Source organism: uncultured Actinomyces sp., from assembly GCF_963542285.1.
Lineage (GTDB): Bacteria > Actinomycetota > Actinomycetes > Actinomycetales > Actinomycetaceae > Pauljensenia.
This window is the reverse complement of record NZ_CAUTWQ010000015.1, coordinates 1-43610: the sequence shown is the minus strand read 5'-3', so window position 1 is coordinate 43610 and position 43610 is coordinate 1. Positions and strand designations below refer to the sequence as shown.

At 56.1% G+C, this 43610-nt stretch carries 32 protein-coding genes and 1 pseudogene; 11 read left to right on the top strand and 22 right to left on the bottom strand.

Features of this window, described 5'->3' with window-relative positions; genetic code table 11:
* Positions 1-17: 17 nt before the first annotated feature.
* A pseudogene (locus RW023_RS06775) lies at positions 18-562 on the top strand (P27 family phage terminase small subunit); the annotation flags it as partial.
* Between the two features lie 333 nt (positions 563-895).
* Here RW023_RS06775 and RW023_RS06770 read toward each other — a convergent pair.
* Entirely contained in the window at positions 896-1390 is a 495-nt protein-coding gene (locus RW023_RS06770) for a hypothetical protein (protein ID WP_315580479.1), read from the bottom strand.
* Positions 1390-2013, bottom strand: coding sequence for a helix-turn-helix domain-containing protein (locus RW023_RS06765; RefSeq protein WP_315580478.1), 624 nt, complete (start codon positions 2011-2013; stop codon positions 1390-1392). Before RW023_RS06765 ends, RW023_RS06770 begins: the two co-directional genes overlap by 1 nt.
* A 299-nt stretch (positions 2014-2312) precedes the next feature.
* Between RW023_RS06765 and RW023_RS06760 the strand changes: the two genes are divergently transcribed.
* From RW023_RS06760 to RW023_RS06745, 4 genes are read left to right on the top strand one after another with little or no spacing between them, the layout of a single operon-like run.
* Entirely contained in the window at positions 2313-3728 is a 1416-nt protein-coding gene (locus RW023_RS06760) for an AAA family ATPase (RefSeq protein ID WP_315580477.1), read from the top strand.
* The gene (gene mcrC / locus RW023_RS06755) at positions 3725-4759 is read left to right on the top strand and encodes a 5-methylcytosine-specific restriction endonuclease system specificity protein McrC (RefSeq protein WP_315580476.1); all 1035 of its coding nucleotides are present in this window, start codon (positions 3725-3727) and stop codon (positions 4757-4759) included. The genes RW023_RS06760 and mcrC overlap by 4 nt, the downstream gene beginning before the upstream one ends.
* Before the next feature lie 45 nt (positions 4760-4804).
* Positions 4805-5383 carry a hypothetical protein gene (locus tag RW023_RS06750; RefSeq protein ID WP_315580475.1) on the top strand — a complete coding sequence of 193 codons (579 nt, stop codon included), beginning with the start codon at positions 4805-4807 and terminating at the stop codon, positions 5381-5383.
* Between the two features lie 4 nt (positions 5384-5387).
* On the top strand, positions 5388-5885 hold the full coding sequence (locus RW023_RS06745; RefSeq protein ID WP_399499462.1) for a hypothetical protein: 498 nt from the start codon (positions 5388-5390) through the stop codon (positions 5883-5885).
* Here RW023_RS06745 and RW023_RS06740 read toward each other — a convergent pair.
* From RW023_RS06740 to RW023_RS06730, 3 genes are all read right to left on the bottom strand, one after another.
* Positions 5855-6814, bottom strand: coding sequence for a DUF5692 family protein (locus RW023_RS06740; RefSeq protein WP_315580474.1), 960 nt, complete (start codon positions 6812-6814; stop codon positions 5855-5857). The two genes, RW023_RS06745 and RW023_RS06740, sit on opposite strands and share 31 nt — an antisense overlap.
* A gap of 30 nt (positions 6815-6844) precedes the next feature.
* Positions 6845-7867 (bottom strand): DUF5692 family protein, encoded by a 1023-nt coding sequence (locus RW023_RS06735; RefSeq protein WP_315580473.1) that lies wholly within the window; start codon positions 7865-7867, stop codon positions 6845-6847.
* A gap of 136 nt (positions 7868-8003) precedes the next feature.
* Positions 8004-8873 (bottom strand): DUF2262 domain-containing protein, encoded by an 870-nt coding sequence (locus RW023_RS06730; RefSeq protein ID WP_315580472.1) that lies wholly within the window; start codon positions 8871-8873, stop codon positions 8004-8006.
* A gap of 192 nt (positions 8874-9065) precedes the next feature.
* Between RW023_RS06730 and RW023_RS06725 the strand changes: the two genes are divergently transcribed.
* On the top strand, positions 9066-10031 hold the full coding sequence (locus tag RW023_RS06725) for an Abi family protein (RefSeq protein WP_315580471.1): 966 nt from the start codon (positions 9066-9068) through the stop codon (positions 10029-10031).
* A gap of 139 nt (positions 10032-10170) precedes the next feature.
* On the opposite strand, the gene guaA is transcribed toward RW023_RS06725, so the two are convergent.
* The 8 genes from guaA to RW023_RS06685 form a co-directional block, all read right to left on the bottom strand.
* The gene (gene guaA / locus RW023_RS06720) at positions 10171-11742 is read right to left on the bottom strand and encodes a glutamine-hydrolyzing GMP synthase (RefSeq protein WP_315580470.1); all 1572 of its coding nucleotides are present in this window, start codon (positions 11740-11742) and stop codon (positions 10171-10173) included.
* A gap of 72 nt (positions 11743-11814) precedes the next feature.
* Positions 11815-13203, bottom strand: a complete 1389-nt coding sequence (locus tag RW023_RS06715) for a DUF6350 family protein (protein ID WP_315580469.1) — start codon at positions 13201-13203, stop codon at positions 11815-11817.
* Positions 13200-14123 carry a succinate--CoA ligase subunit alpha gene (gene sucD, locus RW023_RS06710; protein WP_315580468.1) on the bottom strand — a complete coding sequence of 308 codons (924 nt, stop codon included), beginning with the start codon at positions 14121-14123 and terminating at the stop codon, positions 13200-13202. Before sucD ends, RW023_RS06715 begins: the two co-directional genes overlap by 4 nt.
* A gap of 22 nt (positions 14124-14145) precedes the next feature.
* Positions 14146-15318, bottom strand: coding sequence for an ADP-forming succinate--CoA ligase subunit beta (gene sucC, locus RW023_RS06705; protein ID WP_315580467.1), 1173 nt, complete (start codon positions 15316-15318; stop codon positions 14146-14148).
* Between the two features lie 87 nt (positions 15319-15405).
* Positions 15406-18147, bottom strand: coding sequence for a UvrD-helicase domain-containing protein (locus RW023_RS06700; RefSeq protein WP_315580466.1), 2742 nt, complete (start codon positions 18145-18147; stop codon positions 15406-15408).
* 2 nt (positions 18148-18149) lie between these two features.
* Positions 18150-19640 carry a DUF1846 domain-containing protein gene (locus RW023_RS06695; RefSeq protein ID WP_315580480.1) on the bottom strand — a complete coding sequence of 497 codons (1491 nt, stop codon included), beginning with the start codon at positions 19638-19640 and terminating at the stop codon, positions 18150-18152.
* A gap of 119 nt (positions 19641-19759) precedes the next feature.
* On the bottom strand, positions 19760-20416 hold the full coding sequence (locus tag RW023_RS06690; RefSeq protein ID WP_315580465.1) for a response regulator transcription factor: 657 nt from the start codon (positions 20414-20416) through the stop codon (positions 19760-19762).
* A gap of 26 nt (positions 20417-20442) precedes the next feature.
* On the bottom strand, positions 20443-21738 hold the full coding sequence (locus RW023_RS06685) for a PspC domain-containing protein (RefSeq protein WP_315580464.1): 1296 nt from the start codon (positions 21736-21738) through the stop codon (positions 20443-20445).
* A gap of 128 nt (positions 21739-21866) precedes the next feature.
* Here RW023_RS06685 and RW023_RS06680 point away from each other — a divergent pair, with 128 nt between their 5' ends.
* Together RW023_RS06680 and RW023_RS06675 are read left to right on the top strand one after the other, a co-directional pair.
* Complete coding sequence (locus RW023_RS06680; protein WP_315580463.1) at positions 21867-23453, top strand: PspC domain-containing protein; 1587 nt, start codon at positions 21867-21869, stop codon at positions 23451-23453.
* 11 nt (positions 23454-23464) lie between these two features.
* Positions 23465-23938 carry a hypothetical protein gene (locus tag RW023_RS06675; protein WP_315580462.1) on the top strand — a complete coding sequence of 158 codons (474 nt, stop codon included), beginning with the start codon at positions 23465-23467 and terminating at the stop codon, positions 23936-23938.
* Here the strand turns inward: RW023_RS06675 and RW023_RS06670 are convergent.
* The 7 genes from RW023_RS06670 to RW023_RS06640 form a co-directional block, all read right to left on the bottom strand.
* Entirely contained in the window at positions 23935-26409 is a 2475-nt protein-coding gene (locus RW023_RS06670) for a TIM-barrel domain-containing protein (RefSeq protein ID WP_315580461.1), read from the bottom strand. The two genes, RW023_RS06675 and RW023_RS06670, sit on opposite strands and share 4 nt — an antisense overlap.
* Before the next feature lie 130 nt (positions 26410-26539).
* Entirely contained in the window at positions 26540-27196 is a 657-nt protein-coding gene (locus RW023_RS06665) for a DUF624 domain-containing protein (protein WP_315580460.1), read from the bottom strand.
* Between the two features lie 4 nt (positions 27197-27200).
* Positions 27201-28187 (bottom strand): carbohydrate ABC transporter permease, encoded by a 987-nt coding sequence (locus RW023_RS06660; RefSeq protein ID WP_315580459.1) that lies wholly within the window; start codon positions 28185-28187, stop codon positions 27201-27203.
* Positions 28188-28213: 26 nt separating this feature from the next.
* Positions 28214-29224, bottom strand: a complete 1011-nt coding sequence (locus RW023_RS06655) for an ABC transporter permease subunit (protein WP_315580458.1) — start codon at positions 29222-29224, stop codon at positions 28214-28216.
* Between the two features lie 27 nt (positions 29225-29251).
* The gene (locus RW023_RS06650) at positions 29252-31072 is read right to left on the bottom strand and encodes an alpha-glucosidase (RefSeq protein ID WP_315580457.1); all 1821 of its coding nucleotides are present in this window, start codon (positions 31070-31072) and stop codon (positions 29252-29254) included.
* A gap of 246 nt (positions 31073-31318) precedes the next feature.
* Positions 31319-34438: a glucodextranase DOMON-like domain-containing protein gene (locus RW023_RS06645; RefSeq protein ID WP_315580456.1), complete on the bottom strand. Its 3120-nt coding sequence runs from the start codon at positions 34436-34438 to the stop codon at positions 31319-31321.
* A gap of 201 nt (positions 34439-34639) precedes the next feature.
* Positions 34640-36319, bottom strand: a complete 1680-nt coding sequence (locus tag RW023_RS06640) for an extracellular solute-binding protein (RefSeq protein WP_315580455.1) — start codon at positions 36317-36319, stop codon at positions 34640-34642.
* A 229-nt stretch (positions 36320-36548) separates the two neighbouring features.
* Between RW023_RS06640 and RW023_RS06635 the strand changes: the two genes are divergently transcribed.
* Positions 36549-37571 carry a LacI family DNA-binding transcriptional regulator gene (locus RW023_RS06635; protein ID WP_315580454.1) on the top strand — a complete coding sequence of 341 codons (1023 nt, stop codon included), beginning with the start codon at positions 36549-36551 and terminating at the stop codon, positions 37569-37571.
* Between the two features lie 119 nt (positions 37572-37690).
* On the opposite strand, the gene metG is transcribed toward RW023_RS06635, so the two are convergent.
* Positions 37691-39532, bottom strand: coding sequence for a methionine--tRNA ligase (gene metG, locus RW023_RS06630; protein WP_315580453.1), 1842 nt, complete (start codon positions 39530-39532; stop codon positions 37691-37693).
* Between the two features lie 86 nt (positions 39533-39618).
* On the opposite strand from metG, the gene RW023_RS06625 reads away from it, so the two are divergent.
* A complete protein-coding gene (locus tag RW023_RS06625; RefSeq protein WP_315580452.1) occupies positions 39619-40191 on the top strand; it encodes an isochorismatase family protein in 573 nt (190 codons plus the stop codon).
* A 34-nt stretch (positions 40192-40225) separates the two neighbouring features.
* On the opposite strand, the gene rsmI is transcribed toward RW023_RS06625, so the two are convergent.
* The gene (gene rsmI, locus RW023_RS06620) at positions 40226-41080 is read right to left on the bottom strand and encodes a 16S rRNA (cytidine(1402)-2'-O)-methyltransferase (protein WP_315580451.1); all 855 of its coding nucleotides are present in this window, start codon (positions 41078-41080) and stop codon (positions 40226-40228) included.
* A 65-nt stretch (positions 41081-41145) separates the two neighbouring features.
* Here rsmI and RW023_RS06615 point away from each other — a divergent pair, with 65 nt between their 5' ends.
* Positions 41146-42960 (top strand): phospholipid carrier-dependent glycosyltransferase, encoded by a 1815-nt coding sequence (locus RW023_RS06615; protein ID WP_315580450.1) that lies wholly within the window; start codon positions 41146-41148, stop codon positions 42958-42960.
* The last annotated feature ends 650 nt before the right edge of the window (positions 42961-43610 follow it).

Genomic DNA, 43610 nt, shown 5'->3' with positions numbered 1-43610 from the left:
AACACCCGGGAAAAAGCATGGCTCGTGATGGCACAAACCGGGGCGGACGCCGCGTGCGTGCAGGCGCGAAGCCCGGCCCGCTGGGCGAGAAACTCGCCGCCGGACGCCCCGCCACCCGCCTGGAAGACCCGCTCAACGAACCCTTCGACTTCGCAGGTAATGACATTGGCGACGGTGCGATGCTTGCCGGGGAGACGATGCCCGAACCATCGGACTATCTGTCGGAGATTCAGCGTGACGGCAAACCGCTTGGTGCTGACCTCGTCTATCGGGAGATGTGGCAGTGGCTCGATCAACGTGGCTGTTCCCAATTCGTGGCGCCTCGCCTGATTGAGGCGTATGCGCAGGCGTTTGCCGGTATGTGCAGTGCGAGCAGGCGATCTCCAAGTTCGGCCTACTCGGCAAACACCCCACCACCGGTGCCGCCATCGCCAGCCCGCTTGTCGCCATGTCCCAGAGTTTCGGGAAGCAGGCGAATGTGTATTGGTACGAGATTTACGAGATCGTGCGCGCCACCTGCACCACCGATTACGCGGGCACCACGCCCGGCGACGAGGTGATGGCAGCCGGTCGGCGGATCATCGTCACCGGCGAAATCACCACCAACCACCGCCCGCGTATCCGGGAGTCTGTGCGCACCGCCCTCGCGCGTGGCGTGAGGATCATCCTTCAAGCTGGGATTCGTCAGTGGCCTCAGATATGTGTAGCCATGAACCTCGGCGTTCTTCTTGACGGTAGATATATCCACGGGCTGATCGGAACAGCCCGACATGGCGTGGGCTCCCTTCGCCCACGCACGCCAGTAACAAGCTCGGCAAACGAATTCACCGGCTTGCAACCGGTCAAGAACATATTCCCCTTTAAAGCCTCCATTAGCCATCCGAGGCTAGCCGCGCTAAGAAATCCTCTCCTCGCGACAAACAGCATCCCTGTCCACCTTCGGGGAATGAAAAGTCCATCCTTCACCAAACGCTCGGTGCAACAGGAAGCTGGCCCCCGCCAAGGTCAGCGCACACCCCAGCCCGGTGTAGAAGAAGGCGAAAAACCAGTTGGGAATAAGCCCGCTTAGACGCAGCCCAAAGCCGAATGACATCATGAAGGCCATGATCAGGTAGCCCTTGAGGTCTAAGAAGCGCAGGAAGCTCAGGCACTCGCCGTCTAGGCCTCGGATCCTCTGCGCGTTCTTCAGGACAATTGTGCCGAAGATGGCATGGAAGGCGAAAAACGCCGCGACAGCACCGACAACAAGAGCAACGACAACGCCAACAGCTGCACCACTCATTTCAACGGCCGCACGAGCTCCAATTAGGGCAACATTTGCACCCGCCAGCAGCCAAACCACTCCGGCAACGATAATCAGGTTTTCTTTCTTCATTTTGAGCAGCGTCATCAGCAATCTTTCTTTTCAATCGGGGCAGCGGCGACGCATCCTGGAGCACGACTCTCAGCTAGGGCCTCGTACAAGCTGGCGTCAAGAAGGGCAAAGAGGGGCTCACAATCAGAGCCCTCCATGAGCGAGGTAAAAACAGCTCCCAGAACGAAAGGACAGAGTTTGTCAGGACTCAGCGCGCCAACCAAGCGAGAGCGAACGACCGCCGGATCCCCTTCCAACACATGCTCCAGTCCCTGCTCCATGTGGGCCAACATCGGTCCGCGTGCAGCCTCCAAGGCCTCGTGCTCACTGCGGGGAAGACGGCGCATCTCAGCGAACCAATCAACGTCCATGTCCGCCAAGGCCACGCCCAAAGCACCGCGCAATTTCCGCACGTAGTCGACGAAACTCTCATTCCCATCAACCCTGCAGCACTCCTCGAAGAGCGCCTGACCAAAAAATCGCGTGAATACTGCGGCCGTCAGGTCCGCTTTTGTTGGGAAATACATGTACACCGAACCAACAGCGATCCCGCACGCTCCGGCCAGTTTTCGCACGGAGAGTGCGGAGATTCCTTCGCGCGCCGCAATTGAATACGCCTGGTCGATGAGTTTGTCTTTGTCGATGACCTGCTTGGGCACAAAAATCCCCCTCTCGCCGGTTTTACTCTATAATGAACAGTGTTCAGTATAGCCTCGTCCGCCTCACCTACGCATATACATATACGTTGAGCAACTACTTCTTACGGGCGAGCGGCACTTAGGGAATTCCGGCGTTCAAGCTTGACTCGAATACGGCCTTTGCAAGCGCGATCGGACGTATATGCAGACAATCGGACTATTTTTCGAGCTACTTACATAAAAATTCGCCAATTGGAGAAGAACGCAAACTAGCATTAGACCCAGGTTTACAAGCGCGTTCAAGGAAGGCCGCTATAGATATGGGTCAATTCACCTCCAACATGACACCCATCGAAAACTCCCTCGGTGACGCTGATGTTGAAACGACTCACTACTGGCTCTACGCGCCAGGCATGCGTGCGAGCATGTGGGAAGACTTCTACAGCCAGGGAGTGATGGGACTTGCCTGGCACGAACTTGGCGACCTTTCCGCGTACGCAAGCAAAGAAGAGATCCGCCTTGCCGTCAGCTCAAGCAGAGGAACGACCAACCCTCGCAACGACGCCAACACGCTCTGGAAGTTCGCCAACGATCTCAAGCCCGGTGACATCGTTTTCGTAAAGGAAGGTCGAGGGAAGATCCTCGGGCGCGGCCTCGTCACCGGAGACTACGAATACGACGAAGCCCAGGGGCACTTCCCCAACCTCCGCAGCGTTGAGTGGACACACAAGGGAGAGTGGGCAGTTGATCGCATACTCCCGATGAAAACACTGACTGACATCACGGATGACACCATCCTTGTCGCAGCTATCGAAACTCTTTTCGAGGTCGAAACCGATGAGGTCATCGACGACCAACCTCCGATCGAATACCCCGCATATGACAGGGAAGATTTCCTCTCGGAAGTCTTTATGTCCAATCAGCAATACGACACCCTCACCGGGCTACTTCGCGCGAAGAAGAACGTCATTTTGCAAGGTGCACCCGGCGTCGGCAAGACCTTCGCGGCGAAGCGACTCGCGTATTCGATCATGGGCGCGAAAGACGCCGAACGCGTCATGATGGTGCAATTCCACCAAAGCTACTCCTACGAAGACTTCATCGAGGGCTACCGCCCCAGCGCGGACGGTTTCGAGCTTTCCAAAGGTGCGTTCTACACCTTCTGCAAGAAGGCAGCCGACGACAACGAGCGCGATTATTTCTTCATCATTGACGAGATCAACCGCGGAAATCTTTCAAAGATTTTCGGCGAGCTCTTCATGCTTATCGAAAATGATAAACGCGGTGAGAAGAACAAACTCCAGTTGTTGTATTCGCGTGAGCGTTTCTACGTACCTAGCAACGTGTACCTGATCGGCTTGATGAACACAGCGGACCGCTCACTTGCTTTGCTCGACTACGCACTACGTCGCCGCTTTGCATTCTTCACCCTCAACCCGGGCTTTTCTTCCGCCGGTTTCACGCGCTATCGCGAGGCCGTGGGCAGTACCGCTTTCGACAATTTGGTCTCGTGCGTGGCCAGGCTGAACACCGAGATCGCGAGCGATGAGTCTCTTGGCGAAGGTTTCATGATCGGGCACAGTTACTTCTGTGGATTCGTCGGAGGAACAGTCGATCACGCCAGCCTTTCAGCGATCATTGAATACGAGCTCGTCCCCATGCTTGGCGAGTACTGGTTTGATGACCAGGAGAAGGTTCGCGTCTGGTCCGAGGCACTTCGCCGCTCGATCCAATGATTCCGATTCGTAACACCTACTACATGCTCGCGTACGCCTTCCAGGTGCTACGCCAGCAGGGGTACCGTGACATTGCGACCGAGGAATTTGCCTCCACTGCGGAGCTCTTGGCTGAGATCCTGATCCGCGGCGTGCGCTCCCAACTGAAACGAGGCCTCGGACGCTCCTATGTCGACGTTACAGAACCGCTGTCTTCTCTGCGCGGAAAAATCGAGGTCACGGAGTCCCTCAAAACGCGCTCAATTCTGCGCCAGCAGTTGGTGTGCAGTTACGACGAATTTTCCCTTGATACCCAGATGAACCAGATCATCAAGGCGACGTGCATTGCCTTGATGCGCTCACGGATTTCGAGGCCTCGGAAGAAAGAATTGCGCAGGTTCCTTCCCTTCTTCGCAGAGGTTTCGGATATCGAGCTCGGAGCAGCTAACTGGCGGATGCGTTTTGACCGCAATAATCAGACCTATCGCATGCTGCTCAATGTCTGTTGGCTGATTTACTCGGGGCTTCTGCACACCAATGAAAGCGGGGATACCCGGCTTGCGGAATTTTTGGACGAGCAGAACATGTGTCGCTTATACGAGAAATTTATTTTGGAGTACTACCGCCAGGAGCATCCAGAAATCCAGGCGAGTGCACCGCATATTGCGTGGGCGCTCGATGACGGTTTTGACGACATGCTGCCGACGATGCGATCCGATGTGACTCTGAGGTGCGGGGAGACGGTGCTCATTATTGACGCGAAGTACTATGCGCATGCCACGCAGGAGCGTTTTGGGACACGGAGTCTGCACTCAGGGAATCTCTATCAGATCTTCACGTATGTGAAGAATATGGAGGCCGCGCATAACAGCGAGGCGCACACGGTATCAGGCATGCTCTTGTATGCGAAGACCGATGAAGAGGTCTACCCCGATGGGGCCTATCAGATGAGCGGGAACATGATTAGCGTAAGGACGCTCGATCTCAACCGCCCCTTTGAGGAGATCCGCACCCAACTCGACGGGATTGTAGAGGCGCACTTTTCACGGTGATATCCTCGCCAGTAGTGCAAGTTTTCACCAGGAAGAAGGCTCGCCGTGTACAAAGTCGTGCGCATCGCCTTACCGCTCATTTTCATCGCGACGGTCTACAGCGGCGGGCCCTTCTATGACCTTTTCGGCTGGGGAACCAACTGGCCCACGTGGGGCACTCTCCTACTACTTGTAGTGATCGCAAACATCCTCTGCGCATGCTTTGATCGAGCAGAGGACAGCCCGCACCGACTTGCCTTTTGGGATCTGGTCCTCAAGCTCTGCATGATCCCCTTCTACACACTGATATTCCTCTACGCCACGGGCATCGCGACGATCATGTTTGTCATCCCTGGGCTTTTTCTTGCAGCGCCTTTCGTCGTTGTTCCCTTGCTGGCAATGTCGTACGTTCTGATGCTTGCGACATCCTCTTACGGTTTCGCGGCCTCGATTCGCGCGGCAAAACGCGGGCTACTCCCCGGCTCCCTCGCAGCACTCCACATAGCGCTACACTTCCTCGCCGTCGCGGACTTCTTTTCCGCTGCAGTTCTCTACCTGCAGCTGCGCGGGGCGAACAAAGCACACAAACCCAGCGCCGAGGCCTCGGCAGGCGCACCGCACCAAAATCCCACCGGCATACAATGACCGCATGACTGAGACAAGCAGGCGAGCGCAATGGTTTTCCGATAACGAACGTAACTGGGACGACCGCGCCGAGCTGCACATGGCTGGCAACTACTGCGACTACCAGCGTCTTCTCGAGGACCCGACGGCCATTAGTGCCGAACTCGCCCAAGATATCGAACGATTCGGCGATCTCACCGGCAAAGAGGTCATCCACCTGCAGTGCCACGTCGGAACCGACACGATCGGGTTTGCGCGCCGCGGGGCCTCGCGCGTCGTTGGCCTCGATCTGTCCGAGGCCTCGCTTGCCCACGCGCTGCATGGTGCCCGTGGCCCGAACTCATGGAACAAGATTCCACCGGAGCCTGGCACCTTCGCGAGCACCCCGAACGCCTGCCCCTTCAGTTTGCGATCACCGCACACAAGAACTGAAAGTGCGCACAGAGCTGTCTCCCGGAGGGGTTCCCTGCCGGATGCAGTACGCCCAACACCTCACCGATTCTCTTCGACAACCTCACGGTAGCTTGCGGTATCGGTGTAAACCTCGTCCTTCAGCGGGTTCAAGTGCTGAGCGCGAATCCGAGCAAACTGGTACACAGCAAGCGCGACATTCGACGCCAAAGCCACCGCACTCACAACGAAGAATGCCGACGGATTATGAGTCGTCGGTATCTCCCCGAAGATATAGAACTGCGGGCAAGCCATGGCGAACATCGCATACAGTCCCAAGGTCTGCGCGCGATGCTGGAGCCACGCGCCTCGTTTCGTAAAGAAACTCGGGACGGTACAGGCGATCAACAGAGCCAGCCCCGTGTACGTCGAGTGGTCCGACATGCAGTTGTAGGTGTAGGCAAAATTCCACAGATCGTAGGCGATAATCCACATCCACAACATGTCAGGCCAGATCATGTCGCGGGACTTGTCCTTTGAAATGAATATGCCGAACCACCCGCAAATCGTCACAATATTCAAGACCCCGGCAACGGCGTTCATGATGTTCCACGACCCAGATATCATCCACTGATGGTCAACGACCGCGCCATTCCACAGACCATAGGTGTACATCTGCACGTCACGCACCACGGCCTCGGCAATGTTGATCGCAAGGATCAAGGGAGGAAAGCACAAGGCCCAACGCTTCTCGTAAAGGTGATGCACTCCCCCATCACTACCGCGCCACGTGACGTATCGCAGTGCCATAAAACCAACACACCCCGCGAGCGCAGAATAGGTTTTCGCCCAGTTAAACCAGTTCCCAGTCCCATAGCTGTTACCGGGAGCAGCGGTATAGGGCCAGACAAAAACCGTCAGTACGATGGGTGCGACGATGAAGAGGGCGACGCCGCCCCACGCGCTCGTGCGTCCCAATTCGTTGAAGGCCATGAGGGCGAAAACGACGAAAAGCCAGATTGCCCAAACTTTCAGATCACTTGCCTGGTACAAGATACCCATGGAATCCTCCTTGATTCCCGAGGCCGACGCTCACTTGGGCGCGACCATTGTGCACACGCGACCCTTCTCATCCCACGCGGCCTCGTAACCGAATTCTTCAAGGTTCGTCAGAGCCGCTTCTCGCACATCTTCGGGAACGTCAATATTCTCGAGGTAGACGCTGCGGAAGCGCGGGCTGTCGATGTAAAGCTCACCCTTGAAGGGGTTACGTTTCTTCACGATGATCGTGTAGGCCTGATAGGCGAAGACACCAATGTTGAACAGGAGCGCAATGACTGAAATCGTCATATGCGCTTCAGGACGGTTCGTTGAATGCACGATGAAGCTCGGGTGCAAGAAGAACCAAGGGACAGTCATCGTGACGATCATATTGACCGCAAGAGTACGGACGCGGTGTTGGGCGTAGGCACCGCGTTTAATGAAGAACGCGGGGATCGTGCACGCCGCAAGAAGAACAAGACCGCAGTACATTGAGCGGTCGGAAACACTGTTGTAGGTGTAAGCGAAGTTCCACAGGTCATAGCCGATGATCCAGAACCACAGTTGGTCAGGCCAGATAAAGTCTTTCTTCTTGCCGCGGCTCACGATGATTCCGAAGAAACCACAGATGCAGACTGCGTTGAGAATGCCAGCGATACCGTTGATGACGTTCCACGGGCCGCCGACAACCATGTAACCGTCGACGATTCCGTTGACACCGGTCAATTGGAAGTCGCGTACGCAGGCTTCGAGGATGTTGATGGCGAAGACGGCGGGAGGGATACAAACAATGTACTTCTTTTGAAAAGCCGGAAAATAGACAATGAGCCACCCCAGGATTGCACCCGCAAGGCAAGAGTAGGTTTTCACCCATTGGAACCAAGTGCCCGCACCGGTTCCGGCGACGGCAGTGTGAGTCCAGACAAAGATCGTCAGAATGATGGGCAGGGCAATGAACATCGCGCAGCCAATCCATTTGTTAAGGCGCGATAACTCATTCATGCCGATGAGAAATACGAGGTAGAGCAGGACGCTTACCCATGCTGTTGCTGAAAGCGGCTCGTAAAAGAACACGACGAATCCTCTCTGCGTGTTTTCGCGAACACATCGAGGGAAGGTGCACGATATGCGGTGACGCCTTCGTCGACGTGATTCGTGCTTTGAGGGTGATTTTAGCAAGGAGGACAGGCTTAAGTGTGAGCTTTGACACTCACCAGCCCATTTGTGCCGACACGGCGCCTTTCTTTAGGGTTCCACGCACCATGATGCAGTGTCCGAAGAACATCTGATCATCGTCGAAATAGGCGGTGAATGAGCCGCCTGCGCTCATCGATATGCTGCTGAGCTCAATTCGCTGAGCAAAGCTCTCTTCTGTAATTTCTGGAGCCTCGTCGTCACCAGATTCCTGCCAATCGCTACCGCTCGCGGTCAATGAATGTGCTGCGCAGGAACGCATGTCGCGGTCCCATTGTTCTTGGCTTGCGAGCAGACTCTTCATCGCTTTTCTGGCTTTCGTCCAGCTCGCCTTTTGAGCCGGGTTAACCTCCAGCGAAATGTCGATTGACGCGCCACGCCACTGAGCTTTCCCCTCAAAGATCCCCAGGGTTTTATCCAGGGTTAGCTCTCCTAGGGCCTCGTCATTCAAGATGATTGGCCTGCAGTATTCAGCCAGAATCTCTTCCAACTCTGGACACGGAGGGTTCTCTTCACAAACCTCGACAACTCGAAACTGATTCTGCGAGGAAGCAGTAACAATCTCAGGTACTTCTTCGGGGATCTTCTTGCGTACCTTCACGCGATAAATCGTCCGCTCTTTAAAGCGAGAAAATATATCTCCCGCATCATGGTCCTCATCAGTGGCGGGATAGACTAAGCGCCCTTCATTTGGGGACAAGATACCGGTCTCACACTCCACGTGCGCGAGAAATTCAACAGAAACTTCCCAAAATCCGTTCCTCTTATTGGCCCCCTGTCCCTCAGCAAGGACAACAAGAATCTCGCGTTCGTCATCCTCGAAAGTGCACTCCCACTCCGCTTGCGTCATGCGGTTTTTCGCACGCATGTACTCAAGTAAATTCATGAGGGTTCCTTCCCTAAAAAACACTTCCACCTGAAAGAGAATTCACGCGAGAACTCAGCGGACTGAGCCTACAACTTCAGCCCACACACAATCCACAGGCACCGTAATTTCACCGTTCAAACCACTACAGTCTGACTAGAATGGAGTCCCTAGCTGAAAACCTACTGAGAATGCCATCGAAGGAGATGGATGATGACGGGGACAGAAAATCACAAGAGGCAAAAACTCGTTCCGATACACGACCAGATATTCCGTCTTGAATCAGAAGGTATTCGTTTCGACCTTCACGGGAAAAGAGATGCTGAGCATTACCTCAGCACTAAGTGCAATTTCTTTAAAATTCTTTCATACCGCGCTATTTTCACCGGATCTGTCACAGAGGATTCGCAGTTCAACAAACCAGACTTCGCTCAACTTAGATTACTGGCCTCCATCGATCAACGTTTACGTCACGCTTTGCTCGGGATGACACTGGATCTTGAGCACATTTCCAAGGTCCTAACACTCCAGAAAATGGAGAAATATGAGGGAAACGAATATGCAATCGTTACTTCTTTTCTTGAGACGCTAGATCCCCACTTCTCCCCACGCATCAACCAAGAAATCCAACGCAGCCTGAAGAGTCCGTATAACAGCTGGATTAACGATCAATATCACGACGTTCTCCCAGTCTGGGCATTCCTAGAACTCGTCTCTTTTGGAACACTCAGAAGCTTTGTGCATTTCTGCGCAAGTCGATGGGATGATAAACAGCTCAGAAATCTCCACTACGATCTTAAGCGTGTAAATTCACTGCGAAATGCCGCCGCTCACGGCTCATGCATTATTAACAGCATTGTGAGAAAGCAGAATGAATTCCAGCGGCGGCCATCTTCAACTATCAACCGGTTACTCGCAGAAACAGGAATTTCAAAAGCCCGACGGCGGCATTGGATGAAGAACCCCGTATTACAAGAGATCGTGACCGTGATTCTTCTCCATAATTTACTCATTAGTGCAGGAAACTCTCGCTCCCGCGCAACCACCGAACTTAAAGCTGTATTTGATGACGTGAGTGCCAACTCCGACTTAATCAACACGAAAGACGCTGCACCTTCGTTTCTTGCCGCGTTGAGTTTTCTCAGAGAATTGACAGAGAGAGTCGGCCTGTTAAACTAGCAGACAGATAGCAAACCTTATGGTTTAGGGAGCGGGTCCGTGTTGACGGATTCGCTCCTATTTTTATCCCTAGCTCAAAGGCCCGGGAGCACTCACCAGAGCGCTCCCGGGCCCACGCGTTTAAACCAACGTGGAAGTTTTACTCCCACTCAATGGTTGCCGGCGGCTTGGACGTGACATCCAAAACCACGCGGTTAACCTCGGCAACAGAGTTCGTGATGCGCGTAGAGATGCGAGCCAGAACGTCATAAGGCAGGCGCGTCCAGTCGGCCGTCATCGCGTCCTCAGAGGAGACGGGGCGCAGCACGATCGGGTGGCCGTAGGTGCGGCCATCGCCCTGAACGCCAACGGATCGAACGTCAGCCAGCAGAACGACCGGGCACTGCCAGATCTCTTGATCCAGACCAGCAGCGGTCAGTTCCTCGCGAGCAATCAGGTCCGCGGCGCGCAAGATATCCAAGCGCTCACGCGTGACCTCGCCGATGATGCGAATGCCCAGGCCCGGCCCCGGGAAGGGCTGGCGGTTCACCAGGTAATCGGGCAGGCCCAGCTCACGGCCAACCGCCCGAACCTCATCCTTGAACAGAGTACGCAGGGGCTCGACCAGCTCGAAGGTCATGTCCTCGGGCAGACCGCCCACGTTGTGGTGGCTCTTGATATTCGCTGCGCCCTCGCCGCCGCCAGACTCAACGACGTCGGGGTACAGGGTGCCCTGGACCAGGAACTTCACTTCGCCGCCAGCGGCGCCGACCTCTTCGATGACCTGCTTCTGGGCGGCCTCAAAAGAGCGAATGAATTCGCGGCCGATGATCTTGCGCTTGGTCTCGGGGTCGGTGACACCGGCCAGAGCAGACAAGAAGCGCTCGGACTCGTCGCACGTGATGACGCGGATACCCATGCCGCGCGCGTAGTCGTTCTCGACCTGCTCACGCTCGCCCGCGCGCAGCAGGCCGTGATCAATGAAGAAGCAGGTGAGTTGATCGCCAACAGCCTTGTGAACCAGGGCCGCAGCCACGGAGGAATCCACGCCGCCGGACAGGGCGCAGATCACCTGCGCATCTCCGACCTGCTCGCGAATCTTCGCAACCTGCTCGTCAACAATCGAACCCGGCGTCCACGTGGGCTCAATTCCCGCGCCCTTGTAGAGGAAGTTCTTCAAAGCGTCCTGGCCGAACTGCGAGTGCCCAACCTCGGGGTGCCACTGCAGGCCGTAGAGGCGACGCTCGCGCGACTCGAAAGCTGCGACCGGCGTTTCGGAAGTCGATGCGGTGACTGTGAAGCCTTCGGGCGCGCCCTGAACGGCGTCGCCGTGGCTCATCCACACGACCTGATCTTCGGGAGTCCCATCGAAAAGGCAGGATTGCTCAGAAACAGAGGCGTCGGTGTGTCCGTACTCGCGGGTTCCGGTGCGTCCCACGGTTCCGCCCAGCGCATGGGCCATGGTCTGGAAGCCGTAGCAGATTCCCAAGACCGGTACTCCGGCCTGGAAAATCGTGGGATCAATCGACGGAGCACCCTCTTCATACACGGATGAGGGCCCACCGGACAAGATGATTGCCGCGGGTTCTTTCGCAAGCATTTCGGCGACCGGCATGGTGTGCGGGACGATTTCCGAATAGACGCTGGCTTCGCGCACGCGACGAGCAATGAGCTGGGCGTACTGCGCACCAAAATCGACAACAAGGACGGGATGAAGATCAGCTGAAGTCACCCCACCATGCTACCTGCTGCACTGCCTCTTCGACGAGGCCAAGCAGCGAGCACTCCCCCACACCAGGTTGGTTTAGTTGCTGGGTGTGTCCTCTTCTTCCGAGGCCTGAGCTTCCTCAGCGACGTTCTCGGCGTCTTCAGCGGGCTCCTCCGCTGGCTGAGTTTCTTCCTCGACGGGTACGTCGTCGCTCAGCACCTCGGGGGCCAGCTCCACGGGCGCAACTGCCCCGACTGCGGCCTCGGGATGGCGACGCTCGCGCACGCGAGCCTTCCCAGCGCCTACAAGCTCACGCGCCCACTCCACGCTCACCGGGTGCGAAAGCGCCACAGTGACGAGCACACCGCAGGCAACCTCGGCAAAAAGACACAGCGCGGAAAGGGACATTCGTGGCCCCAAGAAAGCCAAGCGTCCATTTCCCAAAACCAGGGCCGAACCCAAGGAAGTCGCCAAGTAGACGGCTGCGATCATCACAGCGGCGATACCACCTTGGTAGAGGTCCTCAAGAAGTGATTCACTGCCCTTGCGCAGACGCAGGTACACACCAAGCGCCACGCCAAATACGATCAGCGCAAGGACCACCCAGTTGCCGGGGGCACTTGCTGGGGTCGCACCAAACAGCGGGATCGCTGGGATCGGCCCAACGGGGGCGGAAGTCGGTGAATGCAAGGCGTCGCTGCCAAGGTAAAAACCGGGACCGGAAAGCCAGGACAGTGCCCACACAATCGCGTTGGGAATAAACAACGCCTGTGCGACAACGATCATGATCGAATCAACCGTGGAAGTCGGCAGCAAGAGCTCGTGAATTCCACGGATCCGCGACCAAGAGACAATCACCGAAAGCAGTAAGAAAAGTCCGCCATAAACCGCCAGAGCCCACGATGCGCGCCAGCCCGTGCGCACTCCAACGCTGACCCACCTGGGTAGCTCAAAGCGGAGCTCAAGATTCTTTGGCGCACGCGCGACCTCCCAGGCTGCCGCAATCAAGGGGATGATGATGGCCAGGGGAAGCGCACCCCACACACTCACGTGCGTACCAATTCCACCGGCCAAAAGCAGCGCGGTCACGGTGAAACCGGGAATTGCCATCCACTGCGAAGCCGGCGAAAAACGCCGTCCTTGCAGCAAAAGCAGCTTGGTCAGGACAATTAGAAGCAACACAAATAGCAGGGGTACTGCGCGATAGGAGACATCCCCAGAGACCACTCGCGCTCCAAGCGAGGCGCCCCACAGGTCAGAGGCAAAGTGGAAGGCGTCCTCCCAGGTGGTGGACACCATCCACTGGTTAGAGGACACCGCGGCGTAGGCGATCAGGGTCGGGACAACGACCAGCGCCCAACCCAGCAGAGCCGCCTCGATCCCGGACAGCATCGAGCGCGCCCAACCCTGTGGAAGAGCAACGCGGATGGTCGGGCGGGCGGAAACTGTCGTGACCGTCGTACGCGCGGTGGGATCCTCACTCATCGAGCAGCCAGCGCCTCACGTGCCAAAATCGCAGTCTGCGAAGGGGTACGACCAACCTTCACGCCAACCGCTTCCAGTGCCTTCGCCTTTGCCGAGGCCGTGCCAGAACTTCCCGACACGATCGCGCCCGCGTGGCCCATGGTCTTGCCTTCGGGGGCAGTGAAGCCTGCAATGTAGGCGACGACCGGCTTGGTCATGTGCTCGGAGATCCACGCTGCGGCGCGTTCTTCGGCGTCCCCACCGATCTCACCGATCATGACAACCAGGTCGGTGTCGGGGTCGTTTTCAAAAGCTTCCAGCGCATCGATGTGGGTGGTCCCCACAACCGGGTCACCGCCAATACCAATACAGGTCGTGAAGCCCAGGTCGCGTAGCTCGTACATGAGCTGGTAGGTCAAGGTACCCGACTTCGACACCAAGCCCAGTCGACCAGGACCCGTAATATCTGCGGGGGTAATGCCCACATTAGATTGTCCGGGGCTGATGATTCCGGGGCAGTTCGGGCCGATCAGGCGGACCCCACGCTCAAGCGCGTAGTCAACGAATTCGGTCGAATCTTGAACGGGAATACCTTCGGTAATGACGACCAGGGTTTCGATTCCGGCATCAATGGCTTCGATGGCAGCGCCCTTCGCGAATGCCGGGGGCACGAAAACAACCGAAACATTCGCACCGGTTTCCTCGCGGGCCTGTGCAACGCTTCCAAACACGGGAACCTCAACGTCACCGGCGGCGCGGTTTTCAGCGCCCGGGCCGTAAGGCTCAACGTGGAAGGTCACCGAAGTACCGGCCTTGCGCGGGTTCACACCGCCGACGATATTTGTGCCGGCTGCCAGCATACGGGTCGTGTGCTTTTGGCCTTCTGAGCCGGTCATTCCCTGAACAATGACGCGCGAAGTGGAATCAATAAAAATACTCATGAGTTTTCAGTCCCGTCCCGTCTCAGGCGTTCGCGGCCAGTTCGGCGGCGCGGCGTGCTGCGCCATCCATTGTTTCTTCCATGTGAACCAGGGGGTGTGCGGCCTCGCGCAAGATCGCGCGGCCTTCCTCGACCTTGTTGCCATCCAAGCGCACGACCAGAGGCTTAGAGGCAGCATCTCCCAAGGCTTCCAAGGCGCCAACGATTCCGCGAGCGACTTGATCGCATGCGGTAATTCCGCCGAAAACATTGACGAAGACAGAGCGAACCTGATCATCGCCAAGGATGACGTCCAAGCCATTGGCCATAACTTCTGCCGAGGCACCGCCACCGATGTCCAGGAAATTCGCGGGCTTAACTCCCCACTCTTCACCGGCCAAGGCAACAACGTCCAGGGTGGACATCACCAAGCCGGCACCGTTACCGATCACGCCGACTTGGCCTTCCAAGCGAACGTAGTTCAGTCCGGCTTCCTTTGCCATGGCCTCGCGCGGATCCTGCGCGGACTTATCGGCAAAAGCCACGTGTTCGGGATGACGGAAAGCAGCATTGTTATCCAGCGACACCTTGCCATCCAGTGCCAAAACATCACCCTGCTCGGTCAAAACCAAGGGGTTGACCTCAACCAGGGTGGCATCTTCGCCCCGGTAGGTATCCCAAAGCTTGACCAAAACGGGGGCAAGCTTCTCAATGTGCGAACGGTTGAAGCCGGCCTCGCCCAAGATCTGGGCGGCAACGTCTTCATCGATGCCAACCTTGGGGTCCAGGCCAACTCGAGCCAAAGCCTCGGGGTGTTCACGGGCCAAGGTTTCAATATCCATGCCGCCCTGCGCCGAGCACAGTGCTAGCTCGCGGCGCTCGGAGCGATCCAGCAGGATCGAGAAGTAAAATTCTTCGGCGATATCCGCGCCCGCAGCGATGAGGACCGAACGGACGGTGTGTCCCTTGATATCCATGCCCAAGATTGCTTCGGCCTTTTCGCGCGCTTCTTCTGCAGTGCGAGCCAGTTTCACGCCACCGGCCTTGCCTCGGCCGCCGATCTTCACTTGAGCTTTGACCACCAGAAGGTCATTGTCGGCCAGCAGCTTCTGTGCTGCCTCATAGGCCTCATCTGGGGTGCGTGCAACGATTCCCGCAAGTACGGGGACGCCGTGAGCAGCGAATAACTCCCGTGCTTGGTATTCGTAGAGATCCATTGTGTCCCTTCACTTTGTGCCCGAAGGCGCTGCCTTGCGCGGTTACCACGTGAACTGTGGCGCGCAACTTCCTTAAGCCTACCGCGACTAGATCTTTTCCATGGGGGCCATCCGCAGCAACAGGCGTTTTTCAGCCGATGCGAAGGCAACTTGCGCAATGGTGCGCTCTCCAGCCCCCTCGAGGCCGATAACCGTACCTTCACCCAAAGTTGCGTGACGGACGCGATCCCCCACGCGCACCTCCTCTGGGTTAAGCGTGTTTTTCGGAGCACTTGTGCCCGTTGGCCGCGAGACTGCAGTTCGCGCTGCGGGCGCGCCGCGTTTCCCACCCAGGCCTCGGCCGGCAAGCGGGCCGCCATCGCTGCTACCGGATCCACCACTGCGTCCACCAAAGACCGGACCGCCATCGTCATCACGGCGCGAGTATCCGTAATCTGCGTGGTCTGAGCCATAGCCCCCAGACCTGCCCCCATAGGAAGAGCCGTAACCGGACCCCGAGTAAGCGCCATAACCACCCGAACCGTATCCGGAACCGCCGCCGTATCCAGCGCGCAGGCGCTCCATCGAGGTTGAGGATCGACGAATGTCCAAGAGTTCGACGGGAATGTCATCCAAGAACCGCGAAGGAGGCATTTCCTGAGGTGCTCCCCACGCGCTTCGCACAGCCGCGCGCGTAAGGTAAAGCTGCTTGCGGGCGCGAGTGATAGCGACATAGGCCAAACGGCGTTCTTCTGCCAATTCTTCGGGGTCACCCAGCGAGCGCTGGTGCGGGAAAGTGCCATCCTCCATACCGGTCACGAAGACGACCGGGAATTCAAGGCCCTTCGCGGTGTGAACCGTCATGAGGGTAACCTGCCCGCTTCCGCTTTCTTCCTCGGGAAGTTGATCCGAGTCAGCAACCAGGGCAACACGTTCAAGGAATCCTGCCAAGCCGACCTCACCGCTGGTCTGCACGTAGTCCAACGCAACCGCGTGCAATTCGGCAAGGTTTTCCACTCGCGAGGCATCCTGAGGGTCTTGGGAACGTCGCAAAGTTGCAAGATATCCCGTTCGATCAAGGACTTCTTCGAGAATCTCCGCTGCGCTTGCGCCGGCCTGTTCCGCGCGACGCATGGCTTCAATCAGTCCCCAAAAATCGCCGATCGCCGAGGCCGCGCGCGGGCTCAGCCCGGCCACTCCCCCTCGCGCTTCCTCAGCCTCTTCCTTGGGAAGTTCCGCCAAGGTCAGTCCGGTTCCTTCTGCTTCTCCGAGGCCTCGGCCCTGAGAAATCCAACAATCCCGGGCGGCCGCGCCCATGGAGATCCCGTAGCGATCACTGTGGGCAATGAGGTCCGTCTCTGCCTTGGTGCCAATCCCACGACGAGGGGTGTTGATGATCCGTCGCAGTGCAACCGTGTCGTCGGGGTTCGAGATCACCTGAAGGTAGGCCAGCGCGTCCTTGATTTCCGCGCGTTCATAGAAGCGAGTGCCCCCGACGACTCGGTAGGGAATACCTTGGCGAACCAAGAGTTCTTCGATTGCTCGTGATTGTGAGTTCGTCCGGTAGAAGACGGCGATATCTGCCCAGCGGGTCCCGGCTGCCGACAGCTTTTCCATCTCTGAAACGATGAAACGTGCTTCGTCCCGATCCGAGTCCGCTGCGTCAACAGTAATAAGTGCACCGTCCCCCGATGCCGTCCACAGGTTCTTTGCGCGACGGCCTTCATTTCGAGCAATAACAGCGTTGGCAGCGGACAAGATATTTTGGGTGGAACGATAGTTCTGTTCCAGCAAAATGGTCCGCGCACCCGGAAAATCTCGCTCGAATTCTTCGATATTGCGAATCGTTGCACCGCGGAAAGCATAGATTGACTGGTCTGAGTCACCGACAACCGTCAGCTGCCCCGGTTCCACCCCATCGTCCCCGGTGCCCACCAGTTCGCGCACCAGCACGTACTGTGCATGGTTCGTGTCTTGATACTCATCGACCAAGATATGACGGAAGCGACGATGGTAGTGCTCGGCGATCGCCGGATTGTCTTTGAGCAGACGTACCGTGCGAGAAATCAGGTCATCAAAGTCCAAGGCATTGGACTGTGCAAGGCGCTTCTCATATTCTTCGTAGGCTGAAGCAACAACCCGTGAAATGGGGTCATTCGGCGCGGCATCTCGGTATTCCTGCCAGGAAATGAGCTCGTTCTTAAGGTCCGAAATACGCGCGGCAACCAACTTGGGCGTGAATCGTTTAATATCTACATCCGAGCTCTTGAGCACCATCTGGATCAGGCGCTGTGAGTCCTGCGAATCGTAGATGCTAAACGTCGAGCGCAAACCAGCCGCACGGTATTCCGCGCGAAGTAATCGCACACAAGCCGAGTGGAAAGTCGACACCCACATCCTGCGCGCTGCTCCCCCACCAACCAGGGCCTCGACGCGCTCGCGCATCTCAGCTGCTGCCTTATTGGTGAAGGTAATCGCCAAAATCTCGCCCGCACGGGCTTGACCGGTAGCCAAAAGGTACGCAATCCGGTGTGTCAGAACGCGAGTCTTCCCAGAGCCCGCACCGGCCATGATGAGCAAAGGAACGCCCCGATGCTCGACCGCTGCGCGTTGCTGGTCATTCAAGCCCTTGAGAAGGCTTTCAGGGTCACTGTGCCGCGTCCAACTACCTTGGTCGCTCGCCTGTCCCCATTGAGGCGCTCCCTGATCCAAAGTGCCAACAGAAGAACCCGCTCCCACGCCCATTTCATTGCTCGAGGAGCTTGGGTCGTAGAGGGGAAGGTCCTCCGCCTGATCGGAACCGAAATCGAGGAAAGAGCCGAGATTGGGAAGTGAGTGATCCTGATCCATTTTCAGTGCTTGTGGTAGACGCCCTTGGTTGCGTGAACGGGTTCGGCAGTGACATTCATACCAAGCTGGCGAAGAATGCCTTCATCAACGCTGCCCAGCAGAACTGAAGAGTGCACATCGCAACCAGCCAGTTTCGACAGTTGGTTCAAGGCCGCAGCTGCACGTTCGTTGGAACGCGCAGATCCAGCCAAAGCGATCAGCACCTCATCGGTGTGCAAGCGAGGATTGCGGCTGCCCAAGTGCTCAGTCTTGAGCTTTTGAATGGGCTCAATCTGTTCGGGGGCAAGCAACTTCTCATCATCGTCAATACCTGCAAGAAGCTTCATCGCATTGAGAAGCATCGCAGAGCAGGGCCCCAGCAGGTCTGAAGTCTTTCCGGTAACAATGCGACCATCGGCCAGTTCCATCGCAGCAGCGGGGTAACCGGTTTCGCGGGCACGCTCAAGCGCGGGAGCAACAACCGGGCGGTCTGCGCTGGTCAGGTTCATGGCTGTCATCAGGCGCGCTGCACGCTCGGATTGGACAGGAGGTAAGTCTTCACGAGCTTCCAGCGCCAAAGCCTTGTACCAACGGCGAATAATTTCCTGCTTCGAGGCCTCGCGGCAGACCTCGTCATTGCTGATGCAGAAGCCCGCCATGTTGACGCCCATGTCGGTGGGCGACTGGTAGGGAGAGGACCCCATGATCTTCTCGAGCAGGCGACGAAGGACGGGGAAGGCCTCGATATCGCGGTTGTAGTTAACCGTCGTTTCGCCATGAGCCTTCAAGTGGAAGTGGTCAATCATATTGACATCATCCAAGTCCACGGTGGCCGCTTCGTAGGCGACGTTTACGGGGTGGTCCAAGGGAAGATTCCAGATCGGGAAGGTCTCAAACTTTGCGTATCCCGAGGTCATTCCGCGCTTGTGATCGTGGTAGAGCTGGGAGAGGCAGGTTGCGAGCTTACCTGAACCGGGTCCTGGAGCGGTGACAATCACCAGCGGACGAGTCGTATGAACGTATTCGTTACGCCCCAGCCCCTGATCGGAGACGATGAGGTCGATGTTGTTCGGGTAGCCCTCGATGGGATAGTGGCGCGCGACCTTGATACCACGAGCCTCGAGCTTGCGTTTGAAGGCGTGTGCCTGCTCATTGGAGTCGCTCCACCGGGTAATGACAACGTTGCCCACGTACAGCCCGTATTCGCGGAACATATCGATGTGACGGAAGACGTCATCTTCGTAGGTGATTCCCAGGTCTTCACGCATCTTGCGACGCTGGAAATCCTGGGCGTTGACGGCGACGACAATTTCGGCCTCGTCGGCAAGCTCAGCAAGCATGACAATCTTGTTATCCGGGGTGAATCCGGGAAGAACGCGAGAGGCGTGCATGTCGTCAACAAGCTTGCCGCCAAATTCCAAGTACAGGGTTCCACCGAACTGCTGGCGGCGTTGCGCAATGTGTTCAGATTGAAGGGCTAGATACTGATCGCGGTCGAAACCGATTGCGTGCATGATCGCCACTCCCAAGGCATCGTGGTGCAAGGACTACTCATGGTATCGCCCCTACCCCGCAACTCCGTCCATGAAGCGCCCAGCACACGGGTGAACTTCACCGCAAGGCACCTGAAAGACTAAATAATGTGTCTTTGCATGGCCCAGTGCGTGAGCTCATTTCGATTCGATAGCTGAAGCTTGCGCAGCACGGCAGACACGTGTGTTTCCACGGTTTTAATGGAAATAAAGAGCTCAGAGGCAACCTCTTTGTAGGGGTATCCACGCGCGATTAAACGCATGACTTCCTGCTCCCGAGCTGACAGCACATCCAATTCATCATCGTGAGCGGCAATGGGGGCGCTCGCCCCTCCGAAAGCATCCAAAACAAAACCAGCCAAGCGCGGCGAAAAGGCAGCATCTCCCGCGGCAACGCGCTCGATGGCCTCGACAAGCTCAGGAGTCGAGATCGACTTGGTCACGTATCCGCGAGCGCCCGCACGAATAACCGAAACAACATCTTCGGGGGAATCTGACACCGAGAGTGCAAGGAAACGGAGCCCCTCAACGTCACCGCACGAGGCCGCAACTTCAGCGCCACCGCCACCGTTTCCTCCAGGCAGGTGAACATCCAGGAGAGCGACATCCGGCGTGAGGGCGTGGCAGGCTGCAATAGCTCCCTCAACGTCGCTAGCCTCGCCAACAATGTCAAAGTCGGCACCACTGGATTCGAGCTCAGCGCGCACGCCCGCACGTACCAGGGCGTGATCATCAATGACCAGAATCCGAATTGTCATGGAATTGTCTCCTTCAGCGGGCATCGTCACTCAAGTGTATCTACAGGCATAGAGAGATGGACCTCGGTTCCACTGGCTAGATGGCGGATTTGAGCGGTTCCGCCTGCTCGTTCCATGCGGCCGAAAATCGAATTACGCACGCCGTGACGGTCCTCGGGAATCGCAGAAATATCAAAGCCGTCTCCGCAGTCTTTCACAAAGATCTCCGTACGCTGCGGCCTGACCTCCATGTAAACACTCACGGGCGGTCGTGCGTGGCGAATTGCGTTGGAAACGGCCTCGGAAGCAGCGGCGACCATAGCAAGTTCACCGGGGCCTGGGCGCATATCGGAAACCGTCACAACGCCAACCTCAACACCAAAGGTTGTCTCCAAGGTGGAAATTGCTTCACGCAGGGCCTCGGCAAGGGAATCTGCCGCTTCTTCACGCCCCGTGTACAACCACGAGCGCAGCTCACGTTCCTGCCCCAAGGCCAGCGCGCGAACCGAACTTGGATTATCGGCATTATTGCGAATCAATGTGAGCGTCTGAAGGACGGAATCATGCAGGTGTGCGGCCATGTCAGCGCGCTCGGCTTCACGTTTCTCGCGCTCTTTCGCTCTTGTGTTCTCTTGTGAAGTTCTCACCCATAGAGGAATGATCGCAACCCCGAAAGAGAGGATCAGGGACCCACCCAAGATCGCGCCTCGAACCATATCCCACGGTGATTGCCCGCGAAATGAGGCCAGTACCAAGCCACTGGCAACCAAGATCATTCCAGCCAGAGTAATGAGGATAAAGAGCGGGTTTTTCCATGAATGCGCACGAGTACTTTGCGTCCACACTGCTGCGATCCCGCCAAGGACAAGGACCGCTGCGGCGATATCGCGCAGTCCCGCTATCCCCGTAAAAAGCAGGTAGGCAATCGCAAGGGCGAGGCCCAGCGCACCCAATCCGACCAAAAGCAGGCGTAAGTTGCGTTGGTCGTGCTCGCGTCGAACAATTTCTTCCGCCGAGGCCAGCGGAGCACGTAGACGTTCGGGGGCGCTTTGGGAGGTTCCGGGATCGTCGGGAAGAGTAAGCCACAGCCACAGATACACGAAAAGCGGAACTGCGAAAGCCGGTAGGGCCGCCACAAATGCGAAGCGAATGATTCCGGCAGATACCCCGAGCATCGAGGCAATTCCCGCACAGACTCCGCCAATCCAAGGCAAAGGCATATCGGTTGAAGACGCACTGGAGCGACGCAGAACACGTGTGGGTTCGTGAAGCTGCGGTGGGGTCCAGTGATACCCACGGGGCTTCTGTTCGCCCGACTGCCACACATGCTGCTCATTACTCACATCTGTATCTTCACACGAATCGGGACCCGAAGCGCAAGGCTGGGGAAAGAATCGGGGATCGATCAGGGCATCCCCCCATATCTTTTCGCCAGCAACACGGGCACAGTGGAATCATGAACAAAGGATTCATGAACTCGTTGCGTCACTCCGGCTTCTTCCGTGGAGAGCCTCGCGTCATCGGAGGCGTGTGCCAAGGATTGGCACAGCGCTATGGATGGGACGTGAATTCCCTGAGGATTGCCGTCGTTATTGCCGCGCTCTTCTTCCCCGTAGTCTGCGCCCTCTACGCCTTAGCGTGGGTTTTCCTTCCCGAGGCCAGAGATGGCCGTATCCACGTTGACGAAATGCTCAAGGGCAATTTCGATGCAGCAATCATCGGAGCGATCCTCTTAGCGGTCTTTGGCGGTGGGACTTCAGGAATCGCGCTTGGCTTCTTTCGCGCTTTCGTGTGGATTCCCCTCTTTCTGATCTTCCCCGTCGCGATTGTCGTGATTGCAGTCCTGCTTGCACGGCCAAAGCAGACGGGACCTACACAGGGCCAGTACTGGAGCGCGACACCATCGACGCAGCCATCGTCCCAGGCAGCGTCATCCCCCTTCACCCCTGCATCTCCTCAAGGAGAAGAAACCATGCCAGATACAACTCCTGATTGGCGCACACAGGGGGGCCCGACATCCTCGGACTACTACACTTTCCCTCCTGCACCGCCTTCAGCGGCACAGACGGCTGACTCGCAGCCCCCTGTTCAAACCCCTTCCACGCAAACTCCGCCGGTCCAGACTCCCTTCACCCCCGGTGACTCTCAGCCCCAGGCCTCGGGACAAACAATTCCGCAAAGCGCAGGAAGGCGTTTCGCCCCCTTTGCCACACAGCCTGCCCTCCGCTCTCGAGTCGTCCCCCGCGCTCTGGTCTTATGCGTCTACGGGCTGGTCTTCCTTGCTCTGGCAGGAACTTTCTTCCTTCTCTACCGAAACGGATACAGCACCCCAGCTCAGGTTGAACGAGGTGTACAGATCGCTTTGACTGGCGCGGCTGCCTGCCTGCTCATTGTCGGCATTGCGCACCTGATCGCTGCTCTTCGCGACCGTTCCTCAGTCATGCTCACCATCTTGTCGGTACTGGGCATGTTCTTTGCGATTCCAGCGCTGCTGGGAGGCATGGCATACGCCACCACCGCTCCATTCCACTACTCATCCGTGGCGGGAAACATTAATACCGATGCTGATTGGCGCTCAGACACCATTGGAAGCTCCAACGGCTCCAATGTCGTCAATCTAGAGCTTGACCTCTCTCATGCGCCCGATGGCCTCACCAAAGACATCACTGTGAACGCCCAGGTGATTCCCTCTGCAAACATCCGCGTTCGCGACGGTCAGCCCATCCGCATCGTCACTCAGAAGCAGCCCATTACTTTCGATCTTGATCTCAATGGCGACCATAAGTGGAAGGGTTTCGACAGTAATAGTCCGACAGTTCTGACTTCTTCCAGCTGGAAGGAAGGCCAGGGGATCACTGTTTTCCTCAATGCAAACCAACTTGTCGCCCTGGACATTGAAGAAACCGGAAGCTCCGTCGATCGAGATCCCTGGCCTTCTGCAAGTGCCTCTCCCACGCCCAGCGTTACTCCTTCCACGGGAACTTCTCCATCAGCCAGCCAGAGCCAGTCACCTTCGCCAAGCGCATCTTCTGAGTCGCCAGCAGCCGGCCAGCACTGAAAGGAATTGTCATGAGTACAAACGACTTTGACCAGACCACTGCCCTGCCACTCAGTGACGACGAAACAAAGCCACTGCCTTCCTTCGCAGACGCGCCGATTGGGGATGAAAAAATTTCTGCCGATGCTGACACCGAGGCCGAGGCGCCCGACACTTCTGCAGCCTGGACAGGAGCAGCGACAGGGGCGACGCCCGACGCTTCCCCAGCCTCGGAACGCACATTTGAGCCGCAAAATACCCCGATTGTTCCTCCCGCTCACGTGTGGTCAGCCGAGGACGTGAAGGAAGCTCCCTATCGAGGCGTGCGCATTGGGCAGCTACTCTGGGCGTGCATCATTATCTTCACCGCTATCGCACTGATCGCCATGGCTTTCGTCAAGGCAGCAAACCTTGCGCTGGTGGCAATTGGGACCTTGGCGATCATGGGTGTGCTCCTCATTATCATTGCGGGAATCAGCACCGTGATGACGCACAAGAAGCGCTAGCTGCGGAGCAGAATTTCCTCGATCATTTCGATCACTGAGGCGGGCATTTCCGAACGGAACATGCCCGCTTCTTTTCCTCGATCCAAAGTGCGAAGCTGCGGGAGTGCCCGACGTCCCAGACGACGCACCATCGCATAGGCGTCATCTTTCGCCAGAGCATCCATCTCACAGCGAAGCAGGGCCTGGTAGATATCGTTTTCAACCGGATTTTCCGCAAAGGCGGGGCGCGTCCCACCCCCGAAGGAAACTTCTAGAACCTGGCTCACCTCGGCCTCGTCAACTGTCACGCACGCACTCAGGGTGTCGGGTTCGTAAGTAAACTGAGCGGGCTCCCCATTGACGCTCACCTGCGTTGGTCTGCTAATGCCTCGCATGGTCACAGTCCAGGAGCGAAGGGCGGGAAGCGCATCAGTACAGCCCGTTGCTGGGTGAATAGTGAGTGTTCCGAGGGCGTCGTCGTAAGCGATCTCAGTTCGCACTTCGCCACTGCGCTGCTCACAATTGACACCGGGGTAGCGACCATCGTCTTCACGTAAAGTGAAGTGACCATCAGCACCGGGGAAGACAAGGATTTCCAGCGCTTGTGGATTCGAGCAATCATTAATGCTGCGATCCAGCTCTTGCAGGGGGACAATCCCGCCTGCGGGCGCAAAAACAGGAACAAGTTCCAGTGGCCGCCACACATTCACGCGCAGCCCACCATCCATTTCGGCGTCGTAGCGGCGTCCGGTAAAGAAGTCGAACCATTGGCCGCGCGGGAACCACATGCGCGTGCGCGCCTGGCGCGTGTTCACGTCGCGCGGGGTCACCACCGGAGCAACCATCAGCTGCGTGCCAAACATGAATTGTTCATGCACGTCGTAGGCGATACCTGCATCTGGATGAGCCCAATACATGGGAGTTACCAGTGGCGTTCCTTCTGTTGCAGCGCGCCAGTTCATTGTGTGCAGGTAAGGAATGAGGCGGTGACGCAGGATCAGCGCATTGCGCATAATATCGCGCACGGGCTGCTGGAAATTCCACGGTTCCTTGCCTACAAAAGGCGACAGACTCGAATGCAGTCGGTTAATCGGGCTGAAAACACCCAGCTGGTACCAACGTGCTTCCAGTTCTTCGTCGCGCACGCCCAGCATGTGTCCACCGATATCGTGGCTCCACCAGCCGTATCCGATATTCGAGGCCGTTGACGTGAAGTAGGGCTGGAATTTCAACGATTCCCAGCTGACCACCGTGTCTCCGGAAAAGCCCACTGGATAGCGGTGCGATCCTGGGCCGGCGTAACGACTGAGAATCAGCGGGAAGGCGCGGCAGTGATCTTCACCTTCTGAAGATGCCGAGGCCATGTCCAAATAGTGCAGGTAGTTGAGGATCCACAGCGGATCCAGACCTTTTTGACGTGAAACACCGCCCTGTTGCCAATCAATCCACCAAAAATCGACGCCATCAGTCTCCAGATCATGGTGCATGTCGAAATAGGCGCGAATGAAGCTCGGATCCGTCAGATCGAATTCCACCGGTTCTTCGCTGGCTGGGTCAATCCCTACCGTTTCTGCAGCCTTCGCATAGGCGTCCTCGTATGCGCGTATGCCATCGCGGGGATGCACATTTGCAGAAATACGCAAGCCTCGATCATGCAGGGCTTGTGTAAAAGCACGCGGGTCTGGAATTAACTCACGATTCCACGAGTATCCGGTCCATCCGGAACCAAAGCGCGGATCAACATCGGTGATATGCCAATCCATATCCAAAACAGCGGTTGTGAAAGGAATTCCTTCTGCACTGAAACGATCCATCAGCGCAAGGTATTCACCCTGCGAATAGGGGTAGTAGCGGCTCCACCAGTTCCCCAGAGCCCAACGCGGCAGAAGTGGAGTTGGACCGCTCAAACGATAGAAGTCGCGAATGGCATCTGCGTAACGGTTTCCATAGCTAAAGAAATAGATGTCAATTTCTGAGTGGCCGCGCGGACGTGTTACGCAACCTGCCCTGCACGCACTTTCGTCAGCCTGCACGAGATTTGATTGTGAGTCGTCTAGGACTGCCCATCCATCACGGCTGATAAGCCCCATGCCCAGTTCGCAGGCCCCGTTCACACCGTCTAGAGTGCGCGCAGTTCCCTTGAGGTTTGCGTGTCCTTCATCTCCGTAGTGCCACGTGGTCCCAAAGCCACCTCCAGCGTTCTTGACGACGGCGCTGAGTCCTTCTTTGCTAAAGCTCTGACCGTCAAAAACCAGGCGGATGGAAGAGGTCTCCCACACGTGCGTTCCGCCTCGCTGGGAGTAGGTAACTTTTGGCGTTTCCTGCTCGAAACAGCGGTTGAGGACGACCTGTGTCGCCTCGTCCTCAAAGACTCCGGAATCCGACCATTCGAGGCGGACTAGGGCATCAGTCAGGAAGCCGATTCGCCATCCCTCCCCAACAAAGGTGGTCTGGGGGTTCATCTGCGCCTTCACAGAGGGGATGGGAAACATTGGGTCTCCTGGGTTACGGGTTTTAAGGTGGTTGGAAGAAGGTTGTGGGAAGGAAAGTTGCCGGGTTCTCTTATTGCCGAGGCCTCGGCAGGCTTAAGCGGATACTCCCCCGCCCCCGGCGACGGCCTCGTCAGCGGCGCTCGGGGGAAGGTCGGTCCTTGACGCTCATTCCCGGCAGCCCTCCAAAACTATAAATCACTGCCTGGACAGCAAAAATCGGAACTGCAGCGCCGAAGACCATAAACACGCCTGGCCACTGGCTCCACGTCCACCCAATGATGACCGTGAAGGCAAGGAGGAGCAGGGTGCACACAGGGCGGGCCAGTGTCATGTTCAGCGACATGCGCACAACCCACGGGAGGGGCTCATCGAAATTCGCACGCACTGACCATGACAGCGCCGCCACGGTCCAGAACACAAGGTTGAGTAAGAGCAATAGTCCCGAGACGCCAACGCCGATGACTCCACCCAGGTCGTTCCAATTCACCAGGTAGTAGTCCCACGCTAGGGCGAGGCCAATGAGCAGTTGCCCCCAACCGAAGAGATTGGCCTGAGTGAGTTCGTCTTTCCATGCGCGGTGAAACACCACCCATGTGTGGCGAATGCGCCACGACTGGTCCTCATCGATCAGCCAAGTCCGAAATGTCGCATATGCCGCGGCGATTGAGGGGAAGAATCCTCCCACAATCAGTCCCATGAGCGTGTGGACGAGCATCGCAATGTTGGTGACAAACACCATCAGCACAATGCGGCACAAGCGCTCGTAGGTCAGGGCCAATCTGGTCATTGTTCTAGCCTTTGACGGCGCCGATCATGACGCCCTTGTTGAAGTACTTCTGCAGGAAGGGGTAGATGATCAGCAGAGGAATTGTCGAAACAATAATCACGCCAAACTTGATCTGATCAGCAAAGTTCTGCGAATCCATTGCGGTCATTCCGACGGAACCAACTTGCGTCTGGTTTGCCAACAAAATGTTTTGCAGAACATTTTGCAAAGGTTGCAGGTTCTGGTCACGGATGTAGATCAAACCGGTGAAGTAGTCGTTCCAGTGTCCTACGAAGTAGTACAGGCCGATAACCGCGATAATCGCCGTCGACAGAGGCAACACGATCTTGTTGAAATACCCGAAGTACGACAGACCATCAACCTGCGCCGCATCATGAAGTTCTTCGGGGATCGAAGCCTCAAAGAAGGAACGGGCAATGATCATATTGAATACGCTGAAGGCACCCGGAATGATGAAAACCCAGATGCTGTTGAGCAGTCCCAGCTGTTTCATCAGCAGGTAGCTGGGAATCAGGCCGCCACCGAAGAACATCGTGAAGGTAAAGAAGAACAAGATCACGCGACGCGGCTTGAATTCTTTACGGGACAGGGCGAAGGCCGCTGGAAGCGTGACGATCAGGTTCACTGCTGTGCCTAGGAGCGAGTACAGCAAGGTGTTGCGATAGCCAATCCAGATACGAGTATCTTCCAAGATCTTGAGGTAGCCCTTGAAATTAATACCCTTGGGAAGAACCGTGACTTTACCGGTCGATACCAAGTTCGGATCTGAGAAAGACGCGACAATGATGAACCACATCGGGTACAAAATTGCCAGAACGATGGCCGCGATGATCAAAGCGATGATTCCATCAATGATCCAGTCAGAGGCAGAGCGCGTTCGCCACAATGCGCCAAGGTTCTTCTTTGGCTTCGGTTCCCTTGCCCGCTCCCTCGATGTTCCCATCCCGGCCGTGTGACCGGAAATCTTTGCGGCAGGTGTTGCTGCAGACATGATTCAGTCCTTTCTTCACGCCGGTTCTAGAACAAGCTGGTGTCGCTGGTTTTCTTTGCAATCTTGTTTGCGGTCACCAGGAAGATGAAGTTCACAACGCTGTTGAACAAACCGATTGCAGTGGAATAGCTGTAGTGGTGGGCCAAGATACCGATGCGGTAGGTATAGGTCGCAATGACTTCGGAAGCAGTGATATTCAGCGTGTTCTGCATCAGCCAGACCTTTTCGAAACCGACACCCAGTACCGATCCCATATTCAAGATCAGAAGGATTCCTGCGGTCGGCAAAATGGCCGGGATATCGATGTATCGAATTAACTGCATTCGCCCTGCACCGTCGATTTTCGCGGCCTCGTAAAGCGCGGTGTCGATTGATGACAGTGCAGCCAGGTAGATGATGCAGTTCCATCCGGCGTGCTGCCAGATTTCGCTCATCCAGTAAATCGGCGTAAATGCAGAGGCGGTTCCCATGAGGTCCGCACCGCCAAAGAGCTTACTGATCAAACCGGAATTTGGCGCGAGGAAGATATTGAGCATCGAGACCATGACCACTGTCGAGATGAAGTGAGGCATGTAGGTGATTGTCTGAACGAAAGTTTTCGTTCTTTTGCTTGCGATCTGGTTGATCAGCAGGGCCAGAATGATCGGGGCAAAGAAACCCGTGACCAGGGTCCACAAGCTGATGCGTAAGGTGTTGCGGATAATCTGCCAGAACATTGGGTCTCTGAAGAACTGATTAAAATACTTCAGTCCTACCCACTTTCCGCCCGTAATACCTTTGGTGACATCGAAGTCACGGAAAGCCAGCTGGATTCCATACATTGGCCCGTAGCTGAAGATCAGGATCAGAATGATCGCCGGCAAAACCATGATCCACAACTGCCAGTACAGCCGGAAGTGGTTCGCGAGGGCCGCAGGAGTCCACCAGGGAGCGCCCTTAGCCTTCGGCGTCTTCTTCACTTTTGTGCTGGCCTGCTCTAAGGCAGGGGTGGAGCGTAACGGCTTTGTGCCGCGTGGCTGAACTTCTGTAGTGGACATAGCAACCTCTTCGTTTCGTCCAGGAATTTAGCCGAGTGTGTAAGCGAAGGCCGTCCACGGGCGCAGGTGGCAATCCTGCAGTTCCTCGCATGTGCGGGCGGCATCCTGGTTAGTGATGAGGACGCGCTCATTGAGAGGCTCCCCCACCAGTTCTGCAACTTCTGTTGGCAGCTCAACGGTGGCAGTGGACAGATTGGCGGCAACCACCAAGCTCTCATCCCCCAAGCGCCTTGTGAAGGCGTAGACAGAGTCGGAATCTTGGGCAATTAATTCCCAGTCTCCGGCAACAACGATGTCTTGAGTGTGCCGCAGTTCAATGAGTCTCTTGAAGAAGTGGTAGACCGAATCGGGGTCATCTTGCTGACGCCTTGCGTTAATCACGTCTTTGTTCGCATTGACAGAAATCCAGGGGGCGTGCCCGCTTTGTTCGTCAATGAAACCCGCATAGGCTGTGTCATCCCACTGCATGGGTGTCCGCGAATTATCACGGCCCTTGAGTGCCAGCGCATTCATCATTTCGTCGTGGGTCAAGATCCCCGCTTCTTCGACGTATTGGCGGTAGTGGTTCAGGGATTCGACATCGCGATACTGGTCAAGGCTGGTGAAGCCTGCGTTCGTCATACCCAGCTCTTCGCCTTGGTAGATGTAGGGGGTTCCCTTGTGCATGTGAAGGACGAGGCCAAGCGCCTTTGCACTTCGAGAGCGCAGTTCTTCCGTGCTGTCGTCGCCCCAACGGGACACAACGCGGGGCTGGTCGTGGTTGCAGTAGAAGAGGCTAGTCCATCCACCATCGCGCACGATTTCTTCGTAACCTGCGAAGACATTGCGTAGGTCGCAAACCTTCCACGGCACGACAGACCATTTCCCTGCTGGACCGTCGTCGTCAATGCCAACGTGGTCGAAAAGGAAGAGCATGTCGAGTTCTTCACTGGCCGAGTTGGTGATGTGTGCTGCGCGGGTATTGGAAATACCAGGCCCCTCGCCGACGGTCAGGAAGCCCTCTCTACCCGCAAAGACGGCCTCGTACATTTCGTGGAGAAATTCATCCAAGCGCGGGCCATCCGTGCAGAAATCGAAGGGTGAGGAATATCCATCGGAACCGACGGGATAAATCTCCATGTCGGATCCGTCGGTTCCAGGGAGCATTCCGCGGCTATCCAAAGTCTTGGAGATCTGGCTAATGACGTCCATGCGGAATCCGTCAATCCCCCGGTCCATCCACCAGTTCATCATCTTGTAGATTTCGTGGCGCAGTTCGGGCTTTTCCCAATTGAGGTCGGGCTGTTTGGCGGAGAACTGATGGAAAAAGTATTCACCGCGCTGCGGGTCATAGGTCCACGCAGATCCACCGAAATAGCTGCCCCAGCTGTTGGGCTCGGCTCCGGGTTCGCCTGGAGTATGCCCTTCTTTTGCGGGCATCCACCAATACCAATCTGCTTTGTCACTGGTCTTGTCTCGTGATTCGATAAACCAGGCGTGTTCATCAGAGGAGTGGTTCACCACCAAATCCATGATGACTTTTAGTCCTAGGCTGTGGGCACTGCGAAGCAGCTCATCCATATCATCGAGAGTCCCAAACATGGGGTCGATGTTCTGATAGTCGGCGATATCGTAGCCGTTGTCATCTTGGGGCGACACGTACAGGGGGCACAGCCAAATAACGTCAATGCCAAGTTCTGCCACATAGGGCAGGCGCTGGGTGATCCCGGGGATATCACCAATCCCATCGCCGTTTGCGTCCTGAAAGGAGCGCGGATAAATCTGGTAGACCACAGCGTTCGACCACCAAGGGGTCTTCGCCGCAGCGTTGCGAGTCGCAGCGAAATCAGCATTTAATTGCTCTGTCATCGCAATAACTTTCTCAGTCGTCAACATTGCCGCATGTTCTTGCGAGGGTTTGGAAGCGCGTCCATGCGCTACCCCTTTAGCGTAACAATAATGAAATCCTTGCGCAAGTATTACAAAACATATTCAGGGGTGGACACTTTCATGCCCACCCCTGAATATCGAGGGTTTCCTCAGTAGCATTTCCGCTCAGCACAGCGCCTTACCGAGAACCCCCTTCTGGCTCCAGCTTACGCACTTTCTCTATCTCTACTGGCGCGCGTCGAAGCCAACAAAGGGAACCACAACCTTGCCCTCTTCGTTCACACTCAGAGCCTTGGACTGCTCGATGACACCCGAGATGATGTCAACTGCGTTGGAATCTGTGGTGTCCGAATCATACGGAGACTCATTAGTAACGATGCCCTTTCCACCACCAAAGCGGAAGTTCTTCACAAAGTCAGGGCATCCCATTGCGCCCGCGTAGCATTCGGCCGAGTAGATCGGACGAACATTGCCCACGCCTTCCCCATCTTCCGAGGAGGAATAGATTGACACCTGGTACGAAGCCTTTGCCAAGTCCACGCCATCGAGTGCACTGCGGTCAACGGACATCATGATTCGATTCCCCGCAACCTTCAAGGTCACCTCGCCCTTCAACTTGCCCGCATTGTCATAGACACCCATGTTGTAGGGCAAAGATTCCGAACGCCCATCAGCAATCAGCACATAGTCCCAACCGCCATGAGCGAAGGTGTTCGTGCCCGCTAGCAGAGGCGTCACATCAGTTGAGGTATTAGCTTCGCTGCGAATATAGATATTCAGTCGCTGGGTACTCATCTGGTTCATACCCCACGGATTGTTCACAGGAGCAGCCATTCGCGTGATGAACTGGTAGTGATCGTTATCGCGATACACGGAGGTTTCAAGCAGGTCGAAGCTCCCCGGATTAAAGTTCTCACTCTTCGGGTAGACAACCGTTCCGGCGCCGTTATCATCACCGCTGGGATCACTCAAGGTGCCAATCTTGTCACCGAAGGAGTAGATCGTGTAGCTTGCTCGACTCACGGTATTCTCGGGCGAGTATGCACTCACGCGCACCGAGTTGATCGCACGATCCAAGGTGAGATCAGCGCTGAATGCGCCGGCGACAACAGGCAATTCCGTATTCGTTCCATTGACCGTCAGGACAACGCGATTACCGTCGGTTGTTCCCTTAAACGAAAGATGACGAGAATCCAAAGATTCCTGATCTTTGAGCCCTTCAACGCTCAGTGTCGGCATGTTCTCAGGCTTGCCGTCTGCGGTAGCGTTCCAGTTATCCCAGCAATCTGCATCGAAATCCAAACGACCAAGCTCATTGGATGCCCAGTTTCCGCCGGCCTTCGTCACGAAGGTATCGCCAACGCTGAAGTTACGAATCTCAATACCGTTGTGGTCGACAGTTTCATTGCCGATCGTCACCTTCTTCCCCGCCTTATTTGCAGGACGGGTCAGACGGCTAACAACATTGGCTTCAGGCTGCCCATTCCACGAATCCACATGGAAGTTAACGATCTTGAAGTTCTCCATATTCGACAGCGCGTAGATACGGAAACCACAGTTCACACTTCCCTCCACGACTGTGTTGGAAATGGTCCAGTTTTTCAAAGTCGTTGAAGGATCCGAGTAATCAAAGGCGCCGCCGTTCCAGTGCGGAGATGAGTTGAATACACAGGTGTTGGTTGCACCCGAGTTATTCATCAAGCTGTGTACAACGGTCGTTCCATCGACCTTCACATTCTCAGTATTCCGGTAGTTCCAGCCCCACTGGAAAACGGGGCCGTTATCGTTCTTCCACACCACGACATTCGAAACATCCACGTTGCTGTGGTAAAGCTTCATCGCGTCATCATTTGTATGGAAGAACGAACTCTTCATGGTCGAGCCGGGATACAGCTCCATCCCATCGGTCTGCCAGTACCAGGAACCCACCTGCTGGTAGTTGCGAACGCGTTGACTAAAGGACTGCTCGTTCGCACCCTCGATCGCACTGTTACGGGCCACGGCCTCGGCAAACTCAGCATCGCTCATGCTGCCCTTTTCGGGGTCAGCGGGACGGAAACCATATTCCACAAAGGAGTGGTATGACGGCTCCTTGATAGTCACACCTTGCAGGTCAAGAACCTGATGCGGAGTAGTAGAGGTGAACTTCAGAGCTTTAACACAGGTGGCATGGCAGTTTGCGCCGTCCTTATGCTCCAAGGTCTTGTATCCGTTCGACATGTCTGTCTCATAGAGGTACTGCTCGCTTGAAAGCACACCGTAACCCGTGACCTTGTAGTTCGTAATGTTTTCATTGACCCCAAATTGGAAGGCCCCCTTAACGAAGGCGCCGGGCTCAAAATAGACCCACTTCACGCGGTCTGGAAGGTTCGCAGAATACTTGTTGGTCATCCAGTAGGTACCGGCTTTGAAATACACAATATCGGTGTCGACGGTATCCAAGTTGGTGACCTCACCCGGGGTCACATAGGTAATTGTTCCGTCAGCCTCGGTCGGAATCGTCGTGGGATCGACGCGCGAGGCCCAGGGCTGAGCAAAGAGCAACATGGAGTTCTTCGGCTCAGTTCCAACGTATTCGTGACCTTCTCCGCCCTCAAGGGTGAGCCCTCCCTGGTAGCGGTACACATCCATGAGTTCGGGAGCGAACTCTACGGACAGGCGGTAACCATCGTTGTTCTGAGGTATATACAGACGCACAGTCGTGTCGTTCAGAAGTTTCTTTTCGATATTCGCCTTGGCAGGGCGAACAGTAACCTGATTGACATCGGTCAGTTTCGCACCGGTCTGCAAAGTGACATCGACGAAGACATCGGTGTCATATTCGAACGAGGACCAGCTCATCGTCACGTGATTATCGGCTTGGAACTTGGCGCCATCGTCATTGAGGTCGGAACGCATGGGGTTACCGTTGCGCGGGATCGACATATAGGTAAACGAACTATTGTCCGAATCAGTACCATCGACGGCCGAGACCGATACCGAATAGAAGGGTGACTGACGAACCTCATTGTTAGCAAGAGGCTTTTCGGCATCCTTCACGCCATTTTCATGCCACCAGGTACGAATTTTATCTTCGCGCGTTGGTGTTTTTTCCGGCTTCGGCGTTGGAGTAGTCTGCTCTTGCCCAGGAATCTGCGGGGTTGTATCACCATTTGTGGGGCCAATAATAATGGTCACGCCACCAACACCGATGACAATCGTCGTTGTCACGGTGACGCAGATGGCCACAACTCGGTGAGCACCAAAAATAGTGATCAGCGGATGGCGCATATGGAACAGATGAGGGATATGCCCGAAGGTATGCCCCACCGCCCCAAACACTCGATGGAGAAATCCAAAGAACATCAGTTACCTTCCTCATTTAGGAACTCAATGTGGGTGAAATGCACTGCGGCAGCACTGCAGCAATGCGAGAGAGATAAGAGAAATATGGAGGGAGGAAAGTTGATGGGGGGAGGGAATTCTGCGCTCAAGACACGTACAGAAAACCCAGGTGTAAAAAACTGGCGTGCCCTATGAATTCTCACAGGGCACGCCAGCCGTGACTTACTTGGTGAACTTCGCCGACTTGTCGTCGGACTGAGTCTTGAACATGGAGTTCAGATCAACGCCCTGCTGCTTCATCTGAGCCTTGTAGGCATCGTAGATGTCCTGCTTGACTTTGATGCTCTCTGCAAGGTTGTTTGCCTCGAGGTCAGCAACGTACTGATCCCATTCGTCATCGACGCCACCCTTGGTGACCCACTGTGCGAATTTCGCCATCGCGTTCTGGTTGATACCGGTCGCATTACGAGAGAGGATATCTGCCTGCTCATCAGTGGTCGGCATGTTTCCATACAGAATATCAGAGTTCAGGTCGATATTGGACCAATTCTCGTTGTAGACAGCGTCCACTGGGAAAACCTCGGTGTGCTCTGCAGGCAGCTTCAGCTTCCATTCGCTGTTGATCCACACTGGAGCGCGGTCAGCAAGCGCGTTGGTGAACTGCCAGTCACCTGCATTCTTGCTCTTATCAGCAGGCTCAAGAACCTTGTAGGTGCCGTCAGCTTCCTTCTCAACACACTCGCCGAGTGAACCGTAGGTTGCCTGAATACCAATTTCAGGCGTGTAGAAGGAATCCATCAGCTTCAGTGTTGCTTCCTTATTTGCAGGCTCAGCCTTCGCAACAATCTGGTTCGCGCCATAGGCCATTGAGTCGCCGCTCCATGCCCACACAACCGGAGTGGTCTGCCCTTCCTTCGCCTTCAGGGACGGAATGGTGATGTACTGCTTACCCAGCTCAGAACCGAAGAGATCTGAGGGCGTCCACATCCAGGACATACCAACAGTTGCGGTCTTTCCATCGCCCTTTGCATGACCGGTGTAGGTGGACCAGTCGTGGGTGAATGCGTCCTGAGCAATCAGGCCTTCCGACCACAGCTCATTCATGAACTTCACGAAGTTCTTGTAGCGCTCATCGGTCAGGTAGTTCTTTACGGTGCCGTTGTCGGCGTACATTCCCAAGCTGGAGTCAGAACTCAGGGTGATACCTTCAGAGCCCAATAAGAGGTTGGGATTAAAGCCTTCGAATCCATTGGTTCCAGGCTTGTTGAAGTCCAAGGGAATCTCATCAGCAACACCGTTGCCGTTGGGGTCCTGGGTCTTGAATGCCTTGAGCACGGTCTTAAGCTCATCCCATGTGGTGGGGACTGCCAGCCCCAGCTTATCGAGCCATGCCTTGTTAATAAACATGTGGCTACCGGTATTGGCCGAGAGAGGAACGGTGGAACGACCCACACCGAGGATCTGATTCTTGGTGTTGGTAGAAACAATCCGCGAGTAGGGTTCCGCATCGAACATCTTCTTCACGTTCGGCAGATTGTCCAGCTCAGGAGTGAGGTCCATGAACAGAGAGCCAAATTCTGCCATATCGCTCGAATCAAAGCCCGCAATGGTCAGGTCGGCAACATCGCCGGCTGCCAGAGCAGCGCTCTTTTGTTGATCCCACGAGGATGCCGCGGTTTCCAGCCACTTGATGCTGCAACCACAGGCAGTTTCAAGGTCCTTCGTCCACTTAAGATCGCTCATAGGCTTGGTGCGTGCGTCCTTAACAATCTGGACAGTCACGACAGGACGGCCATCCGATGCGGTGTTGTCGGATGATGCGCCTTTGGAACATGCGCTCAACGCCAATGCGGCAACCAGTGCGCTTGCCAGTACGGGCGCCACAGGTGAATGTTTCATCATTGGAGATAATCCTTCCTTAGATTATCGTTCGCTTGCTGTGAAGCTATGCAGCTATGCACTCTCAGAGAGCCGATCCACAATGACCAGTTCCTTCTGACAGAGACGACTGTAACAATGAAAGCAAGCCTTGCGCAAGTCTTTCATGTCTTTACGTAAATAACGATTTCATATACACTAAGAGCATTCAGGTAACTCCCATCCAATGTAACGGTGGAATACGGAGAAAATAGTGAAAACACTTGCAGACGTTGCCGCTGAAGTCGGCGTCAGCCAAGCGACGGTATCGCGCGTTCTCAACGGAAAACCAGGCGTTTCCGACGACACCCGTCAGGCCGTGCTCAATACCGCAAAAAGTATGGGTATTTCGAACACTGTCGGGCGAAATCAGCCCCGACATATAGCCGTCGTTACCCCTACCTTGGTCAATCCTGTTTTTGCATCTTTACTTACGGCAATATGCACTCAACTGACCGCACGCAATATTTTGCCTTTCCTGTGCACCTACACATCGGGAGGCACCAGTGAAGAAACCCTGCTGTCAATGGCGCTTTCTGAACAGATTGATGGCGCGATCTTCCTTTCCGGCCAGTACGACTCCAAGGGCAACGATTATTCGATCTATCAGCGCCTTGCTGAGCATCGAACTCCAATGGTTTTCATCAATGCTGGTGATCCAGACATACCGGGTTACTTCATTCGCACAGACGATCGTCTTGCAACGGAAATGGCTCTTCAACACCTCGTGAATCAGGGACATACTCGCATCGGTTTGCTTCTAGGCAATCCAAACCACTACCCCAGTATCACGAAGTACAATTCTGCCCTTGACTTTGCGAACCGTACAGGGCTCGACCTTAAGCCGGAGTATGTGGAATGGGCATCTTATGGCTTGGGAACCGCACAGGCTGCAACAGCGCGTCTGACAGATGCAGGTGTGAGTGCAATCGTATGCGCAAGCGATGAGCTCGCCTTAAGTGCTTTCAAGTCACTGACGATCCAGGGCCTACAGGTCCCCGATGATATTTCCGTCGTTGGCTACGACGACTCGAGCTACCTTGGATACATTTCTCCGGGACTGACGACCATTCGCCAGCCGGTCGACGCCCTAAGTGGGGCGGCCGTTTCTGCACTCGCATGCCTGATAGAAAGCCCGCAAAACGCCAAGGAGCACGTTGAGCTTCTCTTCGATCCCGAGTTAGTTGTTCGCGGCACCACGGCGATCTGCAAGGATCTTCTCCCCAGCGCACTCTAGCCCTTCCCGAGGCCACGCGCTAAGAAGCGGGCGTACTCCCCCATTCGCCTTCCTCACCCCCAAAAGGGTGTGGCCCAAGCCAAAAGGCTTGGGCCACACCCTCCAACAGCTCAAAAAGCTCAGGCTCCCGTCACGTCGTCAGGACGAGACTCCGCGTAGCGCGCAAGCTCTTCCTCGACAATGGCCTCGTCAAGCTTCTGGAAGACCGGGGTCGGCTTTTCGATCGGAGTGCCAACGACGATATCGTGACGCTCCCAGGTGGGAACCTTCGTGTAATCGCCGGTAATAACCGGGTATCCCGTGCGGCCTTCAAAGTCTGCGGGAAGAACCTCGGGATCCAACTCCTCAACTTCCTTGATGCAGGGCATCGGAGCGATCTCGCCGCTGCCACCCATCACGCGATCCACATCATTTGCGGCGTGAGGGAGGAAAGGAGAGAGCATGAGGTTCAAATCGGCCACGGCCTGCGCCAGCGTCCACAACACGGTCGCCAAACGCTCACGCTCTTCAGGGGCCTTGAGCTTAAAGGGTTCGGTGTCAGCAACGTACTTGTTGGCCTCGCCAACCAAACGCATTGCAGCGGCAAGAGCGGCCTTCTGGCGGTGGTGACGGATCAGGTCTCCCACCTCGTCAAAGCCCGCGGCGATCGCGTCCAGCAGCGCGCGATCGATTTCTTGGAGCTCTCCCGGCGCGGGGATTTCGCCGAACTTCTTGTGGATCATCGAGGCGGTGCGATTGACCAGGTTGCCCCAGCCTGCCACCAACTCGCCGTTCGTGCGACGCACGAATTCTGCCCAAGTGAAATCCGCGTCAGAGGACTCGGGACCAGCCGCAGAAATGAAATAGCGCAGCGCATCAGCCTGGTAGCGGCTGAGCATGTCACGCACATAGATGACGATTCCGTGCGAAGAAGAGAACTTCTTACCTTCCATGGTGAGGAACTCTGAAGAGACGACCTCAGTGGGCAGATTGAGCACGCCAAGGTCACCGGGCTGGCCCCCCTTTGATCCCTGACCGTTGTAACCCAGCAACTCCGCAGGCCAGATCTGCGAGTGGAAAACAATATTGTCCTTGCCCATAAAGTAGTAGGTCAGGGCTTCGGGATCGTTCCACCACTTACGCCACGCTTCGGGGTCTCCCGTGCGGCGCGCCCATTCAATAGAAGCGCTCAGGTAACCAATAACCGCGTCGAACCACACGTAGAGGCGCTTACCGGGCTGATCTTCCCACCCGGGAACGGGGATGCCCCAGTCAATATCGCGTGTCATCGCACGCGGGCGAATATCCTCAAGGAAGTTCTTCGAGAACTTGATGACGTTGGGACGCCATGTGCCGGAACGGTCACGATCATCCAGCCATGCAGACAGCGCGTCTGCCAGTGCGGGAAGATCCAAGAAATAGTGGACGGACTCCACGAATTCGGGGGTTTCACCGTTGATTCGTGAATGAGGATTGATCAGATCTGTGGGATCAAGCTGGTTACCACAGTTATCGCACTGATCACCGCGAGCACCCTCTGCACCACAAATAGGACAGGTACCTTCGATATAACGGTCAGGAAGAGTGCGTCCGGTCGAAGGCGAGATCGCCGCGCGAGTGACCTGTTCGATCATGTAACCGTTATCGCGGACGGTCCGGAACATGTCTTGGACAACGCGGTAGTGATTTCCAGCGGTCGTGCGCGTGAAAAGGTCGTAGGACAGTCCCAGTTGAACCAAGTCTTCGACGATGAGTCGATTGTTCTGGTCGGCCAGCTCACGCGCACTGATTCCCGCGCCATCGGCAGCAACCAGAATGGGAGTTCCGTGCTCGTCAGTTCCGGACACCATCAGCACGTCGTGCCCAGCCATTCGCATGTAGCGAGAGAACACATCGGAGGGGACTCCGAAACCGGCGACGTGACCAATATGGCGAGGACCGTTGGCATAAGGCCAAGCAACGGCAGACAAAATACGACTCATGGTCCCCTAGTTTAATGCCTATTGGCATTCGAGTCGCCTCTGTCCTATTCTCAATAGTATCTATCGTTTATTTTCTGGAGGATCCAATGCCCCGCGCGCTTGTCGTTGTCGATATGCAGCCTACTTTTTGCGAGGGGGGAGATCTTCCCGTTGAAGGCGGAAACGCCTTAGCACAGCGTATTGCAGATTTTGTTGCCGTTCACGCAGCGAATTACGACTGCATCGTGACCTCGCAGGACTGGCATATCGATCCGGGGACGCATTTCTCCGACCATCCCGACTTCGTCGACACCTGGCCTCCTCACGGGATTGCAGGTACTGCCGAGGCCGAGCTGCACCCAGCCCTTGCTGACCTCCACGCGGATATCACCATCCACAAGGGCATGTACGAGGCCGCTTATTCTGCCTTCGAGGGCGAAGATGCAGCAACGAAGCGTCCCCTGCTTGAGCTCCTTCACGACAAAGGTATTGATTCGCTGGATATCGTTGGCCTTGCACTGTCCCACTGCGTATGCGAAACAGCGCTGGACGGCGTGAAGTACGGTTATAAAGTGCGAGTCTTCACCGACCTGACCGAACCCATCAGCCCCGAGTTGGGCGAGCTCGCCGTCGCACGCATGGCCGAGGCCGGAGTTGAGCTAGTCTCTTCGCATGCCTGATTCGCACCTGCTGCTCTGATTCGCACCCGCTTCCCTAGTTTGTGCGTGCAAGTGCCGCGCGGTAAAGCTCGTTCTTTCGTAGCCCTGTGGCCTCGGCAACCTCGGCAGCGGCATCCTTCAAACGCATCCCCTCTGCTGCCAAGGCGAGCACTGCCTCAACATGGTCATCCGCATTGCCCTGCGCATGCCCGGGTGCAATCACCAGCGTGATTTCACCAAGAACTTCACCTTCTGTGGCCTGAACCAGCTTAGCGAGGCTCCCGCGGATCACCTCTTCGTAGGTTTTTGTGAGCTCTCTACACAGTGCGGCTTGTCGATCGGCGCCAAAGACCTCAGCCATGAGAATCAGAGTGTCATGGACGCGTTTAGGTGATTCGAAGAAGATCAGGGTGTGAGGATCTTGCGCAAGGGCCTTCAAATAGCGCGTTGCTTCACCAGTTTTTCGGGGAAGGAAGCCCTCAAAAGCAAAGCGATCGGAGGGAAGCCCAGACAGGGCCAACGCAGTAACGGGAGCCGAGGGGCCCGGGAGGACACTGACGTGAACGCCAGCCGCCGTGGCCTCGTGAACCAGGCGAAACCCCGGGTCGGAAACCGTCGGCATTCCCGCATCGGAAACCATGACGACGCGCGCACCCGCCCGCGCCTGCTCGACGACTGCCGAGGCCTTAGCGGACTCATTGTGATCGTGGAGGCTCATGAGCTTGGCGCTCAGACGGATTCCCATTCTCGAGGCCAAGGCAAGGAGGCGGCGCGTGTCTTCGGCAGCAATAATGTCTGCCTGTTCAAGTGCAGGGGCTAGGCGCGCGGAAACATCGCGCACGTCGCCAATCGGGGTGGCCGCAAGGAGGATTGACGCGGGGGCCTGAATGTAATCCTGGTCTTCACTCACGCGTCAATCGTCGCACCTTTGGGTGTGCTACTCCAGTTGAGCAGGGGCCTCGGTAAACTGGTCGGGTGGACGACAAGACTCTTTCCGATTCAGATATTCCCGAAGACCCCGCCTTGGGTCCGGACCAGGCTTCCCCGGCTGTTGAGCCCGAGCCTCTTCCCGAGGCCGAGGAAGGCGAGCCTAGCCCTTCGGCGGAGGTAAACGAGGCCTCGGCAGAGGACGAAGAGGCCTCGGCAGAGGCGAACGAGGCATCAGCAGACGACGAAGAGGCTGATACCGCTCCCGAAGGGACAGGACGCGAATGGAAACCCGTCCCCATACCCAGGTGGGCGCGTTTCCCGATGTCTGCGAAAGCCGGCTGGGTTGCGACTCTTGTAACGACGCTTTTGGCGGCGCTCATCAGGCTTCCTGGTCTTGGAACAATTAAGACTCTGGTCTTCGATGAGACCTACTACGTGAAAGACGCTTACTCCCTGATGACTTTGGGCTATGAGGGAAGCTGGGCGAAAGATAACGACCCGATGTTTATCTCGGGTGATTACTCTGGGCTTTCGACCAATGGTGGTTACGTCGTTCACCCATCGGTCGGAAAGTGGCTGATCAGCTTGGGAATGCGCGTCTTCGGAGCAACCAATCCGGTCGGCTGGCGCATCAGTGCAGCCATCGCAGGAATCATTCTTGTCTTCCTTACCGCGCGAATTGCACAGCATTTGTTCCGTTCCCCCGCTATCACAGCACTTGCGGGATTCTTTATGGCAACAGATGGCATCGCAATTGTTCTCTCGCGAACTGGGCTTTTGGATGTGTTCCTGGCGATGTTTGCCGCTGCCGCATTCCTTGCCGTCCTGAAAGATCAGGAGATCTCACATCCACGTTTGGTCGAAAAACTTTCCCAATGGAAGCCGGATCCTGATAATCCCTCTCGAATCGGCCCTCATGCGGGTGCACGCTGGTGGCTATTGGTCGCAGGCATCTTGTGTGGCCTTGCGATGTCGGTCAAATGGTCAGGGCTCTACGCGCTGGCTGTCTTGGGATTGTTTGTTGCTTTCCGCGACTGGATGACGCGCCGCCGTTTTGGGCATCCACGCGCGTTCTACGCAACCTTGATCAATGACACCTCTGTTGCATTCTTGGCCATGGTTCCGCCCGCAGTCATCACGTATGTCGCCTCATGGTTCGGCTGGTTTAGGCACTGGAACGCGTACGGTCACAAAACTCACGGCTTTATTGGAGCATTCCGCGACCTGTGGGACTACCACGTAGGAATGCTGAAGTTCCACACGGGTTTAACCACTCCGCACACCTATCAGGCTCATCCCGCACAGTGGTTTGTTCAGGCACGTCCAACGTCCTTCGCATGGAACAAAATCGCAGATGCAAGCTGCGATAAGTCGGATTGTGTCAACGCCGTTGTTGCACTAGGGAATCCGCTTCTGTGGTGGTTTGCGGCCATTGCCTTCTTCATCGTTTTGTTCGTGACGCTTCGGGACCGCAACTGGAGGACCGGTTTTGTTGTCTGCGGATACTTGGCGATGTACTTCCCTTGGTATTTGAACGCAAACCGGACGATCTTTAATTTCTACACGATTGCTTTCGTGCCTTTTGTCTGCCTGAGTGCGGCATGGGTAATTGGGCTCATGCTCGATCAAACTCGCTGTGAGGTAGATCCTGACCGCATGTATGCGTCTCAGCCGCTTGAAGAGGGTGACTACCGATGGATGGGCGCTAATGTCGTGACGCGTCAAAGGTTTGCCATTGGCGCTGTGGTCATTGTTCTACTCATTACAGCTGTCTCGATCTTCTTTATGCCCCTGTGGAGAGGAGATCTCATCTCGTACAACTTCTGGCACATTCACATGTGGTTCCCGACGTGGATCTAGAGTGAACTGCCATTCGCAGTAAGACACATGTGCCCGCGAACGTCCGTTCGCGGGCACTGCTTTTAGATAGCGAAGAAAGGCTGCATCAAATGCGCCGCGAAGAGACACCGAGTCCAAGCGCCTGAGTCGAAGAGAGTGACTGGAAGCCAAAGACTAACTAGCTCCCAGAAGACTAAGTGGGCACCGCAAAAGTTAATTAATAACCATCCATGGTCGACAAACTGAATTGCCTGAAACCCCAGATAAACGCCTCTTCATATACGCCTCTGCCGCCTGCGAAAACAGACGACCGGACAAGACCCAATTAGTCACTCAAAACTCCACTCAGAAAAGCCTCTAAGGCCTCATACGAAGAGAACAAAGAAAGATACGCAAGCTATCAAATTAGGCCCGCGTCTCCGAGCCCATTGCGCATAAGGGACGTGTGTTGTTTGTGTGGGGTATGCACCGTACTAGCCCGCTAGGCCCGTGTTGCGTTCGCCCGGTAGGCGCGTGTGTGGACACGGGTGTGAAACACTGGTGTGTTTGTGTGTGTTGTGTGGGTGGGTGTAGGTAAAAAGAGAGGGGGGTTTGGAACAGTGTTCCAAACCCCCCTCTCTTGAAGAGTGTTGTGGCGGTGTCCTACTCTCCCACACCCTCCCAGGTGCAGT

Bases quoted from the DNA above. Each gene is read 5' to 3' on its own strand.
- RW023_RS06645 (WP_315580456.1), bottom strand. From the start codon at position 34,438: ATGTTCTTTGGATTTCTCCATCGAGTGTTTGGGGCGGTGGGGCATACC.
- RW023_RS06680 (WP_315580463.1), top strand. From the start codon at position 21,867: ATGAACTCGTTGCGTCACTCCGGCTTCTTCCGTGGAGAGCCTCGCGTC.
- RW023_RS06660 (WP_315580459.1), bottom strand. From the start codon at position 28,187: ATGTCTGCAGCAACACCTGCCGCAAAGATTTCCGGTCACACGGCCGGG.
- RW023_RS06725 (WP_315580471.1), top strand. From the start codon at position 9,066: ATGACGGGGACAGAAAATCACAAGAGGCAAAAACTCGTTCCGATACAC.
- sucD (WP_315580468.1), bottom strand. From the start codon at position 14,123: ATGAGTATTTTTATTGATTCCACTTCGCGCGTCATTGTTCAGGGAATG.
- RW023_RS06690 (WP_315580465.1), bottom strand. From the start codon at position 20,416: ATGACAATTCGGATTCTGGTCATTGATGATCACGCCCTGGTACGTGCG.
- RW023_RS06700 (WP_315580466.1), bottom strand. From the start codon at position 18,147: ATGGATCAGGATCACTCACTTCCCAATCTCGGCTCTTTCCTCGATTTC.
- RW023_RS06730 (WP_315580472.1), bottom strand. From the start codon at position 8,873: ATGAATTTACTTGAGTACATGCGTGCGAAAAACCGCATGACGCAAGCG.
- RW023_RS06655 (WP_315580458.1), bottom strand. From the start codon at position 29,224: ATGTCCACTACAGAAGTTCAGCCACGCGGCACAAAGCCGTTACGCTCC.
- RW023_RS06670 (WP_315580461.1), bottom strand. From the start codon at position 26,409: ATGTTTCCCATCCCCTCTGTGAAGGCGCAGATGAACCCCCAGACCACC.
- sucC (WP_315580467.1), bottom strand. From the start codon at position 15,318: ATGGATCTCTACGAATACCAAGCACGGGAGTTATTCGCTGCTCACGGC.
- RW023_RS06770 (WP_315580479.1), bottom strand. From the start codon at position 1,390: ATGACGCTGCTCAAAATGAAGAAAGAAAACCTGATTATCGTTGCCGGA.
- RW023_RS06650 (WP_315580457.1), bottom strand. From the start codon at position 31,072: ATGACAGAGCAATTAAATGCTGATTTCGCTGCGACTCGCAACGCTGCG.
- mcrC (WP_315580476.1), top strand. From the start codon at position 3,725: ATGATTCCGATTCGTAACACCTACTACATGCTCGCGTACGCCTTCCAG.
- RW023_RS06745 (WP_399499462.1), top strand. From the start codon at position 5,388: ATGACTGAGACAAGCAGGCGAGCGCAATGGTTTTCCGATAACGAACGT.
- RW023_RS06715 (WP_315580469.1), bottom strand. From the start codon at position 13,203: ATGAGTGAGGATCCCACCGCGCGTACGACGGTCACGACAGTTTCCGCC.
- RW023_RS06665 (WP_315580460.1), bottom strand. From the start codon at position 27,196: ATGACCAGATTGGCCCTGACCTACGAGCGCTTGTGCCGCATTGTGCTG.
- RW023_RS06695 (WP_315580480.1), bottom strand. From the start codon at position 19,640: ATGCACGCAATCGGTTTCGACCGCGATCAGTATCTAGCCCTTCAATCT.
- RW023_RS06760 (WP_315580477.1), top strand. From the start codon at position 2,313: ATGGGTCAATTCACCTCCAACATGACACCCATCGAAAACTCCCTCGGT.
- RW023_RS06640 (WP_315580455.1), bottom strand. From the start codon at position 36,319: ATGATGAAACATTCACCTGTGGCGCCCGTACTGGCAAGCGCACTGGTT.
- RW023_RS06740 (WP_315580474.1), bottom strand. From the start codon at position 6,814: ATGGGTATCTTGTACCAGGCAAGTGATCTGAAAGTTTGGGCAATCTGG.
- RW023_RS06625 (WP_315580452.1), top strand. From the start codon at position 39,619: ATGCCCCGCGCGCTTGTCGTTGTCGATATGCAGCCTACTTTTTGCGAG.
- metG (WP_315580453.1), bottom strand. From the start codon at position 39,532: ATGAGTCGTATTTTGTCTGCCGTTGCTTGGCCTTATGCCAACGGTCCT.
- RW023_RS06675 (WP_315580462.1), top strand. From the start codon at position 23,465: ATGAGTACAAACGACTTTGACCAGACCACTGCCCTGCCACTCAGTGAC.